The sequence below is a fragment of the Vreelandella neptunia genome, from assembly GCF_034479615.1.
Lineage (GTDB): Bacteria > Pseudomonadota > Gammaproteobacteria > Pseudomonadales > Halomonadaceae > Vreelandella > Vreelandella neptunia.
The window spans coordinates 4,818,244-4,875,914 of record NZ_CP140255.1; the positions used below are offsets into that span (position 1 = coordinate 4,818,244).

General features: G+C 53.1%; 55 protein-coding genes and 2 pseudogenes (2 of these 57 only partly in view). 20 read left to right on the plus strand and 37 right to left on the minus strand.

The window, feature by feature from the left end; translation table 11 throughout:
- Window positions 1–977, plus strand: the end of a protein-coding gene (gene rep / locus SR894_RS22285; RefSeq protein ID WP_223288280.1) for a DNA helicase Rep. It extends 1,093 nt beyond the left edge of the window; only the last 977 of its 2,070 coding nucleotides appear in the window; the start codon falls outside the window, past its left edge; its stop codon occupies window positions 975–977.
- Window positions 978–1,111: 134 nt separating this feature from the next.
- On the opposite strand, the gene SR894_RS22290 is transcribed toward rep, so the two are convergent.
- Complete coding sequence (locus SR894_RS22290; protein WP_223288279.1) at window positions 1,112–1,975, minus strand: c-type cytochrome; 864 nt, start codon at window positions 1,973–1,975, stop codon at window positions 1,112–1,114.
- A gap of 184 nt (window positions 1,976–2,159) precedes the next feature.
- Window positions 2,160–3,110, minus strand: coding sequence for a GNAT family N-acetyltransferase (locus SR894_RS22295; RefSeq protein ID WP_223288278.1), 951 nt, complete (start codon window positions 3,108–3,110; stop codon window positions 2,160–2,162).
- A gap of 168 nt (window positions 3,111–3,278) precedes the next feature.
- Here SR894_RS22295 and SR894_RS22300 point away from each other — a divergent pair, with 168 nt between their 5' ends.
- From SR894_RS22300 to SR894_RS22310, 3 genes are all read left to right on the plus strand, one after another.
- On the plus strand, window positions 3,279–3,959 hold the full coding sequence (locus SR894_RS22300; protein ID WP_223288277.1) for a response regulator transcription factor: 681 nt from the start codon (window positions 3,279–3,281) through the stop codon (window positions 3,957–3,959).
- Entirely contained in the window at window positions 3,956–5,341 is a 1,386-nt protein-coding gene (locus tag SR894_RS22305) for an ATP-binding protein (RefSeq protein WP_223288276.1), read from the plus strand. The genes SR894_RS22300 and SR894_RS22305 overlap by 4 nt, the downstream gene beginning before the upstream one ends.
- A gap of 131 nt (window positions 5,342–5,472) precedes the next feature.
- The gene (locus SR894_RS22310) at window positions 5,473–6,072 is read left to right on the plus strand and encodes a CBS domain-containing protein (RefSeq protein ID WP_223288275.1); all 600 of its coding nucleotides are present in this window, start codon (window positions 5,473–5,475) and stop codon (window positions 6,070–6,072) included.
- An 89-nt stretch (window positions 6,073–6,161) separates the two neighbouring features.
- Here SR894_RS22310 and nhaD read toward each other — a convergent pair whose 3' ends face one another.
- The 5 genes from nhaD to SR894_RS22335 all read right to left on the minus strand — a co-directional run bounded on the left by nhaD (window position 6,162) and on the right by SR894_RS22335 (window position 13,157).
- Window positions 6,162–7,628, minus strand: coding sequence for a sodium:proton antiporter NhaD (nhaD, locus tag SR894_RS22315; RefSeq protein WP_223288274.1), 1,467 nt, complete (start codon window positions 7,626–7,628; stop codon window positions 6,162–6,164).
- A gap of 157 nt (window positions 7,629–7,785) precedes the next feature.
- Window positions 7,786–9,612, minus strand: coding sequence for a glutamine--fructose-6-phosphate transaminase (isomerizing) (glmS, locus tag SR894_RS22320; RefSeq protein ID WP_223288273.1), 1,827 nt, complete (start codon window positions 9,610–9,612; stop codon window positions 7,786–7,788).
- Window positions 9,613–9,802: 190 nt separating this feature from the next.
- On the minus strand, window positions 9,803–11,173 hold the full coding sequence (gene glmU, locus SR894_RS22325) for a bifunctional UDP-N-acetylglucosamine diphosphorylase/glucosamine-1-phosphate N-acetyltransferase GlmU (protein WP_223288272.1): 1,371 nt from the start codon (window positions 11,171–11,173) through the stop codon (window positions 9,803–9,805).
- Window position 11,174: 1 nt separating this feature from the next.
- Window positions 11,175–12,344, minus strand: coding sequence for an FAD:protein FMN transferase (locus SR894_RS22330; protein WP_223288271.1), 1,170 nt, complete (start codon window positions 12,342–12,344; stop codon window positions 11,175–11,177).
- A 12-nt stretch (window positions 12,345–12,356) separates the two neighbouring features.
- Window positions 12,357–13,157, minus strand: coding sequence for an undecaprenyl-diphosphate phosphatase (locus SR894_RS22335; RefSeq protein WP_133733155.1), 801 nt, complete (start codon window positions 13,155–13,157; stop codon window positions 12,357–12,359).
- Window positions 13,158–13,374: 217 nt separating this feature from the next.
- Between SR894_RS22335 and SR894_RS22340 the strand changes: the two genes are divergently transcribed.
- Window positions 13,375–14,568 carry a cation diffusion facilitator family transporter gene (locus SR894_RS22340; RefSeq protein WP_223288270.1) on the plus strand — a complete coding sequence of 398 codons (1,194 nt, stop codon included), beginning with the start codon at window positions 13,375–13,377 and terminating at the stop codon, window positions 14,566–14,568.
- 22 nt (window positions 14,569–14,590) lie between these two features.
- On the opposite strand, the gene mgtE is transcribed toward SR894_RS22340, so the two are convergent.
- The 19 genes from mgtE to argC all read right to left on the minus strand — a co-directional run bounded on the left by mgtE (window position 14,591) and on the right by argC (window position 32,588).
- Complete coding sequence (gene mgtE, locus SR894_RS22345) at window positions 14,591–15,967, minus strand: magnesium transporter (RefSeq protein WP_223288269.1); 1,377 nt, start codon at window positions 15,965–15,967, stop codon at window positions 14,591–14,593.
- A 173-nt stretch (window positions 15,968–16,140) separates the two neighbouring features.
- Window positions 16,141–16,569, minus strand: coding sequence for a F0F1 ATP synthase subunit epsilon (locus tag SR894_RS22350; protein WP_088698265.1), 429 nt, complete (start codon window positions 16,567–16,569; stop codon window positions 16,141–16,143).
- 24 nt (window positions 16,570–16,593) lie between these two features.
- Window positions 16,594–17,973, minus strand: coding sequence for a F0F1 ATP synthase subunit beta (gene atpD, locus SR894_RS22355; RefSeq protein ID WP_009286338.1), 1,380 nt, complete (start codon window positions 17,971–17,973; stop codon window positions 16,594–16,596).
- 73 nt (window positions 17,974–18,046) lie between these two features.
- Window positions 18,047–18,934, minus strand: coding sequence for a F0F1 ATP synthase subunit gamma (gene atpG, locus SR894_RS22360; RefSeq protein WP_009286339.1), 888 nt, complete (start codon window positions 18,932–18,934; stop codon window positions 18,047–18,049).
- Between the two features lie 65 nt (window positions 18,935–18,999).
- On the minus strand, window positions 19,000–20,544 hold the full coding sequence (gene atpA, locus SR894_RS22365; RefSeq protein WP_133733152.1) for a F0F1 ATP synthase subunit alpha: 1,545 nt from the start codon (window positions 20,542–20,544) through the stop codon (window positions 19,000–19,002).
- 16 nt (window positions 20,545–20,560) lie between these two features.
- Window positions 20,561–21,097, minus strand: a complete 537-nt coding sequence (locus SR894_RS22370) for a F0F1 ATP synthase subunit delta (protein ID WP_223288268.1) — start codon at window positions 21,095–21,097, stop codon at window positions 20,561–20,563.
- An 11-nt stretch (window positions 21,098–21,108) separates the two neighbouring features.
- The gene (locus SR894_RS22375) at window positions 21,109–21,579 is read right to left on the minus strand and encodes a F0F1 ATP synthase subunit B (RefSeq protein ID WP_022521052.1); all 471 of its coding nucleotides are present in this window, start codon (window positions 21,577–21,579) and stop codon (window positions 21,109–21,111) included.
- A 76-nt stretch (window positions 21,580–21,655) separates the two neighbouring features.
- Window positions 21,656–21,883, minus strand: a complete 228-nt coding sequence (gene atpE, locus SR894_RS22380; protein ID WP_022521051.1) for a F0F1 ATP synthase subunit C — start codon at window positions 21,881–21,883, stop codon at window positions 21,656–21,658.
- 76 nt (window positions 21,884–21,959) lie between these two features.
- A complete protein-coding gene (atpB, locus tag SR894_RS22385) occupies window positions 21,960–22,787 on the minus strand; it encodes a F0F1 ATP synthase subunit A (RefSeq protein ID WP_223288267.1) in 828 nt (275 codons plus the stop codon).
- 32 nt (window positions 22,788–22,819) lie between these two features.
- On the minus strand, window positions 22,820–23,212 hold the full coding sequence (locus tag SR894_RS22390; protein ID WP_133733149.1) for an ATP synthase subunit I: 393 nt from the start codon (window positions 23,210–23,212) through the stop codon (window positions 22,820–22,822).
- A gap of 205 nt (window positions 23,213–23,417) precedes the next feature.
- A complete protein-coding gene (locus tag SR894_RS22395) occupies window positions 23,418–24,347 on the minus strand; it encodes a ParB/RepB/Spo0J family partition protein (protein ID WP_133733148.1) in 930 nt (309 codons plus the stop codon).
- Between the two features lie 15 nt (window positions 24,348–24,362).
- Window positions 24,363–25,130 carry a ParA family protein gene (locus tag SR894_RS22400; protein ID WP_133733147.1) on the minus strand — a complete coding sequence of 256 codons (768 nt, stop codon included), beginning with the start codon at window positions 25,128–25,130 and terminating at the stop codon, window positions 24,363–24,365.
- A 65-nt stretch (window positions 25,131–25,195) separates the two neighbouring features.
- Window positions 25,196–25,855, minus strand: coding sequence for a 16S rRNA (guanine(527)-N(7))-methyltransferase RsmG (gene rsmG / locus SR894_RS22405; protein ID WP_223288266.1), 660 nt, complete (start codon window positions 25,853–25,855; stop codon window positions 25,196–25,198).
- Window positions 25,852–27,756, minus strand: a complete 1,905-nt coding sequence (gene mnmG, locus SR894_RS22410) for a tRNA uridine-5-carboxymethylaminomethyl(34) synthesis enzyme MnmG (protein ID WP_223288265.1) — start codon at window positions 27,754–27,756, stop codon at window positions 25,852–25,854. Before mnmG ends, rsmG begins: the two co-directional genes overlap by 4 nt.
- Before the next feature lie 616 nt (window positions 27,757–28,372).
- On the minus strand, window positions 28,373–29,143 hold the full coding sequence (locus SR894_RS22415) for an amino acid ABC transporter ATP-binding protein (RefSeq protein WP_246638146.1): 771 nt from the start codon (window positions 29,141–29,143) through the stop codon (window positions 28,373–28,375).
- A gap of 11 nt (window positions 29,144–29,154) precedes the next feature.
- Window positions 29,155–29,826: an amino acid ABC transporter permease gene (locus SR894_RS22420; protein ID WP_180090860.1), complete on the minus strand. Its 672-nt coding sequence runs from the start codon at window positions 29,824–29,826 to the stop codon at window positions 29,155–29,157.
- A 118-nt stretch (window positions 29,827–29,944) separates the two neighbouring features.
- Complete coding sequence (locus tag SR894_RS22425) at window positions 29,945–30,721, minus strand: transporter substrate-binding domain-containing protein (protein ID WP_133733143.1); 777 nt, start codon at window positions 30,719–30,721, stop codon at window positions 29,945–29,947.
- Between the two features lie 160 nt (window positions 30,722–30,881).
- Complete coding sequence (erpA, locus tag SR894_RS22430; RefSeq protein WP_113270206.1) at window positions 30,882–31,235, minus strand: iron-sulfur cluster insertion protein ErpA; 354 nt, start codon at window positions 31,233–31,235, stop codon at window positions 30,882–30,884.
- 318 nt (window positions 31,236–31,553) lie between these two features.
- A complete protein-coding gene (argC, locus tag SR894_RS22435; protein ID WP_223288264.1) occupies window positions 31,554–32,588 on the minus strand; it encodes an N-acetyl-gamma-glutamyl-phosphate reductase in 1,035 nt (344 codons plus the stop codon).
- 155 nt (window positions 32,589–32,743) lie between these two features.
- Here argC and SR894_RS22440 point away from each other — a divergent pair.
- From SR894_RS22440 to SR894_RS22470, 7 genes and pseudogenes are all read left to right on the plus strand, one after another.
- A pseudogene (locus SR894_RS22440) lies at window positions 32,744–33,460 on the plus strand (chloride channel protein); the annotation flags it as partial.
- A 73-nt stretch (window positions 33,461–33,533) separates the two neighbouring features.
- A complete protein-coding gene (locus tag SR894_RS22445) occupies window positions 33,534–34,853 on the plus strand; it encodes an IS1380 family transposase (RefSeq protein WP_031218338.1) in 1,320 nt (439 codons plus the stop codon).
- Window positions 34,854–35,020: 167 nt separating this feature from the next.
- Window positions 35,021–36,142: pseudogene (locus tag SR894_RS22450) on the plus strand (chloride channel protein); the annotation flags it as partial.
- Between the two features lie 9 nt (window positions 36,143–36,151).
- A complete protein-coding gene (gene hemJ, locus SR894_RS22455; RefSeq protein ID WP_022521043.1) occupies window positions 36,152–36,583 on the plus strand; it encodes a protoporphyrinogen oxidase HemJ in 432 nt (143 codons plus the stop codon).
- Complete coding sequence (thiD, locus tag SR894_RS22460) at window positions 36,583–37,392, plus strand: bifunctional hydroxymethylpyrimidine kinase/phosphomethylpyrimidine kinase (protein ID WP_088698250.1); 810 nt, start codon at window positions 36,583–36,585, stop codon at window positions 37,390–37,392. The genes hemJ and thiD overlap by 1 nt, the downstream gene beginning before the upstream one ends.
- 36 nt (window positions 37,393–37,428) lie before the next feature.
- Complete coding sequence (gene hemL, locus SR894_RS22465; protein WP_133733140.1) at window positions 37,429–38,709, plus strand: glutamate-1-semialdehyde 2,1-aminomutase; 1,281 nt, start codon at window positions 37,429–37,431, stop codon at window positions 38,707–38,709.
- 79 nt (window positions 38,710–38,788) lie between these two features.
- Complete coding sequence (locus SR894_RS22470) at window positions 38,789–39,151, plus strand: hypothetical protein (protein WP_227404035.1); 363 nt, start codon at window positions 38,789–38,791, stop codon at window positions 39,149–39,151.
- 49 nt (window positions 39,152–39,200) lie between these two features.
- Here SR894_RS22470 and SR894_RS22475 read toward each other — a convergent pair whose 3' ends face one another.
- The 7 genes from SR894_RS22475 to SR894_RS22505 all read right to left on the minus strand — a co-directional run bounded on the left by SR894_RS22475 (window position 39,201) and on the right by SR894_RS22505 (window position 45,246).
- A complete protein-coding gene (locus SR894_RS22475) occupies window positions 39,201–40,079 on the minus strand; it encodes a curlin subunit CsgB (protein ID WP_223289071.1) in 879 nt (292 codons plus the stop codon).
- Window positions 40,080–40,135: 56 nt separating this feature from the next.
- Window positions 40,136–40,732, minus strand: a complete 597-nt coding sequence (locus SR894_RS22480) for a hypothetical protein (RefSeq protein WP_166650424.1) — start codon at window positions 40,730–40,732, stop codon at window positions 40,136–40,138.
- A gap of 243 nt (window positions 40,733–40,975) precedes the next feature.
- Complete coding sequence (locus tag SR894_RS22485) at window positions 40,976–42,016, minus strand: hypothetical protein (RefSeq protein WP_133733137.1); 1,041 nt, start codon at window positions 42,014–42,016, stop codon at window positions 40,976–40,978.
- Between the two features lie 675 nt (window positions 42,017–42,691).
- Window positions 42,692–43,522 carry a CsgG/HfaB family protein gene (locus SR894_RS22490; protein ID WP_133733136.1) on the minus strand — a complete coding sequence of 277 codons (831 nt, stop codon included), beginning with the start codon at window positions 43,520–43,522 and terminating at the stop codon, window positions 42,692–42,694.
- A 57-nt stretch (window positions 43,523–43,579) separates the two neighbouring features.
- Complete coding sequence (locus SR894_RS22495) at window positions 43,580–44,008, minus strand: curli assembly protein CsgF (RefSeq protein WP_133733135.1); 429 nt, start codon at window positions 44,006–44,008, stop codon at window positions 43,580–43,582.
- Entirely contained in the window at window positions 44,008–44,529 is a 522-nt protein-coding gene (locus SR894_RS22500; protein ID WP_223289072.1) for a CsgE family curli-type amyloid fiber assembly protein, read from the minus strand. The genes SR894_RS22495 and SR894_RS22500 overlap by 1 nt, the downstream gene beginning before the upstream one ends.
- 18 nt (window positions 44,530–44,547) lie before the next feature.
- A complete protein-coding gene (locus SR894_RS22505; RefSeq protein ID WP_133733133.1) occupies window positions 44,548–45,246 on the minus strand; it encodes a response regulator transcription factor in 699 nt (232 codons plus the stop codon).
- Window positions 45,247–45,516: 270 nt separating this feature from the next.
- Between SR894_RS22505 and rdgB the strand changes: the two genes are divergently transcribed.
- From rdgB to SR894_RS22525, 4 genes are all read left to right on the plus strand, one after another.
- Window positions 45,517–46,125 carry an RdgB/HAM1 family non-canonical purine NTP pyrophosphatase gene (gene rdgB, locus SR894_RS22510; protein WP_223289073.1) on the plus strand — a complete coding sequence of 203 codons (609 nt, stop codon included), beginning with the start codon at window positions 45,517–45,519 and terminating at the stop codon, window positions 46,123–46,125.
- A complete protein-coding gene (gene hemW / locus SR894_RS22515; protein ID WP_223289074.1) occupies window positions 46,118–47,302 on the plus strand; it encodes a radical SAM family heme chaperone HemW in 1,185 nt (394 codons plus the stop codon). The genes rdgB and hemW overlap by 8 nt, the downstream gene beginning before the upstream one ends.
- Window positions 47,303–47,348: 46 nt before the next feature.
- Window positions 47,349–48,023: a YiaD family glycine zipper/OmpA-like lipoprotein gene (locus SR894_RS22520; RefSeq protein WP_133733130.1), complete on the plus strand. Its 675-nt coding sequence runs from the start codon at window positions 47,349–47,351 to the stop codon at window positions 48,021–48,023.
- Between the two features lie 87 nt (window positions 48,024–48,110).
- The gene (locus SR894_RS22525) at window positions 48,111–48,956 is read left to right on the plus strand and encodes a 23S rRNA (adenine(2030)-N(6))-methyltransferase RlmJ (protein WP_223289075.1); all 846 of its coding nucleotides are present in this window, start codon (window positions 48,111–48,113) and stop codon (window positions 48,954–48,956) included.
- 18 nt (window positions 48,957–48,974) lie between these two features.
- Here the strand turns inward: SR894_RS22525 and mnmE are convergent, their stop codons facing one another.
- From mnmE to rpmH, 4 genes are all read right to left on the minus strand, one after another.
- Window positions 48,975–50,345, minus strand: a complete 1,371-nt coding sequence (mnmE, locus tag SR894_RS22530; RefSeq protein ID WP_223289076.1) for a tRNA uridine-5-carboxymethylaminomethyl(34) synthesis GTPase MnmE — start codon at window positions 50,343–50,345, stop codon at window positions 48,975–48,977.
- 135 nt (window positions 50,346–50,480) lie between these two features.
- The gene (gene yidC / locus SR894_RS22535; protein WP_223289077.1) at window positions 50,481–52,169 is read right to left on the minus strand and encodes a membrane protein insertase YidC; all 1,689 of its coding nucleotides are present in this window, start codon (window positions 52,167–52,169) and stop codon (window positions 50,481–50,483) included.
- Window positions 52,170–52,290: 121 nt separating this feature from the next.
- Window positions 52,291–52,683, minus strand: a complete 393-nt coding sequence (rnpA, locus tag SR894_RS22540) for a ribonuclease P protein component (RefSeq protein ID WP_223289078.1) — start codon at window positions 52,681–52,683, stop codon at window positions 52,291–52,293.
- Between the two features lie 13 nt (window positions 52,684–52,696).
- Entirely contained in the window at window positions 52,697–52,831 is a 135-nt protein-coding gene (gene rpmH / locus SR894_RS22545; RefSeq protein ID WP_008959105.1) for a 50S ribosomal protein L34, read from the minus strand.
- Window positions 52,832–53,364: 533 nt separating this feature from the next.
- On the opposite strand from rpmH, the gene dnaA reads away from it, so the two are divergent.
- The 4 genes from dnaA to gyrB all read left to right on the plus strand — a co-directional run.
- A complete protein-coding gene (gene dnaA, locus SR894_RS22550) occupies window positions 53,365–54,831 on the plus strand; it encodes a chromosomal replication initiator protein DnaA (RefSeq protein ID WP_035582418.1) in 1,467 nt (488 codons plus the stop codon).
- A gap of 60 nt (window positions 54,832–54,891) precedes the next feature.
- Window positions 54,892–55,995: a DNA polymerase III subunit beta gene (dnaN, locus tag SR894_RS22555; RefSeq protein WP_133733125.1), complete on the plus strand. Its 1,104-nt coding sequence runs from the start codon at window positions 54,892–54,894 to the stop codon at window positions 55,993–55,995.
- A gap of 125 nt (window positions 55,996–56,120) precedes the next feature.
- Entirely contained in the window at window positions 56,121–57,224 is a 1,104-nt protein-coding gene (gene recF / locus SR894_RS22560; RefSeq protein WP_133733124.1) for a DNA replication/repair protein RecF, read from the plus strand.
- Window positions 57,225–57,278: 54 nt separating this feature from the next.
- A protein-coding gene (gene gyrB, locus SR894_RS22565) for a DNA topoisomerase (ATP-hydrolyzing) subunit B (protein WP_133733123.1) crosses the window boundary here: on the plus strand, window positions 57,279–57,671 show its 5' portion. 2,028 nt of this gene lie beyond the right edge of the window; 393 of the gene's 2,421 nt are visible here — the first part of the coding sequence; its start codon is at window positions 57,279–57,281; the stop codon falls past the right edge of the window.

The window sequence follows — 57,671 nt, forward strand, 5'->3', positions numbered from 1 at the left end:
ATTTCCAGGCCCGCTTGTTAGAGCTTAAGCTGCAGCACTACCAAATTCCTTACAAGCTTTCCGGTGGTACGTCGTTTTTCTCGCGCAACGAGATTAAAGACACCATGGCTTACCTGCGCCTGTTGATTAATCCCGCGGACGACAACGCCTTTTTGCGCATTGTTAACGTGCCGCGCCGCGAAGTGGGCCCTGGAACGGTAGAGAAACTCGCCAACTATGCCACCGAGCGCTCAATTTCGCTGTTTGCCGCCTGCCATGAGCTTGGGTTGGAACAAGTATTGCCGACCCGAGCTACGGAGCGCTTAAGCCGGTTCACCCACTTCATCGACGGCGTGCGCAAGCGCATGGATCAAGGCGATGCCATTGCCGCCATTCGCGACATGCTGCGGGATATGGATTACGAAGCCTGGCTGTATCAAAACGCCAGCGCACCCACCGTCGCAGAACGCCGCATGGCCAACGTGTGGATTCTCATCGACCAGCTAGAAAAATCGCTCAACCGCGATCCGGAAGACGATACCGATTCCACCGAGACCGAAACCGACGGCGTAGAAGCGGCTATTTCACGCCTGGTACTGCGCGACATTCTGGAGCAGCAGGCGGAAGAGGATGACTCGGATAGAGTGCAGTTACTCACCATGCACGCCTCTAAAGGCCTGGAGTTTCCGCATGTCTATTTGATGGGCTTAGAGGAGGATCTGCTGCCCCACCGCAACGCCATCGAAGTAGGCACAGTGGAAGAGGAGCGGCGATTAGCCTATGTGGGCATTACCCGGGCGCGGCGCACACTAACGTTAACACTTGCCCGCCAGCGCAAAGCCTACGGTGAGCTTATGGACTGTGCACCCAGCCGCTTTTTAGACGAATTGCCCGGGGGGGATTTGGAGTGGGAAGGTCGTGCCGATAAAGAAGATCCGGATAAGAAACAGGCCCGTGGTAAAGACGCCATAGCAGGGCTCCGCTCGTTGCTGGGGTGATCAAGCGGGCGTTGTAAAACTGGAACACTAAAACCAGGCCTTTAAAACAAGAATATCCACAGGGCGGCGACTAAAACACCCTGTGGATAAATTTACCAAGCTAAATCAGTGCTGCTTAACGGAACGACTTACTGCTACTGAGCTTCAGCCATTAAATAATCGACAACGGCCATCACTTCTTCATCAGAAAGATTGGGATTGCCGCCTTTGGCTGGCATAGCGCCGATACCGTTAATGGCGCTGGCGTAAAGCTCATCAGCCCCCTTCTCTAAACGCGCCGCCCAAGCTTCTGAATCGCCTTTGGTCGGTGCACCGGCAACGCCATTATCGTGGCACGCCACACACCCAGAGCTTGCGTAAAGGGCTTCACCGTCTAAGTCGCTACCGCCACTTGCTTCTTCAGAGGCGGCCGCGTCTTCTTCACTCGCTGAGTCGTCGTTAGCAGCCATATTTTCTTCAGTTGCAGCGGCTTCACCTTCAGTAGCAGCGGCCTCTTCAGTAGCTTCTTCCGTCGGTGCTGACTCTTCAGAAGCAGCATCGTCGCCACCGCCTAATTCAGGCACTTCCATAACCGGCTCAACCATATAAGCAACCGCTGCTTCCACTTCCTCGTCGGAAAGGTTGGGGTTGCCGCCTTTCGCTGGCATGGCGCCAATACCGTTGATAGCGTGGTCTAACAGCGTGGCGAAACCTTGCTCAGTGCGTGCAGACCAGGCAGCTTCATCACCACGAATAGGCGCGCCCGCAGCACCCGTTTCATGGCATGCCATACAGATATTATTATAGATGCCCGCACCGTCTATACCACCACCACTACTGGCAGAAGCCGCTGGTGCCGCCGCGGTGCCACAGTCTTGGCCTTGTAAACAGAGTTGACCCACCGGCGCCAAACGCTCGGCAATCGCATCACGTACGGCGTCATCTTGGGCATAAACACTGGATGTGCCCGCCATGAAGCCGAGGGCCGCCAGCCCGCTCATGATCAGCTTAGCTTTCACTCTCACCACCTCTTGAGTATTGTCATCAAACTTTTATCCTCAACCCCTGTGCGTGGCAGCGCCAATATTGACGGTGCGCAGCTGAGACGCCAAGACGTGCATATAGGACTAGTATAACGGCAACGCAAAGCGCAAGAAAATGCTACTAAGCGCGCCTATTCAACCGTTGGTTACTATTGGCAGCTTAATTTGGCAAATCCCTCCTCTCACCACTGCCTTTCCAGGCGAATAAACGTTGCTGCGCATAGCGTATAAAACCTGCCTGCTGGTAAAGCCGTTTAGCCGGTACATTGACATCATCTACAGCCAGCATGACCTCCTGCACGCCAGCCTGCTGGGCAAGCGTAAGAGCTTTATTTAACAGCGCGCGGCCCAAGCCTTTGCCACGCCAATCCGTTGTTAGTCCCATTAACATTAGCTCCCAACGGCCTAGGGCAGGGCGCGGCGCAAGCAGTAGCACACCCACCACGGCATCACGATAGCCAACAGCGTACCAGTGCTGTGGTGCCTGGGGAGCCTGCTGATAAAAACCATCCAATAACTCTTCCACTGAGAGTACGTCGCGCAAGGGGCGGCTATCCAGCGAATCTTGCCCCACTGCGGCCAACAGACTCACCTGCTCCCTCAGAGAAAGTTCGCCAAACGGCTGCAGTGACAATGGTAGTACTTCATTCATTGATAAGCGGTAGCGGCTACTGCCGATTAAATGCTCCAAGCAAGCCAAACGCTGCATGCCATGCTCACGTAACAGCGCTTCTGATACGGACGCCTGGGATGACAGCTCCAAGTGGCATAAGCGAATATTGTGAGCTTCTACCCATGCATTGGCCGCACGCAATAGCGCGCTAGTATGCACACCCTGTTCGCTGGGCAGCTGCTTGGGTAACCATAGCTGCGCCATGTTCATGGGCAGGGGTTGTACCCAGATAGCGGCCGTCAGCTGTCCCGCCTCAAGCGTTACCCATAGCCCATCCCACTGGGTATCCGGCTGATTGTACATTGCCTTTACGGCAGCGCTCAGGGCCGCTTGAAGCTTAGGGTCATGGGCGGCAGCAAGCTGCAGCAGTGCTTCGCGTCGTCGTGCTGGCGGGCAAAGTACTACCTCTGGACTACTTGAGGAATAACTAAATGTCATGGCTGATCAATCAAATACCGAGCTCCGAAGGAGTAACAAAGCATGCTAGGTTATTAACCTACAATTTATAACCTCATCCTGACGACCTAAGCCTTTGCATACCACCCTTATCCGTGCTTATTTCAAGGGTTAAGGGTAGCGAAGAATTTAAAGGAGTAACTATCCGCCATGCGTATATTGTTGGTAGAAGACGATCCGAGCTTAGCCTCGGGCATTCGCTTGGCATTAAAACCCGAGAATTTCACGGTGGATCACCTTAGCGACGGCTTTAGCGCCCTGGCCGCGTTAAAGGAAGGCGAACCTTTTGATGCGGTCATTCTCGATCTGGGGCTGCCGCGTATGGATGGTATGCAGGTATTGGAAGCCGTGAGGCGGTTGGGCAATCGCGTACCCATTTTGGTATTAACGGCTCGCGATGCCGTCGATGAACGAATCACTGGGTTAGATGCGGGTGCCGATGATTATTTAACCAAGCCGTTTGAAGTGGCTGAATTAAAAGCTCGTCTGAGAGCCCTACTGCGGCGCAGTAGTGACCAGGTAAACAGCGCTCTGGAGTGCCGTGGTATCCGCCTCGACCCGCTCACCATGCAGGTGAGCTACCAGGGGAAGCCCGTGGTGTTGTCACGACGGGAATTGACCTTACTTCAAGAGTTTATGAGCCACCCCGGACGAGTATTCACCCGCGATACGCTAACACGCTTGGTCTATGGCTGGGATGAGGACGTGGAGAGCAACGCCATTGAGGTACATGTGCACCACCTTCGGCGCAAATTTTTTCCTCACCTGATTCGCACGCTACGCGGTATTGGTTACGTAATGGATAAAACGAATCAGGATAAGCACCCATGACCTCTATCCGCCAACGCACCCTGGGGCTAGCGCTGCTGGTGTTTGGCATAAGCATGCTGGTGATTGGCTTTATCAGCTATCGCTACGCTGCCCATGAAATTGAAGCACTGTACGATGCCAGTCTTGAGCAAAATGCGCGCCTATTGGAAGGCCTGTTGCAAGCACCACTGCCGGATGAAACCCAGGGTGTGCTGCTTAGCAGCCTAGAAAGTGCTCTAGGAAAAACGGCGAGATCTGATCGACGCTTTGCAGGTTACCGAGCAGATAGCCAGCTGGGCTTTCAGCTGTGGGAAGAGAGCCGCCTCCTGCTGCGCTCAGCTAATGCCCCCGAGTCGCCGTTGGAAGATCTCCCTGTGGGATTCACCAGTCGGTCTATTAATGAGATCCAATGGCGCATTTATGTGCTCGACATACCTAACTCCACGCAGCGGATTGTGGTTAGCGAGCGCGAAGACGTTCGCGGGGAACTGATTAGAGCAGTAGCGCTACGCACGTTACTGCCCGACCTGATTGGCCTGCCGCTACTCACCGCCCTGCTATGGTGGTCGATTGGCTGGGGCTTGGTTCCCCTGTCGCGCATGGCCGAGCAAATTCGCAATCGTGATCCGCATAATTTACAGCCCCTAACCCTCAGCCCATTGCCCCAGGAACTAGACACTATCGCCGGTGCGCTCAACCGGCTGTTAAAGCGAATCCGCTTGATGCGCGTGCGCGAAAAGCGCTTTATTGCCGATGCCGCCCATGAGCTACGCACTCCCTTAGCGGTACTCGATCTACACGCTCAGAACGCCCTAACTGCCGAAAACCTCGAAGATCGTCAGGAAGCGCTCAATCACCTGCGCGGTGGCGTCGCACGGGCCACGCGCTTGGTTACCCAGCTTTTAACACTGGCTCGCCTGGAGCCTGAGGAGGAGTCACAGCCTGAATACCGTACTAGCCAGTTACTTAGTGAAGTGCGCGAGACCCTGGCCAAGCTTTCGCCCCTGGCTGCTGAGCGCGAACAGCAACTGCTGCTAAATGCAGATGAACAGGGAGATTGGTCGATGTTAGAAGAGCCCGGTGCCATTGAAACGCTGGTACAGAATCTGGTTGGTAATGCCATCCAACACTCGCCTAATCAAAGTATCATCAGCATATCCCTAGCGGCGACGCCACAAGGCTTTCAATTGACGGTGGATGACCAGGGCCCAGGGATACCGGTCAATGAACGCAAAAAAGTGGTCGAGCGCTTTCAACGCGCGGGCCCCAGCGCCGGCTCAGGATTAGGGCTTTCCATTGTTGAACGGCTGGTCACACGCCACGGCGGCAAGCTTCAGTTGGATGACGCGCCCAGTGGGGGGTTACGCGTAGCTATTTATCTGCAGCGTCCAAGAGAGCAATAACACTTTCTTTGCTTCTTACGCTGAGTTTTATGGCTCTCTTAAGGTTGCGATAAGAAATGCGTGCAACTGTGGAGTTGCAAGGCGAGCCAGATACCAACGGCTCCCTCTTTTCTCCACATGGAGGTACCCTGATGAACCAAGTGACTTTTTCACCTAAACCCTTAATTCAACTTGGCTCAGCACCACTGCTAGCCAAGCCTTCAGCGCGGCGTCTACTGCCTACTAGCCCAGCGATGACGGTATTGACCGACTTTTCCCAAGTCATGCCTCAATCCGTTGATGCCGACACGCCTATCGACGAGGCGCACCTCAAGATGCGTTATAGCGGCGTAAGGCTACTGTTCGTGATGGATCAGCAAGCACACTGCATCGGCATTATTACCTCAAAAGAAGTGATTGGTACGCGGCGCATCAACATCGCCATGCAGCAGCGCAACCTTAGTCGTGAAGAGGTAACCGCTGAAATGATCATGACCCCGTGGCACAAGCTTAGCGCCATGCCCGTCTCCCAGTTGGCATCGTTAACCATTGAGGATCTGGTGCTGTCGATGGAGGCCGTGACCGATCAACACCTGTTAATCACTGAGCAAAACGATAACCACGAACTTAGGATTCGCGGCATTATCTCAGCCAGCGATATACAGAGTGCGGTAGGTAAAGAGATCAACCCGATGCCTATGGCGAAAAGCTTCGCCGATATTTGCCAAGTCATAACTGGCCACGACCTATAATGACTGATCGTTAACCGATTTAATCTACATCTAGAAACGCCCCTCACTGGTTACTCAGTGAGGGGCGTTTTCAGTTTGCTATACAGCGTTTAAAACAACGCGCTGTTAATCCAAAGATGCGTTGCAATGCTAGCGGCATAACCCAACAAAATGGCTGGTACCCAGCGAAGGTGTACAGCAAAGGTATAAATACCTCGCGCCTGGCCCATAAGGGCAACACCTGCAGCTGAGCCCATTGAGAGCAGACTGCCGCCGACACCGGCCGTTAGGGTAATCAATAGCCAGTTCCCCTCGGACATATCCGGGGCCATGGAAAGTACCGCGAACATCACTGGGATGTTATCCACAACGGCCGAGATAAGCCCCAGCACAACGTTCGCCCACACCGGATCCCAACTGCCGTAGAGCGTTTCGGAAAGCAGGCTGAGATAGCCCATAAAGCCAAGGCCACCGACACACATTACAACCCCGTAGAAGAACAGCAGCGTGTCCCACTCGGAACGGGCGATACGGCTGAAAATATCGAAGGGAACTACGCTACCCAACTGCTCCAACTTCTTCCAGTCGCCGCGGCGAGAATAGCGCTCCCGCTTGCGTTCAAGCGAACGCGGCAGGCTGCGGCGCAGATAGTAACCAAAGAACTGCAGTAGACCTAAACCAAACATCATGCCCATGGCAGGCGGTAAGTAGAGGATAGAGTGACACAGTACCGAGATGGCCACGGTAATCAAAAACAGTACGATAATCCGCCGAGCGCCGCGCTTGAGCCAGACATTCTCTTTAAGTGAGGCAGGCTGACGATTGACGATAAAGAAATTCATGATAACCGCAGGCACCATGAAATTAACCACCGCGGGAAGCAGCAGGGCAAAGAAGCCTTCAAACGGTACCTGGCCCGCCTGCCACACCATCAGCGTGGTGATGTCGCCAAATGGGCTAAAGGCACCACCGGCGTTGGAAGCCACTACTACGTTGACGCAACACAGACCGATAAACTTATTATCCCCTTCGGCCACTTTAAGTACCACGGCGCACATCAGCATGGCGGTGGTCATATTGTTGGCGATCGCCGAAATACCGAATGCCATGACACCGGTGATCCAGAACAGGGTGCGGTAGCTAAAGCCTTTACGCACAAGCCAAGAACGCAGCGCATCAAATACCCGGCGCTCTTCCATGGCGTTGATATAGGTCATCGCCACCAGCAAAAACAGCAGCAGCTCAGCGTATTCAAGCAACGTTTCACGGAAAGCGGTTTCCGCCTCTTCCGGCATCCCCGCTTGTACATAGACCCAGGCCACTAGCGCCCAGATAAGCCCAGCCGCCACCAGCACCGGCTTAGACTTACGCATATGCAGTAGCTCTTCACTCATCACCAACGCATAGGCGAGCACGAAGATCACGACAGAAGAAATACCGGCAAGCGAAAGAGTAAGATCGAGGGGCCCGGCGGCGGCATAAGAGAGAGAAGGAAAAACAAAAAGCGTACAGGCGAGCAACAACCAAGCGACCCGGCTAGCATAATGCCGGGTTACGTGGACGTTTGGTGGTTTCATGGCGATGTTATCCAATCAGGGGGGAGAAAGACCGCCACGATAATAAGCACCCTAACCACATGCTGCAACGCAACGGTTGCGCATAAGATGCGACTAATTGCCGCATCTTGTAAAGCGTTTTTATTGGCTTAATTAAATATAAAGTCTGACGCCTAAATCACTCCACCGTCACGCTTTTAGCCAGGTTACGGGGCTGGTCTACATCGGTGCCTTTGAGCACAGCCACGTGGTAACTCAATAGCTGTAGCGGAAGGGTGTACAGCAGCGGCGCTAGCGCTTCGTGCACGTGTGGTAGGGTCAGCACACGTATATCTTCCTGGGCATCGATACCCACGCTCTCATCAGCAAATACAAACAGTTGACCGCCGCGGGCACGGACTTCCTGAAGGTTGGATTTTAGCTTTTCAAGCAGGTCATCGTTGGGGGCGACCGAGATCACTGGCATTTCACTGTCCACCAGCGCCAGCGGGCCATGCTTTAATTCCCCGGCGGGGTACGCCTCGGCATGAATATAGGAAATCTCTTTGAGCTTTAACGCCCCTTCAAGGGCAATCGGATAGTGGGCCCCACGGCCCAAGAAGAGCGCGTGGTGTTTCTCTGCAAACGCTTGGGAAAGTATTTCGATCTGGCTATCCAGCGCCAGCACCCGCTGACATACCTCAGGCAACGTGTGTAGCGCAGCGATGATATCCGGATATTCGGCTTGATCTTTAGCTTTACTGACTGAAAGCGTTAGCAGCATAAGTGCTACCAGCTGAGTGGTAAAAGCTTTGGTCGAAGCAACGCCAATTTCAGGGCCCGCGCGGGTCATGAGGGTAATGTCAGACTCACGCACTAGCGAACTACCGGGCACGTTACAGATCGCCAGCGAGCCGATATAGTCGAGGGTTTTAGCAAAGCGTAGCGCGGCCAGGGTATCGGCGGTTTCACCGGATTGGGAAAGGGTGACAAACAGGGTGCCTTCAGGCACGACCGGATGACGGTAGCGGTACTCAGAGGCCACCTCGACCTGCACCGGCACCCCCGCGTATCGCTCCAGCCAATAGCGCGCCACCAGCCCCGCATGGTAGCTGGTGCCGCAGGCAATGATGTGTACCTGGCGGGTGCGCTTGAAAAGCGCCAGCGCATCGGGGCCAAAACTCTCGACTAACACGCTTTTAGCGCTCAGCCGCCCCTCTAATGCCGCCTCAATCACCGTTGGCTGCTCGAAAATCTCCTTGAGCATATAGTGGCGGTAATCGCCCTTACTGGCCGCGCCATCGCCGTGTTCAAAGGTATGGGTAGGGCGCTCAACGTCGTTACCCTGGCGATCTACAATGCGAATGCTCCCCTGCTCGCGCAGCTCGACCAAATCACCCTCTTCAAGGTAAATAAAGCGATCTGTGACCGGCAGCAGCGCCAGCGGGTCAGAGGCTAAAAAGGCCTCATTAATCCCCACACCGACCACTAGCGGACTACCCTGGCGCGCGCCAACCACGACCCCAGGTTCTCTAACACTCATTACTCCCAGCGCGTAGGCGCCGCCTAAGCCGTTAACAATCTGCTGCGTAGCATCAAACAGAGTGAGCCCATCAGCCAGCTTTTCAGAGAGTAAGTGAGCTATCACTTCGGTATCGGTTTCGGAGCTAAACGCATAGCCGCTGCGCTGAAGGCTCTCTTTTATAGCCTCGTAGTTCTCAATAATACCGTTGTGCACAACGGCAACCTGATCGCTACTATGGTGCGGGTGCGCATTGGCCTCAGAGGGTTTCCCGTGGGTTGCCCAGCGGGTATGTGCAATGCCCGAAAAACCCGGTAGCGCGGCCTTATCCAATTGAGCGGCAAGCTCAGCCACTTTTCCAAGCGCACGATGGCGGGTTAATACGCCGTCATTGCACACCGTCATACCGGCCGAATCGTAGCCGCGATACTCCAGGCGTTTTAGTCCTTCTAATAGAATTTCTTGGACGTTGCGCTGGGCAACGGCGGCCACAATGCCACACATAGTCACTCTCCTAGTTTATTAACCATAGCTCTTCACAAACGCTACTCGACCAACCCGCTGAACGGTAGAACGACGACCATTGATTATGTATACGGCTTTTTAATGATTATTAGCATCATTTTAAAAACGATTTTTAAGGGCTGTTTTAAGGGCTGACTCAAGAGCCCTTTTTAATTGCTTTCTTCCCGCCCTATGGCTTTGTCATTTTACTGGGACGCGGCCAATCAATCTTCTCTAACTGGCGGCCTCGGGTGACGGCCAACGCGTAATCGGTGACGTCTTTAGCAATCGTAGACCCAGCCCCTATGGTAGCGCCTTTGCCCACGGTGACAGGCGCTACTAGCGCAGTGTTAGAGCCAATAAAAGCATTATCGCCTATCTCAGTGTGGTGCTTATTAGCGCCGTCGTAGTTGCAGGTGATGGTACCCGCGCCTACATTCACATCTCGGCCTAAACGGGTATCGCCCACATAGCTTAAATGATTAATCTTACTGCCCTCGCCCACATCGGCGTTTTTGGTTTCAACAAAATTGCCTACCTTGGCTTTTACCGCTAACCGCGTGCCGGGTCGAAGTCGCGCAAAGGGGCCAATCTGGTTGAGGCCCGCCGCCACGGTGCGCTCTATAACGCTATGGGTATCGACGACGCTTTCTGCACCAATGGTGCTGTTTTTAATCACGCAGTAGGGGCCAATGCGTACGCCCTCGCCTAGTTCAACCTCACCTTCAAATACACAACCCACATCGATAAACACATCGTGACCGCAGGTCAGACGACCGCGCACATCAAGCCGTTCGGGGTCGGCAAGTGCTACTCCCTGTGCCATTAACTTATCGGCCAACTGGCGTTGATAAACGCGTTCCAAGCGGGCCATTTGAACTCGATTATTAACCCCTTCCACTTCAACGGCGGAGGCCGGTTGAGCGGTGCATACCTTGATACCTTCCGCTGCGGCCATGGCAATGACATCGGTCAGGTAGTACTCACCCTGGGCATTATCTGCGGAGAGCTGTGGTAACCAGCGTTTAAGCTGGGTACTCGTCATGGCCATAATACCGGTATTGCACTCGGTGATCGCAAGCTCGGCGCTGCTGGCATCTTTTTGCTCAACAATGGCCACCGCTTCGCCTGCGTCGTCACGCACAATCCGTCCATAACCCGAAGGGTCAGCTAGCGTTACCGTCAACAGCCCCATGTGCTGCTCATCCACATGGGCCAACAGCTCGCTAAGGGATTCACGCTGCAGCAGCGGTACATCGCCGTAAAGGATTAACACCTTGCCGCTACCCAACTGCTCGAGCGCTTGCGCCACCGCGTGCCCGGTGCCCTTCTGCTCGGCCTGAACGGCAAACTGCACGGCATTTTCTGCTAGCGCTTCGCGCAGTTGGTCAGCGCCATGACCAATCACGACATGGGTGCGATCCGGCTGCAACCCTAAAGCAGTATCCAGCACGTGCTGCACCATTGGCTTACCCGCCAGAGTGTGAAGCACTTTAGGTATTTGTGAATGCATCCGCGTGCCTTTTCCCGCGGCGAGAATGACGATATCCAATTCTTGCATACTATTCACCTATTACTGATGGGTCAGCGGGCGCTTGGTCGGCTGCGGCGGGGCTGCTGGTCGCTGGGGGTTGTCGTTGTTCAATGCCCAACTCATTTATCAACGCTTCCCCAAAATAATTAACAAACTCAGGGCTCGCAATGCTACGCCACTGCTCGCCATCGCGCACCAGCAGGAGTACTTTGAGATTGTTCTCAACGGCCAGTTGCATCGCCTCCTGTTCGCCAACCACTAATAGCGCCGTCGCCCAGGCATCCGCCCAGGCATTGGAGGGGTGAAAAACCGACACCGAGGCAAGCTGGTGGGTTACCGGTCGGCCTGTGCGCGGATCGATGGTGTGGGAAAAGCGCTGTCCGTCTACTTCAAAATAGTTGCGGTAATCACCTGAGGTGGCCACCGACATACTCTCTAGCGGGATAATATGCTGAGCACGCTGCTGGCCATCTTCAGGCACCTCAATGCCAATCTGCCAGGGCGTTTGTTCTTCCTCATCACGCAGGCCACGGGCGATTAGTTCTCCGCCAATATTGACTAAATAGTGCTCCAGCCCCTGCTGATCCAGATATGCAGCAACCCGGTCAGTTCCATGGCCTTTGGCCACACCAGAAAGATCGACAAACACATCGCGGATACGCCGCGCCTGCATATTTTGGGTATCGACTTCTAAAGCGTCATAACCTACCTGGGCCAACTGCTCAGCAAGAACATCATCGGCGGGCACCTCTTCTGGCCGCGCACCGGGGCCGAAGCTCCACAAATTGACCAGATCGCCCACGGTAATATCAAAGGCGCCATGGCTGGCTTCAGCGACGGATTGGCTAATCGCCAATACCTCAATGAGCTCATTGGAGAGCGGCTGCCACTCCTCCAGCGGAGCCTCGTTAAAAGCGATCAGTTCGGCATCATCGCGATAGGTGGACATTGCCTGATCAACGTTCTCTAGCTCTGCTTTGAAGCCCTCTTCCAATTCAAGGGACTCGCCCTGAGTGAGCGGATCCATAATGGTCACCTGGTAGAAGGTGCCGAAAATATTGCCATCAAAGCGTACCGGTGGTTCCAGAGGTCGATCACTCTCTGAACAGCCTGCCAAGCCTAACCCCAAGCCCAGCAGTGAACCCGTTACGATCAGTGCACGTCCCCACCTTGCTGTGCATTCAACAGCCTTTTTCATCGTTGCTTTATCCTAAAAATAAAAGAACCACAGCAGCCAGGCGCCGAACAGCACGCGATAAATCACAAAGGGCTGCATTCCCAATTTTTTTATAACCACCAGAAAGTAGTGAATACACAAGTACGCGCTTATTCCCGATAGCAGAGTGCCCGACAACATCGCGATCCAATCAATCGACTGTGGAGCGCTAAACAGCCCCACTGCTTCGAGGCCACCTGCCAGCACAATCACCGGAATTGACAGTAAGAAAGAGAAGCGCGAGGCACTTTCTCGGCTCATACCTACCATCAGCGCCGCGGTAATAGTAATCCCCGAGCGCGAGGTGCCTGGGATGAGCGCTAGCGCCTGGGCACCGCCAATAATCAGCACATCCTTCAAACGCAGTTGGTACTCGCTGCGTGTCCCCTCTTTACGCCAATCGGCATACCCCAACAATAGCCCGAAACCAATTAAACTGAAGCCGATAATCAGCGTAGAGCGCATAAAATGAGAAATAACATCGTGCAGTAGCAAACCAATAAGCCCCACCGGGATGGTCGCTAACGTCACCCATAAAGCCAGTCGCGCGTCTTCATTAACCCCTTTACCGCTGATCGCAGCCAGGCTACTCACCACCATCTGCCAAATTTCCTGCCGGAAGTAGATAATCACCGCAGAAAGGCTGCCTAAATGCAGGGCAACATCAAAGGCTAGGCCCTGATCTTGCCACTCGGTCAGCACAGGCACCAAGATTAGGTGAGCAGAGCTTGAAACGGGTAAAAATTCTGACACTCCCTGAACAACCGCTAACACCACCACCTGGAGCCAATCCATAAAAAATCCTGTGTATAGAAACAATTTAGTGGTTTGCAATGGCGCTTAAGGATACACATCCGCTTATTCGTTGTCCGCCAATGCCGTTGCTGACACTCGCCACCACTGACACACAAAGGCGCCGTTTCGCAGCCTAAAGACAGTGGAGGCTATAGAGGATATAAGGAGTGCGCTACAATAGGCGTCTATTGAATGCGTGCGCCCTTGCAAGGTACCCATGACTCAGACCATCGAAACGCCAGTGGTTCACGACCAAGCGCGACTTAGCCAAGAGGCCAAGCGTGTTACCTACATCGGTGCGTGGTTGGATGCCCTGTTGAGCATCGTCAAAGTCACGATCGGCTTTATGGTTGGCTCAGCGGCATTGATTGCCGACGGTATTCACTCTCTATCAGATTTAGTCACCGATGGCTTTGTCTTGGCGGCCATTCACTATGGGCGTCAGGAGCCCGATAAAGATCACCACTACGGCCACGGCCGTATCGAAACCCTGACGACCCTGCTGCTGGGAAGCGTACTGATTTTCGTGGCTGGCGCGATTGCCTGGTCGAGCCTGGATCGCCTGTTTAGCGGCACTGACGTTAACGCCCCGGGCGCGGTGGCAATCGTGATTACCGTCATTGCACTGTTTAGCAAAGAGTGGATTTTTCGCTACACCATGCGGGTCGCCAAGCGGGTAAAGTCGAAATTACTTGAAGCCAACGCTTGGCACTCACGTAGCGATGCGCTCTCCACTGCCGTAGTACTGGTGGCATTGGTGGGTGCCCAGTTCGGCCTGGGTTGGTTGGATGCCGTGGCCGCCATCATTGTGGGTTTATTGGTCGGCAAGGTAGGTTTGGACTTGCTGTGGGAGTCGGCACGGGAATTGGTGGATACTGCGCTACCTGAAGATGTACAGGATCAGATGCACGATGTGGCCTGCAGCGTTCCGGGTGTGGATAGTGTTCACGATCTGCGTACCAGGCAATCCGCCGGCTGGGTAATGGTTGATCTACACGTGGTGGTGGGGCCGAAAATTACCGTGTCGGAAGCCCACGAAATCGGAAACGAAGTCAGCCGCCGCCTACGCCATGAGTTTCCCGCGCTCACCGACGTCATCTTCCACGTTGACCCCGAAGACGACGCCGGGGCGGGTGATCCAAGCCGCCTTCCCGGCCTCCCGCTCCGCCCTGAAGTAGAGGCCGCGCTGGATGCGCGCTGGTACAAACACCCGGTGTGGCGCACCCTGAACGAGCTTCAGTTGCACTACTTGGAGGATAAGGTGTCGGTATCGTTGATCATTGATGACGCGGTGCATCAGCCGCCCCAGTGCCTCGCTAGTCAGCTAAAAGCGCTGGCTAGCGATATCGAGTGGCTCGGCCACGTTGAGGTGCTGTTTATTACCCGAGCGGCCAGCAGCTCCATGCGCTAATCCTTAAACCCTTACACTGCGCTTAAGAAAGCAGCAACGTGGCGATACTGAAGTAGATCACCACGCCAGAAGCATCGATAAGCGTGGTCACCAGCGGTGCCGATGCCGTGGCGGGGTCGACCTTAAAGCGCTCTAATACAAACGGCAGGCACATCCCCAGCAGGCTACCGAACAGCACGATGGTGACCATGCTAAAGGCAACTACCATCGCCAGCGCTTCGCCCCCTCGCATTATGCCAATCGGCGTTACCGCGATGGCCATGGTGATACCCAGTGACCCGGCGACAAGTAGCTCGCGGCCCAGTAGTTTGCCCCAATCTTTGACACCCACGTCACCGGTCGCCATACCGCGCACCATCAGTGTGGCTGCCTGGGCCCCAGCGTTACCGCCACTACCGATCAACAGCGGTAAAAAGAACACCAGCGCTACCTGGGCGGCAATGGTCTCTTCAAAATAGGCGATCCCAGCTCCCGAGAACAAGTTGGCAAAGACCAACAGTACCAGCCAAAACACCCGTTTGCGGTACAGGCTCCAGAGCGGCACACGGCTAACGCCATCTTCCAACTGGCCGATCGACATGCCTTTGTGGAAATCTTCGGTGGCCTCCGATTCGGCCACGTCCATGGCGTCATCGTGAGTCACGATACCGACCATACGATCTTCCGCATCAATCACCGGCAGTGCTAACAGGTCGTACTTCGCCACAATTCGGGCGACATCTTCCTGGGCATTATCAACCCGGGTACTGATGACATCTTTGATCATAATGTCATCAACAATGGCACCGGGGCGTGCCACCATAAGCTGACGCAGCGACATGGTTCCGATCAATTGCCCGTCGCTATCGAGAATATATAGCTGGTAGACCGTTTCCGCATCGGGGGCCGTCTGGCGTACCCGCATCATTGCTTGCGACACCGTCATGCCACTGGCTATGGAGACATAGTCAGAGGTCATAATGGCGCCGGCGGTACCCTCTTCGTAGCTGGCAAGCCGCTTTAGGTCTTCCCGCTCGCGGTGGGCCATGCGACGCAGGAGTGCTTCACGGCGATCTTCACTGAGGAGATTAAACAAATCGGCGCGTTCGTCCGACCCCATCTCTTCCAGCAGCTTAAGTACCTGGCTGTCATTCAGTTCCCCGACGACCTCAAGCTGGCTCTCACCGGGCAAATAGCCCAGTACGTTCGCAGCACGCTCGGCAGACAGAATATCCAGCAACGCGAGCGCCGCAGGCAGCTCTTCGTCATCTTCAATCATTTCTTCGAGCACTTCACCGATATCCGCGGAGCGGGTTTCGGCCAAACGCAAGGAGAGCACCGATTTACTGGGCACTTCCTTGGCCAACTCGTCGAGCAGCTCGGCTTTTAATTCCTGTAGGCTTTCATCATTCAGTGCCATGACTCTCCCCCTTGCGCTTACAAGCGTCGTGCTGCCGAACTAATCCATCGCCCAGCCCATCCTACTGACCAAGCTCGTCATACTTACTTATTTAACTGCCAAACAAAAAAAACGCCCCTTAAACCCTGGTAGCGGGTTTAAGGGGCGTTGGACACACGCCAAGTGCGTGGGTGTTAGCCTTTACCCGCCTTTTTACGCAGCTGCTGAATCGTTCGCAGCTGTGCAACGGCTTCGGCAAGTTCAGCGGCAGCGCGAGTATAATCGAGCTCCGATGACTTCTCATTAAAGGCTTTCAGCGCCTGCTGACGTGCTTCTTCGGCAGCGGCCTCGTTGAGGTCGCTGGCACGCGATGCAGAGTCGGCCAGAATCGTCACGACATCCGGCTGGACTTCCATGAAGCCCCCCGAGACAAAGAAGTTCTCCTCCTTGCCATCATCGTGAATCACGCGAACCGGACCCGGCTGAAGCTCGGTCAGCAGCGGAGCGTGACCCGGCAAAACACCCAGGTCACCCATAATCCCGGAAGCAATCACCTGCTCAACGGTACCTGAGAAGATCGATGCTTCAGCGCTGACGATATTGCAAGTAAAGCTATTCGCCATAGCGAATCCCCCTAATGGACGGGATTACTTCTTCATCTGGTTGGCTTTCTCGACGGCTTCGTCGATGGAGCCGACCATATAGAAGGCCTGTTCCGGCATATCGTCGTATTCGCCAGCGAGAATGCCCTGGAAGCCACTGATAGTGTCTTTCAGTGAGACATACTTACCTGGTGAACCGGTAAATACTTCGGCCACGAAGAACGGCTGCGACAAGAAGCGCTGGATTTTACGCGCCCGGGAAACGGCCAGCTTATCTTCATCAGACAGCTCGTCCATACCCAGAATGGCGATAATATCCTTAAGCTCTTTGTAGCGCTGAAGAACGTTCTGCACACCGCGGGCGGTGGCGTAGTGCTCTTCACCGACGACCAGCGGATCCAACTGACGCGAGGTGGAGTCCAGCGGGTCGATCGCCGGATAGATACCCAGTTCGGCGATAGAACGTGCCAATACCACGGTAGCATCCAGGTGCGAGAAGGTGGTCGCCGGCGACGGGTCGGTCAAGTCATCCGCAGGTACGTAAACGGCCTGTACCGAGGTGATTGAGCCGGTTTTCGTCGAGGTAATACGCTCCTGCAGAACGCCCATCTCTTCAGCCAGCGTAGGCTGATAACCTACCGCTGAAGGCATACGACCCAACAGTGCCGATACTTCGGTACCTGCCAGGGTGTAGCGGTAGATGTTATCGACGAACAACAGAACGTCGCGGCCTTCATCACGGAATTTCTCAGCGATGGTCAGGCCGGTCAACGCTACGCGCAGACGGTTACCCGGAGGCTCGTTCATCTGACCGTAAACCAGCGATACCTTATCGATAACGTTGGATTCCGTCATTTCGTGATAGAAGTCGTTACCCTCACGCGTACGCTCACCCACACCGGCAAATACAGAGTAGCCGCTGTGCTCGGTGGCGATGTTGCGGATAAGCTCCATCATGTTAACGGTTTTACCAACACCGGCGCCGCCGAACAGGCCAACTTTACCACCCTTAGCGAACGGGCAGACCAAGTCGATAACCTTGATACCAGTTTCCAGCAGCTCGTTAGAGGCTGCTTGGTCGGCATAGCTCGGTGCTTTGCGGTGGATCGGCATACGCTCTTGCTCACCGATCGGTCCCGCTTCGTCGATCGGCTCGCCAAGTACGTTCATAATACGGCCCAGCGTTTCCTTACCTACCGGTACGGAAATAGCGGCACCTGTGCTGGTCACGTCCATGCCACGCTTCAAGCCCTCAGTAGAGCCCATGGCAATGGTGCGCACCACGCCGTCGCCCAGCTGCTGCTGGACTTCGAGGATGGTCTCAACATCGGAGACCTTCAGCGCGTCGTAGACCTTGGGCACAGAGTCCCGCGGAAACTCTACGTCAATCACCGCGCCGATGATTTGTACGATACGTCCGCTCATCTTGGTTCCTCTCTAAAACCTGCAAATGAAACCTGTCTGCCGGGAGCCGTTTAAATAATTGGCTCCCTAGGCGTTATACGGCAGCAGCGCCGCCGACGATCTCAGAAATTTCCTGGGTGATGGCGGCCTGACGGGCCTTGTTGTAGACCATCTCCAGATCGTCGATAAGGCCGCCTGCGTTGTCAGTGGCACTTTTCATAGCGATCATTCGGGCGGCTTGTTCACAAGCGCCGTTTTCCACTACCGCCTGATACACCTGCGATTCGATGAAACGAACCAGCAGGCTATCAAGCAACGCCTTGGCATCCGGTTCATACAGGTAGTCCCAGCTTCCGGGACGGGCGTTTTCGTCGTCTTGCTCAGCGTCTGCACCCATATCAGGCGACAGCGGAAGAAGCTGACGAACCACTGGCTTTTGGGTCATGGTGTTCACAAACTCGTTGTGCACCACGTAAAGCCGGTCGAGACGTCCTTCATCGTACGCTTCGAGCATGACCTTAATACTGCCAATCAAACCTTCAACGGTCGGGGCTTCGCCTAAACCACTTTTCGCCGCCACCAAATTGCCACCGTAGTTGCGGAAAAAGGTGCTGGCCTTAGCGCCCAGAGCACAGAAATCCTGCTCTGCGCCCTGCTTTTTCCACTCGCTGGCCTGTTTGAGTAAGGCTTTGAAGAGGTTGTGGTTCAAGCCACCGCACAGACCACGGTCTGTAGAGACCACAATGTAACCAACGCGCTTAACCTCGCTACGCTCGACCATATAGTCGTGCCTGTACTCGGGGTTAGCGTCAGCAATGTGGCCGACCACGTTGCGGATCTGCTTAGCGTAAGGCTGACTAGCTCTCATCAGATCTTGCGCTTTACGCATTTTAGATGCAGCCACCATTTCCATGGCGCTGGTGATCTTCTGCGTATTTTTAATGCTCCCGATCTGGGTGCGTATCTCTTTTGCAGCTGCCATAGCGATCTACCCTTCGTTCGTGGCTCTCAGAAAGCATGCAAACCCGCCCGCAGGCGGGCCAGACATTACCAGCTCTGAGTCGCCTTGAACTTCTCGAGACCCGACTTCAAGCTGTCTTGAATCTCACCGTTGTAGTCACCGCTCTGGTTGATCTTGTCGAGTAGATCACCGTGCTCAGACTTCATGTAGTCGTGCAACGCACGCTCGAAGTCCAACACTTTGGTCACGTCGACGTCGTCCAGATAACCTTCGTTGGCGGCGTACAGCGAGAGCGCCATCTCGGCAACTGACATTGGCGAGTACTGGTTCTGCTTCATCAGCTCGGTAACACGCTGACCGTGCTCAAGCTGCTTACGCGTCGCTTCATCAAGATCAGAGGCAAACTGCGAGAACGCCGCCAGTTCACGGTACTGGGCCAAGGCTAGGCGTACGCTACCGCCGAGCTTTTTGATGATTTTGGTCTGCGCCGAACCACCAACACGAGAAACCGACAGACCTGCGTTAATCGCCGGACGGATACCGGAGTTAAACAGGTTGGTTTCCAGGAAGATCTGACCGTCGGTGATCGAGATCACGTTAGTCGGAACGAACGCAGAAACGTCGCCCCCCTGGGTTTCGATGATCGGCAGGGCGGTTAAGGAACCGGTTTTGCCTTTCACTTCACCGTTGGTGAACTTCTCAACATAGTCGGCGTTAACGCGCGCAGCACGCTCGAGCAGACGCGAGTGGAGATAGAAGACGTCACCAGGATAAGCTTCACGACCTGGCGGACGACGCAGCAGCAGCGATACCTGACGGTAGGCAACGGCCTGCTTCGAGAGATCGTCATACACAATCAGCGAGTTCTCGCCGCGGTCGCGGAAATATTCGCCCATGGTGCAGCCAGAGTAAGCGGCCAAGAACTGCATCGGAGCAGGATCGGCGGCGCCAGCGGCGACAACGATAGTGTGCTCCATGGCGCCATGCTCTTCGAGCTTGCGCACCACGTTGGCAATGGTCGACTGCTTCTGACCGATAGCCACGTAGACACAGGTCACGCCTTTGCCTTTCTGGTTGATGATGGCATCAATGGCAATGGCGGACTTACCGATCTGACGGTCACCGATGATCAGCTCACGCTGACCACGACCGATCGGCACCATGGCGTCGATCGATTTCAGACCGGTTTGAATCGGCTCATCGACGGATTGACGAGTGATAACACCTGGCGCCACTTTCTCAACGGCGTCGGTCATGGTGGTGTTGATGTCGCCTTTACCATCGATGGGGTTACCCAGCGCATCGACCACGCGACCAATCAGCTCGGGGCCTACCGGCACTTCGAGAATACGACCGGTACACTTGGCGGTCATGCCCTCTTCAAGCTGCAGGTAGTCACCCAGCACCACGGCACCCACGGAGTCACGCTCCAGGTTGAGTACCATGCCAAAGATGCTGTTGGGGAATTCGATCATTTCACCAAACATCGCGTCTTCGAGGCCGTGAATTTTCACGATACCGTCGGAAACGGTGACGATGGTGCCCTGATTATGGGCTTCGGATGCGACGTCAAGCTTTTCAATTCGCTGCTTGATGATGTCGCTGATCTCGGAAGGATTCAGTTGCTGCATGCCATGTCCCTCAGACTCAAGCGGTTAGCGCGTCAGTTAGGCGGTTCAATCGACCACGTACGGAGCCGTCAATGACGGTATCGCCAGCACGTAGGATGACACCGCCAATAAGCGACTTGTCCACCTGAGTAGTAATAGAGATTTCGCGATTCAGACGTTTCTTAAGCGCGTTCGCTAGCTTCGTTTCTTGCTGACTATCAAGCTCGTAAGCAGAGGTGACATTCACTTCAACCCGCTGCTCGTGTTCGGCACGCAGGTGCTCGAACTGATCAGCAATGGATGCCAACGCCATCAGGCGGCCCTGGTCAGCCAAAACAGTCAAAAATCGCTGTAAAGCCTCATCCTGTTGCTCAGGAATAAGCTCGACAAGCAGCGACACTTTTTGCTCGCTGTCTAATTTGGGACTGCTTAGCCGATGGCGAACGACGTCATCTGCTACCGCAACACTTAAAAAACTCAGCGCTTGTGACCAGCTATCAAGCGCCTCATGATCACGCGCGTATTCAAACGCTGCCTTAGCGTAAGGACGAGCGACGGTAAGTAATTCCGCCATGGTTCACCTCCTTACAGTTCAGCAGCAAGCTCATCGAGTAACTTGCGATGGGCTTGTTCGTCGACCGACGCTTCAAGAACACGCTCGGCACCCATAACGGCGAGATAAGAGACCTGGGCACGAAGTTCATCCTTAGCGCGATTCACTTCTTGCTCAATCTCGGAACGTGCACTCGCTACTAGGCGTTCGCCTTCGGCGCGGGCCTGTTCGCGGGCTTCTTCAACTATCTGGGCAGAGCGTTTGTTGGCCTGCTCAAGAATCTGAGAAGCTTGCTCCTTGCTTTCGCGCAGCGTCTGTTCTGCCCGCTCTTGAGCAAGCTCAAGATCACGGTTAGCACGGCTGGCTGCATCCAAGCCATCAGCAATTTTTTTCTGACGCTCATGAAGCGCGTTGCTGATCGGAGGCCACACATACTTTAAGCAAAACCAGACAAAGATCGCGAAGGCGATCGTCTGCCCGATTAGCGTCATGTTGATATTCACAGGAATGTACCTCTGACAAGTTCGTGGCGACCGGAGTGAAACAAAACCGAGCGATTAACGCTCGGCTGAGCTGTCATTAACCGGCAACAACGAAGATCAGGTACATTGCGATACCAACACCGATCATCGGAACGGCATCCAGCAGACCTGCCATTAGGAAGGTTTTGGTTTGCAGCTGGTCGCCTAGTTCAGGCTGACGCGCTGTAGATTCCAGCAGCTTACCACCCAAAATAGCGAAGCCAATGCCGGTACCTAGAGCGCCGAGACCGATCATGATGGAAGCGGCAATGTAGATAAGTTCCATGGTAATGCTCCTAGTTTTTCAAGTTAAAGGTCGAGGGTTGAGGTTAAGGGTTAATGTGTTTCAAGCATTGCTCGGATTAGTGATGCTCGTGTGCAGCACTTAGATACACCACGGACAGCACTGTAAAGATGAAAGCTTGTAGTACGACGATCAAAATATGGAAAATGGCCCACGGCACATCCAGCACCCAGATAGCCCAGAACGGCAGCATGGCGATCAAGATAAAGATCACTTCACCGGCAAACATGTTGCCGAACAGACGCATCGCCAAACTAAACGGTTTAACCAGCAGCGCGACGATTTCCAACAGGAGGTTGAAAGGAATCAGCGCCCAGTGATTAAACGGCGTCAGTGACAGCTCTTTGGCGAAACCACCCACGCCTTTAACCTTAAAGCTGTAGTAAAGGATCAGCCCGAATACCCCTAGTGCCAAGCCCAGCGTGGCGTTCACATCGGTGGTGGGGACAATTTTCATGTAGTCCACGCCCAGCTTACTGAACAGCACGGGGAAGTAGTCGACCGGAATAATTTTGAGCGTGTTCATGAACAGAATCCACACGAACAGCGTTAAGGCCAAAGGAGCAATGATCGGGTTATGCCCTTTGAATGTTCCTTTGATCATGTCCTCGATAAACTCGACGACCATTTCAACCGCATTTTGTAGGCCACTGGGTACACCCGTGGTGGCCATTTTGCCCGCTTTGCGGAAAGTCCAGATAAACAGCAACCCCATAGCAATCGACCAGCCCATGGTATCCAGGTGAATGGCCCAAAAGCCCATTTCACTTGCTTCTTCTGCTGAATGCGCCAGCGACCAGCCGTTTTCAGGGTGATTGCCAAAGGTCAAATTCTGCAAGTGGTGCTGGATATAGTAAGTCGTTGAGACTTCGTTTCCTGCGGCCATGGATGTGTCACCTCAATCAGTTGTGCAATTTTCTAGGCATTAGCGTTTTTTGGCATTAACCAAGGCGTAAGCCAATGCGTTAGAACAACCGCAACATAAGCATAAAAAAAGAAAGTAGGGTTTGAGGGGGGCGCTGCCACGAACACTGCGACAAACAGTGCCACCGTCAAACCAAACTTGCCAGCCTCGGCACGAAACAGGCGCATCGCAGCCTTTGAAGGGCTAGTCCCGCGCAAAACCCCCATTCGCTTGATAAAAAAGGCATGCGGTAATAAAGCTACCAGCGCCCCTTTAAACACCGATGACACGCCTTCTAAATCGGCGACTAGATAGGCGGCCAGCATACCAACGAAGGTGATCATCAGTTGCGCGATCGTGAGTCGAACGACATAGGCTTTTCGACGCTGGGTTTCGTATCGCTGCATACCGGCCCAGCCTCACTGATAAAAACCAATACCTCGACAAGCTAATAGCTAGACAAACCAAGGCAACCTGCACAAATCTTGCGCGATTATAGGGAAGCGCTATCACACCTTCAACCGAAGTCGCACCGATTTTGCCCGCTTAAGGGCTGATTTGCGACCAAAGGGGGAAAACGTGTGCGCTTCTTGCGTGATATTGAATAGCCTGCTATTTAATATGATTTAAGATACCGTCCAATTCTTCGAGGCTGGTATAGCGTATCGTTAATTTACCTTTGCCTTTTTGACCATGATCAATGGAAACTGGCGCGCCAAGCAGCTCGCCAAGGTGGGTTTCAAGCTTGGCCACATCGGGCTGCTTACTTTGACGACTAGGCGTTTTGATTGGCGTTTGGCTGGTTTGGACTTTTTTCACCAGCGCTTCGGTGGCCCGCACCGTCATATCGTTATTGACCACCTCATGAGCCACCTGCCGCTGCTGGGTGCTATTCAGCGTCAGCAACGCTCTTGCGTGCCCCATATCCAGGTCACCCCGTTCGAGCAGGGTTTGCACTTCCGGATCTAGCGCCAACAGACGTAACAGGTTGGCCACCTGAGTGCGCGACTTACCCACTGCGTCGGCAATCTGCTGCTGGGTAAGCTCAAACTCTTCGCCCAGACGCTTGAGCGCCATGGCTTCTTCGATGGCGTTGAGGTTTTCACGCTGAATGTTTTCAATCAGCGCCAGCGCCAGGGCAACTTCATCACTGACTTCACGGATCACCGCCGGGATAACGTCCAGCTCGGCGAGCTGAGCTGCCCGCCAGCGGCGCTCACCGGCAATAATTTCGTAGCGATCCACGCCGATTGGGCGCACCACGATGGGCTGCATAACGCCCTGGGCGCGAATGGAGTCTGCCAGCTCTTCTAGCGCTTCGGGCTGAATATCCCGGCGCGGCTGATATTTACCCCGCGTTAATTGCCCTAACGGCAGGCGTTCAAGGCGATCTTCGCTAACGTCGTCGGCCGCGGCACTACGCGCGGCGTCAGAAAGCTCCAACGGGGTGCCACTACCGGCAAGTTCTAAGCTGTCACGGCGACGGGCACCGGCACCAATCAGGGCATCCAGGCCACGTCCCAGCGCGGGTTTACGCGTCATTCGCTTTTCCTCATTTTATAACGCTAGGCGACGAATCATCTCTTTCGCCAACACACGATAGGCCTGGCTACCCCGGGAGAATCGGGCATATTGCGTAACGGGTAACCCGTGGCTCGGCGCTTCGGCAACTTTTACGTTGCGAGGAATGGTCGTTTTCAACAGCATGTCGCCAAAATAGTCTCGCAACTGCTTATCCACTTCCCGCGTTAAGCTGGTGCGCTTGTCGTACATAGTGCGCAAAATGCCCGCAATGGCCAGATCAGGATTCACATTTTGCTTAATCTGCTCAACGGTATCGAGCAGGGCTGACAGCCCCTCCAGGGCGTAAAATTCGCACTGAAGAGGGATCAGCACGCTATCGGAAGCCGTTAATGCATTCACGGTTAGCATGTTCAAAGAGGGCGGGCAGTCGATCAACACTACGTCATAGGCATCCGAGACCGAAGCCAGTGCGCTGGTTAAGCAGCTCTCGCTTTTATCGCGATCCAACAGCTCGACTTCAGCGGCGGTGAGATCACCGTTACCCGGCAGTACGTCATACTTGACCGCCAGCTTTTTGACAATCGTATCAGCGGCCGTTGCTTCGCCCAGTAGAACGTCAAGCACGCTTTTATTGAGCTCGTACTTATCTATGCCGCTGCCCATGCTGGCATGGCCTTGGGGGTCAAGATCCACCAGCAGTACGCGACGGTCGAGCGCAGCGAGACTGGCCGCCAGGTTAACGGCCGAGGTGGTCTTGCCCACGCCGCCTTTTTGGTTGGTCAGGGCAATGATCTGGCTCACTTGCTCAACTCCTTCTGGGGGTCAGAATCAACGTTCAGCTTTCAATCAATATTCAGCTTTCACATTTAGCTTTCAACATCCAAGATCAGCAGCTGCCGCTGGGCTGCCTCAAAGGGTACTTCCAACAAATGACGCTGGTGTAAACGTATACCGGCGGGCAGGTCGCGCAGTTCATCATCCGCCCCCGGGCCTTTCATGGCTAACCACTGGCCATCGGCGCTGGGTAGCTGGCGGGTCAAGGTGACAAAATCGACCAAGCTGGCAAATGCCCGGGAAATCACCTGATCGAAAGTGGCGGCTTCAAACTGTTCCACCCGCGCCTGTACGGGAGTGACGTTTTCAAGCCCGAGCTCCATTACCGCCTGGCGCTGAAAGCGCACCTTTTTGCCATTGCTGTCCAGCAGTGTCACATCAAGCTGAGGGGCTAATATCGCTAATACGATGCCAGGAAGTCCTGGGCCCGCGCCCACATCCAGTAGCCGCGGCCCCTGCACATAGGGCAGCACAGCGGCGCTATCCAACACGTGGCGCGACACCATGTCATCCACCTCGCGTACCGCTGTGAGGTTATAAGCCCGGTTCCACTTGTGCAACAGTGCCAATAAGCCTAGCAGCTGCTGGCGTTGATGTTCGTCAACGGCGATGCCTAACTGGCTAAGACCTTGATCGAGCCGTGGTGCAACGCTTGCAGGCAGAGTTTTCAACAGTGGGTTCAACGAACTCATCCGTTAACTACCTCAGCTGCGGCCACCAACCGGCGCTTTTTCAGATGCACCAGCAAAATAGAGACGGCCGCCGGGGTGACGCCTGAAATCCGCGCCGCATGGGCAAGCGTTTCCGGCCGCGCTTCAGCCAGCTTTTGGCGAATTTCGTTAGACAAACCTTCCACTTTTAAATAATCCAGTTCTGCAGGCAGTGGCGTGGCTTCGTGGCGTTTGAGTTTATCGATCTCATGCTGCTGGCGATCGATATAACCTTGATACTTTGCCTGAATCTGCACCTGCTCGGCGACTGCCGGGTCAGTGACCAGGGTGCCCTCGATACCGGGTAGATTGGCCAAATCGCTGTAATTCAATTCAGGACGTTTAAGCAGATCACTCAGGCAATACTCGCGAGTGAGCGGTGCCCCAGTTTTTTCGGCCACTTGTTCAGCCGCAGGGCTTCCCGGTTGTATCCACAGGGTGCTTAACCGCGCGCTCTCTTGTTCGATAGCCTCGCGTTTTTGGCTAAACGCTGCCCAGCGCGTGTCGTCGACAATACCCAATTCCCGGCCCGCTTCGGTTAAGCGCAGATCCGCGTTGTCTTCCCGCAGCAGCAGGCGGTACTCCGCACGTGAAGTAAACATGCGATACGGCTCTTTGGTGCCCATGGTAATCAAGTCGTCGACCAGTACACCAAGATAGGCTTCATCGCGACGGGGATACCAGGCGTCCAACTCCTGGGAACGGCGGGCGGCATTCAGGCCCGCTAGCAACCCTTGCGCGCCGGCTTCTTCGTAACCGGTAGTGCCGTTGATTTGGCCGGCAAAAAACAGGTTGTGGATAAATTTTGTTTCCAGCGAGTGTTTTAAATCCCGCGGATCAAAAAAGTCGTACTCAATGGCGTAGCCAGGCCGGGTGATATGGGCGTTTTCCAGACCTTTGATAGAACGCACGACCTGAATCTGCACGTCAAAGGGTAGCGAGGTCGAGATGCCGTTGGGGTAGAGCTCATGGGTATCCAGGCCTTCGGGTTCGATAAATACCTGGTGGCTGGATTTATCGGCAAAGCGATGAACCTTGTCTTCGATCGATGGGCAGTAACGCGGTCCGATCCCTTCAATGACGCCGGAATACATCGGCGAGCGATCAAGGTTGGCCAGAATCAGATCATGAGTCTGCTGATTGGTGTGAGCAATATGGCAACTCACTTGCTGAGGATGCATTTCCCGTGATCCCAGATAGGACATAACCGGCGTTGGGCTATCGCCGGGCTGCTCTTCCAACTGGGAAAAATCTACCGTTTTGGCATCAATCCGCGGTGGCGTACCGGTTTTTAGGCGATCAACCCGAAACGGCAGTGCGCGCAGACGTTCGGCCAGCGCATTGGAGGGTGGATCGCCTGCTCGGCCACCTTTGCTTTGATCCAAACCAATGTGAATCACGCCACCCAAAAATGTCCCGGTACACAGCACGACGCTGTCCGCATGAAAGCGGATACCGGTTTCGGTGACGACGCCTCGTACGGTGTCGTTATCCACAATCAGATCGCCAGCGGCTTGCTGGAAGATCGTTAAGTTGGGCTGGTTTTCCAGCATTCCGCGGATCGCTGCCTTGTAACGGATGCGGTCAGCCTGGGCACGAGTGGCCCGAACGGCGGGCCCTTTGCTGGCATTGAGCACGCGAAACTGGATGCCACCCAAGTCCGTGGCAAGCCCCATGGCGCCGCCCAGTGCATCAATTTCCTTGACCAAGTGACTTTTGCCGATGCCGCCAATGGCGGGATTACACGACATTTGGCCCAGAGTTTCGATGTTATGGGTGAGCAGTAGGGTCTGACAGCCCATGCGAGCAGAGGCCAGTGCGGCTTCGGTTCCCGCATGGCCACCGCCGATGACTATCACGTCAAAGCGGTCGGGGTAATTCAAGAGACACCTCGTCTTGTGCCAATTGGCACGGATGATGTGGCCAGGCAGTCGATTCTAGACGCAGCCACCTTAGATCAATGAGGCGGCAAGTATAAACCCCCTGTGGGTAACCGTCAGGTTTTTCCACACCCCTAATCGTTAAACAGCCTCTATTAATAACAACATAAATATAAAATAAGAGAAGTTCTGTAAATGTTGTAACTACTAGTGTGGACAATTTCTGTGCATAAGCGATTAATCATTAATTATTTCATCAACTTATATTGTTGACTTCTACATGTTTGAAGGCGGGAGTGCCTGGGCAGAAAGGGTGTTAAGCCTGTGGATGAAATAGCACCTTATCCACAGATGCAATTAGCCACGCCTTATCCACCGGCCAGTACCTGGGTTGTTACCGCACCTGTGAACAACCACCGTTGGGTGTGGAGCTAATGCTAAGAGGCTCCCATGGTAGGCCCTACGGAGATAAAAACGATCAATGTAAAAAAAGTTTATCCACAGGCAAAAAAATGGCCTGTCGTGTCGACAGGCCGGTAAAAAAGCGTCATTTCGCATTAGCGAACGGGTTATTTAGGTGCCAAGCGCAGGTCTATGCGAAGGCATGAAGTGATCACATTTAGTGTTTAAGCACCCGGGCAAGGAAGGATTGAGTACGTTCATGCTGCGGTGAATCGAACAGTTTTTCCGGGTGTCCCTGCTCGGTAATCTCGCCTTTATGGATAAAAATCACCCGGTCGGCAACCTCACGGGCAAAGCCCATTTCATGGGTCACAATCACCATGGTCATGCCCTCTTTGGCCAGTTCGCGCATGGCATCCAACACTTCACCGATCATTTCCGGGTCAAGCGCCGATGTGGGCTCGTCAAATAGCATCAGCCGGGGCTCCATGGCCAAGGCGCGAGCAAGTGCCACACGCTGCTGCTGGCCGCCTGAGAGCTGGCTGGGGTACTTATCGGCCTGGTCGGCGATACCCACCCGGTCAAGCAGCCGCTTGGCATTGCTGACCGCGTCGTCACGGCTTAAACCGCGCACTTTCATTGGCGCCAGGGTGACGTTATCAATGACACTGAGATGGGGAAACAGGTTGAATTGCTGAAAGACCATGCCCACTTCGGTGCGGATGGTCTGCAGTGCTTGGGTACTTTTACCATGGGGTAGCAGTTCGTTGTTATCGACCACCAGATTGCCTGATTGGAACTCTTCCAGGCCGTTAATACAGCGAATCAGCGTCGATTTGCCTGAGCCACTGGCGCCGATGATCACGACTACTTCACCGGGCACAATCGTAAGGTCAATATCGTTGAGTACGTGCAGGCTGCCAAAGTGCTTGTTGAGCTGCTGCATACGCACAATTGGTTGCGTTGTGTTGTTCAATGTCTCGCTCATTGCGCGTGTCCTTATTGTCCGGCCAGGCCTCTGCGCTCAAGTTGGCGCAGGATAATGGAGAGCGTCCAGGTGATCGCCAGATACATCAGAGCGACCATGAAGTAGACCTCAAGGGCCGTGAAGGTGGTGGCGATATAGATCTGCCCTTGGCGCACTAGCTCACCGACGCCGATTACCGAGAACAGGGAGGTGTCTTTGATACTGATAATGCCCTGGTTGCCAAGAGGGGGGATCATGCGCCGAAACGCCTGGGGCCAGATAACGTAGCGAAACGCCTGAGTGCGGGAAAGGCCCAGGGAGAGCGAAGCTTCCCCTTGACCGCGCTCAATCGACTGTACACCGCCACGCACGATTTCAGAGATGTAAGCACCGGAGTTAACGGCGATTGCGGCAATACCGGCGACCAGGGCGTTGATTGGCCCACCCAGAAGCTGTGGTAAGCCGTAAAAAATAAACAGCACTTGCACCAGAATTGGCGTGCCGCGGAATACTTCGACATAAATGATGGCCGGCCAGCGTAGCCAGCGCAGACGGCTAATGCGTAACAGCCCAAAAAATATGCCGATAAAAAAACCAATGGCCAAGCCGCCAAATGAGATAAGTAGCGTCCAGGGAATACCCGGCAGCAGGTAAGGGATAGACCCAAACGCCGCCGACCAATCAAACTGAAAATTGACGTCCACGCGTAGACTCCTGAAACAAAAAAGCAGTTGGCAAAAAATACATGATCAACGCAGCAGGGCCGGGGGTTTTGGCCACCCGGCCCTGTAATGGCGTTACGCTATTATTGAGGTTTTACGCTCACTCTTCGCTGGGGGCTTCACCAAACCATTTGGTGTAGATCTCATCGTAAGTGCCGTCTTCCTTCATCGCGGCGAGCGCTTCATTGGTGGGTTCCACCCACTCGCTGCCTTTGTGGAAGACGATGCCGTACTGCTGGCCTTCATATAGCGGGCCAACAACCTTGGTACGGCCTTCGCCACGTGTTTGCGAGAAGTAGGCGACGTTAGGGGCGTCATAGAGCACTGCGTCTACGTTGCGGCCTAGCAGCGCCATGTACATGTCGGCAGTTCCCGGGAAGGGGGTGATGTCCGCATCTTCGCCAAGCTCTTGCTGCAGGTAGTCGTAGCTGGTGGAACCAATTTTGGTACCGACGGCGAGATCCTGAAGGTCTTCTAGCGTTTCGACGCTGTCGTTATCGGCACGCACAATAATGCGAAGACCGGAATCGTAGTAGGGGTCGGAGAAGTCGACAACTTCGGCACGCTCTTCGGTAATGGTGGTACCGGCAATGGCGATTTCCTGGCTACCGGTTTGCACGGCGGGAATGATGCCGGAGAACTCCATGGTCGTGAGGTTGACTTCAAAGCCTGCGCGTTCGGCGACTTCGTTGATGATATCCATATCGAAGCCGACCATTTCGCCGGTCTCTTGATCCATCATTTCAAACGGAACAAAGCTTGGGTCAGTGGCCACGTTCACCGATGGCGTTTGGGCCATGGCGGCAGTGGCGCTGCCCAATCCCAGTGCAAGCGCCAGCGTCGTTTTGGTTAGGCTGAGTGGTAGTGCTACTTTCATAAGTTTCCCCGTGCTTTATGTGGCTGGTGGCGGGTTACAAAGCGGTTTTTACCGTTTGATGCTCTTTATAAACCGTTATTTAAGCCGTTGTTGACCTATTAACCTTGGCGAGAAACCGTCAGGGCGTCAAGTCACGGGGAGCGCTGCGGGCCAACGCTGTTTAGACCATAAAGGAGGCGCCGCAGCCGCAGGTGGTGGTTGCATTAGGGTTTTGAATGCGAAAACGTGCGCCCGCTAGGCCCTCTTCGTAGTCGACGGTGGAGCCTACCAAGTATTGGTAGGAGAGGGGATCAACCACTAGGGCTGCGTTACCGAACTCTATAACGGTGTCATCGTCGGCGACGTTTTCGGCAAAGTCGAAACCGTACTGAAAACCTGAACAGCCACCACCTGTTACATAGACCCGCAGTTTAAGGGATGGGTTATTTTCTTCTGCAATCAGCGCATTAATACGTTTGCGTGCGCTATCAGAGAGCAGTAGTGGAGTAGGAACAAAGGCTTCTGCACCGCTCATGGGTACCTCCCGCGAGCTTTAAGAACGAATAAATCGGCATTGGGGGGTGATTATGGGTAATTCCCAGCAAATTGGTCAACTATTGCTGGGAATTAGTTAGGTGAATCTTAGCTGGCGAGGGCAGGTTTCCGCGAGGGCGCTGTCTGGGCGCTACTTTCGACATCTGACCGCCATGGATGGCGGAAATGCCGGAATTGTCGGGAACATTATTCCGGCCCTGGAAAAAGACCCTCGCTCCAACCTGCCCTCGCATCACGTTAACTGCCTTGGTAAAGAACCCCTTTGAGGTATTCTCTGAATGCTGGTGTTTTGTTTGGTTCAAGGCATCAGCGCGGGGGCGGTGAGGCCGGTGTTCTCATCAAAGCCGAACATCAGGTTGAGGTTTTGAATCGCTTGCCCGGAGGCGCCTTTGACCAGGTTATCGATCACCGATAGCACGACGACGGTGTTGCCATTGCCCGGGCGGTGCACTGCCAAGCGGCAGGTGTTGATACCTTTGACACTGCGCGTTTCAGGATGGCTTCCCGCAGGCATCACATCAACAAAGGGTTCGTTAGCATAGCGCTGCTCAAAGAGTGCCTGCAGATCACCGGGGTCAGCGGTTAGCTGGCCGTAAAGGGTGGAGTGAATGCCGCGAATCATCGGCGTTAAGTGGGGCACAAAGGTTAAACCCACCGTGGATTGCTGGATATCCCTAAGTCCCTGGCTAATTTCCGGCAGATGGCGGTGGCCCGAGGCGCCGTAGGCTTTCATCGACTCGCTAGCTTCGGCAAGCAGTGAACCTACTTTAGCGCCGCGGCCTGCGCCGGTAACGCCGGATTTGCAGTCAGCAATGAGTTGGCCTGGGTCGATCAAACCCGCTTCCAGAAGCGGCAGGTAGCCCAACTGAACGCTGGTGGGGTAGCAACCGGGAACCGCAATTAAGCGTGCGTTTTTGATTTTCTCCCGGTGCATTTCCGGCAGCCCGTATACTGCCTCTTGCAACAATTCCGGGGCACCGTGGGCCTGGCCGTACCAGCGGCTCCACTCGTCAGCATCGCGCAGCCGGAAATCGGCCGATAGATCAATCACCCGAGTGCCGTTTTCGAGTAGCTCACCGGCTAGGGCGTGGGCAACGCCATGGGGTGTGGCAAAAAATACCGCATCCATGGCACCCAGCTGTTTGGCGTCCGGCTCGCTAAACGCCAAGGTGTCGTAATGGCCGCGCAGGTTGGGGTACATATCGCACACCTTGACGCCGGTTTCCGAGCGCGAGGTAATCATGGCGACGTTGACCTGGGGGTGCTGGGCGAGTAGCCGCAGTAACTCAACGCCGGTATACCCGGTACCGCCAACAATGCCGACCTTAATCACAAATCACTCCTTGCGGGTTACGCAGAACGGTTTTCACATTCGCTTCAGTTATACAGCCTAAGCGGATTGCTGCGCGCTGTCGAAGCTTAGCAGTCTATGATACACAAGAGAGTAGAGAGATAAGAACACTAGAACTCATCATCAGGAAGGTCGCTGTGGCGCGTTTTTCCCTGTCGGATTTTACCTTAGAGAGTTTTCGTCGCCAGCTGGCCAACGTCGACGCCCTTCCACAGCTATGTGTGCTGGGGCTGGTCTCAGGCGTTATTACCGGCGCTGTGATGGTAGCGTTTCGGCTGCTTTTGGAAGCGGGCGCCGCGCTCTACATGACCGATGGTGACCCAGAAGCGTTTGAAAGCATGGCGTCGTGGCTGCGCGCGCTGTTGCCCATGCTGGCAGTAACGCTAGTGGGAGTGTTGCTGTACAGGCAAAAACCGGCGGCGCGTAAGCTGGGTGTTGGCCATGTGATCGAGCGGCTTACCTACCACCAAGGCCGTTTTCCCCTGCGCAACTGGCTCAACCAGTGGTGGGTCGGTGTCATATCCGTCCTGGGTGGCCTCTCTGCTGGCCGTGAGGGGCCGGCGATTCACTTGGGGGCCGCGGCGGCCAGCGGGCTTGGCCAGCAGATGCGCCTGCCTAATAACAGCCTTAGGGTGCTGGTTGCATGCGGGACTGCAGCCGCCATCTCCGCTTCCTTTAATACCCCCATTGCGGGTGTCATCTTCGCTATGGAAGTGGTGATGATGGAGTACACCTTGATGAGCTTTATGCCGGTGATATTGGCCTCCACCATGGGGGCGCTGGTGGCGCAGTTGGCTTATGGCAACGAGCCCGCCTTCCGTATTCCTGAGATAGCACTAGCCTGGATATTGCATAAGACATGAAAAAGGCGGCTGAAAATCGGTTATAATTCAAGCTCCTACACAAGAACCAACCGCCTCAGCCGCCATGACAAAATGTACCACGCCGTCCGCTTCCTTTCCACGCTGCAAAGGCCGTCAGGTCATCGCCCGTTTCGATGGCGGTGATCTCACTTCCGACGGCGGTATCCTGCTGCTGCGGCAGCTCGATCGCGAGATGGGCCTGACCCGCGCCGTCGCTCGCCGGCTCAGCGACGAGCGCGACGCTCAGCGCTGCCTGCATCGCACCGAAACCCTGGTCCGGCAGCGCGTGTTCGGCCTGGCGCTGGGCTATGAGGATCTCAATGACCACCAGGCCCTGCGTCACGATATCGCCCTGCAGACCGCCGTCGATACCGATGGCGTGCTGGCCAGTCAGTCCACCTTGTGCCGCTTCGAGCAGCAAGCCGACCGGGACTGGGCGATCACCATCCACGAAGAGATGATCGAGCAGTTCATCCGCTCGTTCCGGCGGCCACCCAAGAAACCGCTCTACCTCGACTTCGATGCCACCGACGATCGGGTGCATGGCCAGCAGCTCGGGCGGCACTTCAACGGCTACTACAACCACTACATCTTCCTGCCGCTGTTCGTATTCTGTGGCGACCAGCTGCTGGTCAGCTATCTGCGTCCGGCCTCGCTGGATGCCGCTCACCACGCCGGTGCCATCCTCGCCCTGTTGGTCCGGCGGCTGCGCCAGGCGTGGCCTGAGGTGAAGATCGTCTTCCGAGGCGACAGCGGCTTCTGCCGTCCACTGATCCTCAACTGGTGTGACCGCCACGGCGTCGATTACATCATCGGCCTCGCCGGCAACAAGCGCTTGGCCAAGCTGGCTCTGAACATCGACTACGCGTCGGCCATCCGCTTCGAGAAGACCTGGGAGAAGGAGCGTGTCTTCGGCTTCATCGAGTACGCTGCCAAGAGCTGGAAGGAGCGTCGACGAAAGGTCATCGTCAAGTCCGAGACCAGCCGGCGTGGCTTCAACACCCGCTATGTGGTCACCAGCCTGCGCGGCTGCAGCGCCGAGTGGCTCTATGACCACCGCTACTGTGCTCGGGGCGAGATGGAGAACCGTATCAAGGAGCAGCAGTTCCTGTTCTCCGACCGCACCAGCTGCCACGAATGGTGGCCCAACCAGTACCGACTGCTGCTGTCGGGGTTGGCCTACCTGCTGCTGGAGCGGCTGCGCCGGGTCTACCTCAAGCGCACCGCCTTCGCCCAGGCCCAGGTCAACACCCTCCGCCTGAAGCTGCTGAAGATCGGCGCTGTCATCACCCGCAACACGCGCACGATTCGGCTGATGTTGAGCAGCCAGTACCCGGAGCAGGACCTCTTCCTGAAGCTGGCCAGCAAGCTGGTGCCGGGATAGCGCCGCGGCGTGCTGTCCCCGGCACAGAAAACACATGGGGGTAGGGGGAAATGCGCCTTGAGCTCAGGAAATTGATCAATATATAGCCAACTTCCAGCTCTGGGCGGCATCATCGCCACCAAACCTGGCATTTGGGTGCTGCTGACCAACCCGATGCAACATCCGGGCTAGGCTCATTGATCAATTTGCCGTGGATTGTCGTGACGGGGCTTGTGATTGGCCTACTCGCAGGCTTGTTTATTCATATTTCACGCAGTCAGCGGATTATGCAGTGGCCGCTCTGGATGCGTCTTGGCTTGGTGGGGGTGGCAACTGGCGCAGTGGCTTGGTGGTTCCCCCAGGTTCAAGGCATCGGCTATGACAGCGTGGCGGCGGCGCTCAATAATCAGTTGGAAATTAAAGTGCTGCTGGCGCTGATGATCGTCAAACTGCTGCTTACTGCGCTCACTGTCGCTGGCGGTGTTCCCATCGGTATTATCGGCCCGGTGCTGGTTATAGGCGCTGCTACAGGCGCGCTGTTTGGTTTACTGGGGGGCTGGCTTTGGTCTGATAAAGCCGCGGATCCGGGCATTTACGCGATGCTAGGTATGGCCGCAATGATGGGGGCGGTGTTACAAGCGCCCCTGGCTGCCCTAATGGCACTTTTGGAGTTAACCCATACGCCGAGTATTATGCTTCCCGGCATGTTGGCGGTGGTGGTGGCGTGCTTAACCTCGCGTCAATTGACCGGCTGTGAAGGTTTTTTTATCAGCACGGTGCGCTACGGGCTGCACCCGCTTCAGCAGCCGTTGATGCAGGCACTTTCACGGGTTTCAGTGCCTGCGGTGATGGAGCGTCAACTAGTGCGCACCGAGCGAATGATTACCCCTGACCAAGCGCGGCTTTTATTAGAGAATAACCCGGTGTGGTTAGTGATTGAGCGGTCAACAGAGGAAAAACCTGTGCTGGCGCTAAAAGCCGCTGAACTGGCACGCTGGCTACTTGAGCACGATGAAGCGCTGCAGGGGGAAGAGCCGCCTGAGGATGAGCTGATTGATCTACTGGAAATCCCCGGGCAGCGTTTAGAGCTGGCGCCGATTGGTTTACAGGCAACGCTTTCCGAAGCGTTTCTAAAACTGCAGGATAACGCTCTAGGGGCGCTCTACGTTGTTCATGGCTATCGCCCAAAGCAGCGGCGTATTTCAGGTATTATCACCCGTGGCGCCATCGAGCGTTATTATCACTACACTGACCCACGCGCCGCCGATGCCCTTGGCACTGATAAACGCGAGAAGGATTCATCTCTTTAAGGAGCGACAATGTACCTATGGGTAAAGGCTATTCACTTAATGGCCGTAGTAACGTGGTTCGCTGCGCTGTTCTATTTACCCCGCCTGTATGTGTATCACGCCACCGCGCGGGATAACGGCGACGAACAGGCCATTAGCTATTTCAAAACCATGGAGCGTAAGCTTTACCGTGGCATTATGACGCCGTCGATGATTGCGGTACTCATTTTTGGTGGCTGGATGCTCTACCTGGTGCCCGAATGGTTTAGCCAGGGCTGGATGCACGCCAAGCTGGCACTAGTGGTTCTACTTATCGCCTATCATCACGTTTGTTTGATCTATTTGAAGCAGTTTGCCCAGGATCGCTGTACCAAAGGCCATGTGTTTTTCCGCTGGTTTAACGAAGCGCCGGTGATCGCGCTCGTGGCAATTATTCTGCTTGCCGTTGTGAAGCCCTTTTGATGCGCCAACCGCTTCCTCCCGTGGTGTTGGTACTCGCCGGGCATGACCCGACTGGTGGCGCAGGGTTAATTGCTGACAGTGAAGCCATTGCGGCCTGTGGTGGTTGGGCTGTAACGATTCCCACTGCGCTGACGGTACAGAATTGTCATAATGTGACCCGCGTGATTCCTGCTGAGCCGGCCGCGATGCGCCAAATGGCCGAGGCAATTAGTGAGATGCAGGTCGCGGCGATAAAGATTGGTCTACTCGCTGACGAAGATACCCTGCGCGCAGCGGAGCAAATCATTCGCCGTTTTCCAGGCATTCCCGTTGTGGCCGATCCGGTCTTTAAGGCCGGTGGTGGGACTGAGTTATCCACACCTGCTTTGCGTCAATTGTTTATTGATCGCTTGCTTCCGCTTGTGGATATCTTAACCCCCAATCGTGCTGAGCTGGCCCAGCTTACGCCCGACATAATGACCCCTTTCGATGATACGGCCCGTGCGGTGGTACTAATGTCACAAGGGTGCCAAGCCATTCTGGTCACTGCCACGGATGAGCCGCTGCCCGGCAATGACCAGCAGGTAGTGCATACCTTGCACTCGCCCGATACCACTCGCCAGTGGCAGTGGCCACGTTTGCCCGACATCTTCCATGGTTCTGGCTGCACGCTGGCATCGGCCATTGCCGCTCGCCTAGCAGTTGGTGAGCGCTTACCAACTGCTTGTGAACAGGCGCAGCACTTTACTTGGCAAAGCCTGTCTCAAGGCTTTCAGCCGCCCAGCGGGCAATGTTTGCCACATCGTTTTTCACGGGCTGTCCGTTTTTAATCCTATCTTCTGTACGCCATCGACCGAGAGGATGCCATGACTACATCAGCTGAACTGTTCGATCTTGCCAGTCGCCATATACCGGGTGGGGTAAACTCGCCCGTGCGGGCGTTTAAAGGCTTACACCGCCCGCCGGTCTTTATGGAGCGTGCCCAAGGCGCCTTTCTGTTTGACGTCGAAGGTAATCGCTACGTGGACTATGTCGGCTCCTGGGGGCCCATGATCACCGGGCATGCCGATCAAGACGTATTGGCAGCCGTGCGGGCGCGATTAGACAACGGCCTGTCCTTCGGTACCCCTACCGCAGTCGAAACCACCATGGCGGATTTGATCTGCGAGATGATCCCCTCCATGGATATGGTGCGCATGACCAGTTCGGGCACCGAAGCCACCATGTCGGCGATACGCCTGGCGCGAGGTACCACTGGCCGCGATAAGATCGTTAAATTCGAGGGTAACTACCACGGTCACTCTGATTCACTGCTGGTTAAGGCAGGCTCAGGCGCGCTTACCCACGGCGAACCCAGCTCGCCGGGCGTGCCTGCATCGCTGGCTGAACACACTATTACCCTCTCGTTTAATGACCCTGAAGGGGTTGAAGCGTGTTTTAGCGAAATCGGTGAACAAATTGCCTGCATTATTGTTGAGCCCGTTGCTGGCAACATGAATTGTATCCCGCCTCAACCTGGCTTTTTGGAAACCCTGCGCCGGGTATGTAACGAGCACGGCAGCGTGCTTATTTTTGACGAAGTGATGACCGGTTTTCGCGTGGCATTGGGCGGTGCCCAAGCCCACTTCGGTATAGTGCCCGACCTAACCTGCTTGGGAAAAATTGTCGGTGGTGGCATGCCGGTGGGCGCCTTTGGTGGCAAGCGCGAGATAATGCAAAATATCTCCCCCCTGGGGCCGGTTTACCAAGCGGGCACGTTGTCGGGTAACCCGTTGGCGATGGCCGCAGGTGTGGCACTGTTAACCAAACTTCAGGTGCCGGGCTTCCACGATGCGCTTACCCAACGGGTTAATACCCTTTGTGCGGGCCTTCAGGAGCGAGCCAATGCCGCACGGGTACCGATGATGACGCAGTCGGCCGGCGGTATGTTCGGCCTCTTCTTCACCTCTCAAAGTCGTGTGGATAACTTTGCCCAAGCCACCGCCTGTAACCCGGATGCCTTCCGCCGCTTCTTTGGTGCGATGCTCGATCACGGTGTTTACTTGGCGCCATCGGCTTACGAAGCAGGTTTTATGTCCAGCGCTCACACACCGGAAGACATTCAGTTCACCCTGGATGCTGCAGAAAAAGCCTTCGCAGTAATGTAACGGCAAGTAACTTAAAGCCCGCTATACTGCAAGAGCCGCTCACCTTGAGCGGCTCTTATGTTAGTTGAGAGCTAAACTCATGACACGATCAACGGATTGGCGATATGTGATCTGCGCAGCAGGGCTGCTAGCCTGCTTGCCGCTGGCTGCACAGTCGCCTCAGGAGCAGGACATGACCCAAATTCATATCACCATGAGCGGTTCGCCAGGCGCCGAGTTTTCCGCCCACTGGCGCATTACCCATGAAGGCGAAACCACCGAGCACGTTGAAGAGAGCGGCACAGTGCCTGCGGAGTACACCTTTACTGGTACAGAGCTTGAAGGAACGGTAAAACTGTTAAGTGACGATGAGCGGTTGGAAGTGGATATTCAGAAAGGCAGTAATCGTTCCAGTTCGTCTACCCAAGGAGCAGGTGGTACTTTGACGGTTTCTATTCGGTAATAAAAAACCGCCCCTGGATAGGGGCGGTTGAGAAAATATCATCAAAAAATTACTGGGCTTGAGTAACAGTATTGCTGTTACCATTGCCGTAGGTAGAGATATGTGAGTTATGGCTATATCCCGATTGAGTTACTGAATGAACATTAAAATTGCCATCAGTTTTGATAAATGAGTCATTGAACATACCTGACTGATAGGTATTGCTAGTGTTATTATAACCAGTAGTGATAATCGTACTATCTAAGTAGTCTCCATTCTGGATTACACTATCCGTGTTAAAAGAGCCATCTTGCTCAATCCACGACTCATTTTTATAACCATCTTGGTTGACATTAGCTGTATTGCCAAATAAATAGCCACCTTCTTGTTGAATTCCAGATTTGTTTTCCGTACCCTCTTGTACGACGTTAGCATTATTTCCACTATTATTTTGCTCAACCCATGATTCATTATCATATCCGTTTTGATAAACATCGGCTGAGTTATTCCAACCATATTGCTGAATGCCGGAATCATTTGACTTGCCTTCCTGAACTACCTTAGCGCTATGGTCACCCCAGCCGCTTTGCTTAATCCATGATTCATTATAATTTCCGTTTTGATAAACATCGGCGTTGTTATCATCACTTGTCTGATAAACACCCGAATCATTTTTATAGCCTAGTTGGTTAACGACGGCACTATTACCGTCATCTGTTTGCTCGATATTGGAATAGTTTTCCCCACCACGATAATTATCATCTTGTGTGACAGTGGCTGTATTGTCATCACCATATTGATAAATTCTGGATTCTTGGGTGCCATACTGAGTGACGTTATTGACGTTGTCGTCACCTGTTTGGTCGATAGTCGAATCGCTACCTGCAAGAGCAGTGGCACTCATAGCAAGAGCAATGGCAGCAGCGATAGTGGTGATTTGAGTTTTCATGGTGTTTCCCCTTTATGATTTACTTGCTTTGGTTATTACTGAACAACGATTATTGTTCAGTAATTTTCGACGGTGACCGAGCGTGCATTGCCTGAAAATGCTTGTTGTTCAACGCTAATGCCTTGGTAGCCACTCCCCGAATGTGAAATTGTGATGTTACTATCAAACCCATACTGATTAATTTGAGACTCGAGTTGGTTACCACTCTGAGTAATACTGGCTTCGTGTCGACTACCGTTTTGGTGTATAAGGCCGGTATTATTTGAGCCTTCTTGATTAATAATGGCTTCGTTAAAATTACCGTTCTGATAAACTGAAGCTAGGTTGGCGCGGCCATGACTATTAAGGTTCTGGTTAATAGTGCTATTATTTTCGTCACCAATTTGTCGGATCAACGCCACATTGGCACGGCTTTGAGCAAATGCCTCTTCAAAACTATCCAGTTGTACGTTATTTTCATTGATAACCACTTGGGCTTTCCGTTCGTCTATTTGAGGAGCATTAAAGCTATTCTCCTCGGCAGAAACAGAAGTTGACAATGACAACACCATGAGTACTGGTACCAGCGTGATGAGTAAGCTGGCCTCAGTGCCTCTGCTCTTAGATTCAATTCCACGCTTCAGAGCGCTTCTGAAGACCCATTTGGTTTCCACGGACATATCCTCATTAGTATATTGTGTTCTTATGTAACTTTTTGTTGACTTAAGTATGGAGGGAATAGGCGGAGTTACCATAGTTACTTAAATTGAATCAAAATATTAAAAAACTAATAGTTATGAGTAACTAGTAAATGGTTTTTTTCATACTTATCAAGCTATCTGTCAATTTATAAGTAGTGGTAATAAAAAACCGCCCCTTAGGGCGGCTGTAAATATAGTCATATATTGGATATCTTTTTACCACTGGTACGAGCTTGCGACGTTGCCCGAGCCACCAGTTTGAGTATGGTTGGCAATAGCTGTAGCCCCGTTCTGACGAACCATTGATACACTACTGTACTCGTTTTGCTGTGTCACATAGGCCTCATGCCCTCCACTATTGCCACCCTGGTATATATATGAGGCGCTCAAATCAGCATTATTTTGAGTGACTTCGGCTAAGTGATTATTATCACGCTGCTCGATAAAACTCCAAGTTTGATCAGAGTTATTTTGCTGATCAACTTCGGCTTCATTATAATCACCGGATTGACGAATTATTGAGTCACTATAGTCTGAATTATTTCGTTGACTTACGTCTGCTGTGTTATTAAATCCATTCTGCTCAATGTACGAATCACTCCAGTTACTATTTCGTTGTTCAACCGTTGCTTTATTCCAGTCCCCATTACGTTGTATAATAATGGATTGATTATATTCTCCATTATATTGATTAACTGTAGCTGTATTGTGGTCACCATAGGACTGGCTGATGTCTGACTGGTCGTTCATACCATATTGGTTTACAGCTGCCGTGTTTGCATCCCCATTAATTTGAACTACACGCGATTCATTGAAACCATTCCCTTTTTGATACACAGTTGCTTTGTTAGTGGATCCATTAATTTGCTTTATAAGAGAAACGTTCTCTTCACTGCCTCCGCCATTTTGACCTTGATCTACATAAGCTTCATTTCCAGTTGAAGAGCCACCATACGGGCCGCTTTGAATGATCTCAGAATATTGCTCAGTACCAGCCTGTGCTGAGTTCAACGTACTGCCTGTCTGATTGATTTGCTCATGGTCTGTTTCGCGTACACCGGCAGTGCCATTATCTATGTTTAATGAGCTCCAACCATCCATATCGGATCGTATCACTCCTTGTTGATCAAATGCCCCCTTTCCGTTATTCATAGTATTACCATTAACTTCATAAACAGGATCTCTTGCATCTGCCAATGAGGCGGCACTGGCAGAAAGAGCAATAGCAGCAGCAATTACGGTAAGTTGCAGTTTCATGGTATTTCCCCTTTGGTTTCGATCATCTTGCTTTGGTGATCACTGAGCTAGCCTGATGCCATTCAGTGGTTCATCGATGATGACCGGCAGTGCATTGTCCGAATACGCTTGGTGTTCGAAACTGATGCTCCGCAGGTCACTCCCCGATTTTGTAATCCTGATGTCGCTTGCTATGCCGAATTGACGAATATCGGCGTTAAGCGCTAATGTTGAATTTTAATTTGTCACTGAAAGAAAATATCGTTATAACTAATATAATTGATAGTGCTAATTCTAATAAAAACCATTTCAAAATGCGCCTTATTGGGATATGGCCATAACAGTTATTCACTTATTATCCCTTCCAAAGGATGTCTGTTTATTTTTAGATGACCTTATTGTGGCTTCTGAACCTTTTTTTGGTATAGGAAATTTTTTGGTTTGACTTTTTTTAAAAATAGTTTTTTCTAACAATAAAAGTATTATTTATATCAAGTAGCATTGGCCATGAATCTACTTAGAGTCAGTAAATGGTTATTGATAGGGATATTAATATTTATATATAATTCAATTATTTAAAAAATAAATAGAATTTTACTTTAAAAAAAGGCCATGCTTTAGCATGACCTTGAAGGTTCCCTTGATTGATGTGGCTGAGTTATACAGCAGTAGTTATATCAAGTTATATTTTATTAGTTATAGCTGCGGTATTGGGGCGTTAATGTAATCAGACAATATCGTTTCATCGAAATTTATATTGTTAGGTAGGTTCCACAGTCGATTTTCCACCCCTTGTGCGATCAAATGAATGACCGAAGACTCGATGGCAGACATCACCGCCATTTGTACGGGCTCGTTGGTCGTAATGCCAGCTTCTGCTTCAAGTAGCCTACTGAAGTCGATGAAACGGTATACACCGGCTCTTAATTCTTTGGAATAGATAGTTTTGGTAGTGGTAACGTTTGCCAGTACTTCACCAGTCGAAATTTCTACCGCTCTAAGATTCACAGTAACCTGATCGACTTGGTATTGGCCTGATGCACCGATCCCGAAGTACTCCACGCCAGCACCACCGGTACGTACGTTGGATTCATAGGCGATAATACCGCCTTCCAGCATTACGGAAGCCGCTCTAAGTGAAGGCAGCGTATCAGGTTGACCAAAGCGTTCAAATTCTGCTCGGATGATACGCCGCTCAGTGAGCAGGTTTTGCAACCCAACACGCTCAAGTGGGATAAACCAACCTGAGTCTGCAAGTGCCCCGGTCAGCATTGCTGCTGCCCCTTGTGTGACTGCCGTGGAAAAGGTACTGGCCGGTGCCGGTCGATACTGGCCTGTCTGGTCTCGGAAATCATATACCGAAACAAAGATACGACCGGCGGGAGGCGGCAGCGACACAAGGTCTTGGTATGCAGCACCTCTAGGAGTAAGCGTAGGAGGGGCACCTTCTAGATTTTCCGAGGTAGCAACGGTGCCAGCACAGCCACTTAGCCAAACTGCCATTATTCCAACAAGTAAGATTCTCATGATTGTTCCCTTGTTTTATTGCGTCTTAATTTTTAAGCATGAGTACAACAATTTGACTTAAGGATTGAATAAACCGCCGACGTTAATAGTGGTAACGTCGCCGGTAACTTTATCTACCACTTGAACGGTCAGTTGCCCCCCGTTATCCCTTACCACGACACCAAACTCATCGCTATCAAAGCTGCCTTCACCTACATCGCCATTCCCTACATCGCTAATAAGTTGGGAAATAAGTCGGCTTTCAAGGCTCTGAATCAAACGTGCTGTTGAAGACAATGGTTCGGATCGTCGAGCATTAGGATCTGTATTGGTATCCTGAGACTGGGCCTTACTCAGTAGATAACTACCTACGAAAGGATCACCACCGAATGAGGGATTAATGGGTTGGTAGACGAGGTCTCCGGCAAAGGCCGAAAGTGATAGTGCGCTTAACAGTGAGGTTGCGGCCAGCAACTTTACTGATGGACGTAAACGATTTGTTTTCATTAGTTTAACTCCTCTTTTCCCAGGTCTTTGTCAGAGGTAAGCGCAGAGGCTAGCTGTTGGCGTAGCAGCGCTTCTTCGACGGTTTGCACGGCTTCCCCAGCGGCACGATCAGCTTCATTGATCCTGGGGGAGAGCTGTGTACGGAAATACATACGGTTACCTTCCATCACCCATACTTGGCTTCCCCATCGTGCATCGGGGCGCTCTTTAATAGTGATGGTGGCATTGCCGATAATCAGGTTATCCATTGCCCGCTGGCTAAAGGCTCGGTAGAAGGTTTTACCGGCCATGGTGATTGTTCTATCTACCATGACGCCAGTTAGCTCACTTCCTCCGTTAGTGCTGCCTTGCACTTCAGGCCCATCAGGACTGGAGAGCTGATTAATAGCGTCAATCGCTTCTTGTTCGTTGGCAGGTAATGCATCGGTTGGGTTTGCTGGTTCGTTAGCTAATGCTAAAGATGACCCGATCCATACCGCCATTAAGAAAACATTGATGGATAAACGGTTCATTGATGACATGACAGTTACCCTTGCGCATTAGCGCGAACGATGTCGTTGAAGACTGCGTGCGGCCTCAATATTGGGCAGAATTGGGCCCAGATTCTGATGAATCCAATTGAGCGCTTGAATGCGGTTGTGAACGTTAATTTTGCGAAAAATGTTGTAAAGGTGTGACTTAACGGTGTGTTCACTAACAAACAGTTTTTCGGCAATTTGTTGATTTGAAGAGCCTGCGCTAAGTAGGGAAATAATTTCCATTTCTCGGTTAGTGAGTCCGCAGGCTGGGCGAAAGGCATTACTCTGGTATTTGCGATAGAACAGAATCAAACGCGCCATCAAATCCCGTGACATCCACAGCTCTCCTTCGAGTAGCGCGGTTATGCCTTTACAGATGACCTCAAGGCTTTCATTACGATAAAACACGCCTTTTAGCTGTGCGCATGAAAGCGCTTCAAGGGCGTGATCCATATCGTGAATGTTAAAGGCGGCCAGGGGAGTTTTAGTGAGTGCATCGGGTAACTTATCTTGCCATTCGGGCAGTGCATCAATGCCTATATGATCACTATCGATAAGAATCAACATGTTGCCGGAAGCAGAAATGGGTAGCGCCGCGTGGGGAGAATGGATACTAATTTGGCAACCGGTGTGCTTGTTCAAGTATTCAGCGAACAGCTGGACTTGGGGACTTTTTTCGGTAACGACATACACCGTTCCGGTAGACTTTTCCTGCGACATTGGGGTGCCCTCGTGGAAAGAAAGAGTGAGCGGGTAGCAAGAGAAGTGTTGACCATAAGATGCTTTTCGTAAAGTTTTGTTACTAATTATTTTGCTTGTATTAAGGCTTATATTTTCTTTTATAAAATTTATCTTTATAAAACAACTACTTGTTAAGGATAATGAGTTTTTGTAGTTATTTATCATTAGATACATTTGATAACATTTTGCTGGCTTTTGATACGATCTTTGAGCGCGTAAACTGATGCTCTACTGTTAGGAGTACATACCATGGCCGCCGTCAATACCCTTGTTCTTGCCAGTGGCAATGCAGGAAAATTAAGAGAATTCAATCAATTACTTTCCCCTTTGGGTTTCGATGTTCGACCCCAGGCGGATTTTGGTGTCACTGATGTGGAAGAGACAGGGCTAACCTTCGTCGAAAATGCACTGTTAAAAGCGCGTGAAGCGAGCCTCATCAGTGGATTGCCGGCATTAGCTGACGATTCTGGGCTTGAAGTAGATGCACTCAATGGTGCGCCCGGGATCTATTCCGCTCGGTATGGCGGTGAGCCGAGAAGCGACGAGAAAAATAACCAGACGTTGTTAACCGCATTAAGTGACTGTGCGGAAGGCCAGCGGAGTGGACGTTACTGGTGCGTGCTAGTTTATTTACGCCACCCGAAAGACCCGGTGCCTGTCATTGTGCAGCGAAGTTGGGAAGGCGAGATTCTTGCTCATCCTCGGGGAAAGGAAGGATTCGGCTATGATCCGCTTTTCTGGTTACCCGATCAGGGTATGAGCGTTGCCGAGCTGCCCAGCGAAAGCAAAAATCGCCTTAGCCATCGTGGTCGCGCGTTGCAGGGGTTAGTGGAGCTGCTGAAGGTGGCGCATGGCTGATACGCTGCCGCCACTCTCTCTCTATATCCACACGCCCTGGTGTGTCCGTAAATGCCCATATTGTGATTTCAATTCTCATGAGCCGGGCACGCACGGTTTTACACCGCGGGATTTACCTGAAGCCGCCTATTTAGATGCGCTGTTACAAGATTTGGATAACGATCTTAATCTGGTGGCTGGCCGTGAAATTCACACGATCTTTATTGGCGGTGGGACACCCAGCCTACTGTCGCCAGCGTTTTACGAACAATTATTGAAACAGATCGAAGCCCGTTTACCCTTCGCGGATGGTATTGAGATTACCTTAGAGGCGAACCCAGGAACCACTGAGCAAGAGCGTTTCATTGGTTACCGGAAAGCAGGGATTAACCGTCTCTCGCTGGGTATTCAAAGTTTTCAGCCCGATCAACTGCATGCACTGGGGCGAATTCATAGCGGTGATGAAGCGATTACTGCGGTGACGCAGGCTCGCCAGGCAGGTTTTAGCAACATTAATATTGACCTTATGCACGGCTTGCCTGATCAAACGCCTCAATTGGCACTGGATGATATTAACCAAGCGCTGGCGTTGGCACCTGAACATCTCTCCTGGTATCAGTTGACCCTTGAGCCTAATACCGCTTTTCACTCTCACCCGCCGGTGCTGCCTGAAGAGGAGGCGCTTTGGGATATTCAGGACACGGGACATCAGCTTTTAGAGAAGGCGGGGTTTAAACGCTACGAGATTTCGGCTTACGCAGCCGCTGATCATCAGAGCCGCCATAACCTTAATTACTGGCAGTTTGGTGATTACCTCGGGATTGGTGCGGGTGCCCATGGCAAGCTTAGCCGTATTGACCCAAATGGGGAGTGGTACATTGAGCGGCGCTGGAAAACTCGCCAGCCGGACGCATATTTAAAGCGCACGGGTGACCTGCGTGGCTTTATAGCCGGTAAGCAGCTTATAAAAGCGGATGAGCTGCCGTTAGAGTTTGCCATGAACGCTTTACGGCTCACCGACGGGGTGTCACTTGAGACATGGAGAGCTAACACTGGGCAGCCAAATGCTATGTTACTGGCGCGTTTACAATCCGCCGAGAAAAAAGGACTTTTGATGCAAATGCCTGAAAAGCTGCGTGCATCGCCTCAAGGTCTATTATTCTTGAATGAGTTGCTAGCCTTGATCAGTGATGATTGATTAGCGATGAATATAAAGATGTCTCGAACATAACAAGGAGTGAGTGATGCGAATTTCTAGACTACTGACACCGTTGGCGGCTGCTATTCTACTGGCCGGTTGTGCTACATCGGATCCTTACGGTGGCCAAACGCAGCGCTCTAGCACCGCGATGGGTACCGGGATTGGTGCCGCCGTTGGTGCCGCTGCTGGGGCACTTTCTGGCGATGGTAGTACCAGCCGCCGGGATCGTGCGTTAATTGGTGCGGCTGTGGGCGCGGCGGCGGGCGCCGGTATTGGTGTCTACATGGATCGCCAAGAGCAGCAACTGCGTGAAAACCTGCAAGGGTCACGTATTGAGATTGATCGTCGTGGTGACGATATCGTGCTCAATATGCCCAGCGGCGTTACCTTTGGCTTTGACTCTGCTGAGTTGACTAGTGAAGCGCGTGGTTCACTCAATGAAGTGGCTAATGTACTTTCCCAGTACCAGGATACCCGCGTTAGTATCGCTGGCCACACTGACAGTACCGGTGATGCGAGCTATAACCAGCGTCTATCTGAGCGTCGTGCCCAAGCCGTGGCCAGCTACTTGTCTCAGAACGGCGTTTCATCCATGCGCCTGAATACTTCTGGTTACGGTGCTACTCGGCCAGTCGCCAGCAACGACAATGAGCAGGGCCGTGCTCAAAACCGTCGGGTAGAAATTACCTTAACCCCTACTGGTAACGGCCAGAGCTAAGTAAGCCTCTTAAAGCTGCACATTGCCGCTCAAAGCCCGCTATGCTTCTATAGCGGGCTTTTTTCGTTCACCTGTTTACGAGCTACCATGCTGTCCTACCAACACGCCTACCATGCCGGTAATTTTGCCGATGCACATAAGCATCTCACGCTTTACGCCGTCACTGATTATCTATTACGTAAAAAAACATCTATTACATATATAGACACACATGCCGGTAGAGGGCTTTATCCATTAGCCACCAAAGAGACCCAGCGACTACAAGAGTACCGTGAGGGCATCTGGCCACTGTGGCAGAAGCGTGAACAGCTAACCGACGCGCTACTGAGTAGCTGGTTAAAAACTATTGTTGGGGCTCAGCCAGATCGTAATGAATTGACCCTCTACCCAGGCTCGCCCTGGTGGCTGAGCCAGCCGCTGCGCGAGCAAGACCGGCTGTGCCTGTTTGAGCTGCACCCCGGCGAACACCAGCACTTAAATAGCCAGGCGTTCCCTGTCCAGGCCAAGCGCGTGTATGGCGACGGGCTAGCAGGGGTTAGAGCGATGCTACCGGTAGCAACACCCAGAGTATGCGTGCTGATTGACCCAAGCTTTGAACGCAAGGTGGAGTATCAGGAGGTCGCTGATACCGCTATCCAGGTGCTGGAAAAGGCTCGCCATGCGGTGATGATGATCTGGTACCCGTTGTTGCCTGCCGGGCATCACCAAATGCTATTGGACGTGCTGCAGGCCAGCGGAATACGTAAAATATGGCGTAGCGAGCTGCTGCTTCGCGAACCAGAAGAGCAGGCCCGCGGCATGTTCGGTAGCGGTATGCTGGTGATTAATCCGCCCTGGGGGTTGGATAAACGCCTGGACGCAGCGATGGCAGAAATTACCCCGCTGCTCGGTGCTGATAGTCGCTATCAGGCGGATTGGTGGGTTGGGGAGTAGCTGCTGAAAAAAGTAGCTTTATTTACCGATACAAAAACTGCCGAAAATCTCGCCCAGTAAATCATCGGCGCTGAATTCGCCAGTTATCTCGCCTAAGGCCTGTTGGGCGTCGCGCAAATCTTCCGCCAGCAGTTCGCCTGCGCCATAGCCATCCAACTGAGCGCGGCCGGTATCAAGGGCTGCCATGGCACGGTCTAGGGCGTCCAGGTGGCGCCGGCGAGCGGAGAAGCGACCCTCAGTGGTGGCGGCAAAGCCCATCACATCCTTCAGATGAGCCTTTAAGTTATCCACACCCGTACCGGTTTTTGCCGAGAGCCTGACGATTGGCGTGGTTGTGGATAAATCAATACCGGCCGGTTCGGCACTGGTATCGATTTTATTACGTACCAGGGTTAAGCGTGTCTGGTCGGGCAGGCGAGCGACAAACTCGGGCCAAATGGCCATGGGGTCGGTAGAAGCCGTGGTGCTGGCATCAACGAGTAGCAGCACTCGGTCGGCTTTCTCTATCTCGGCCCAGGCACGTGCGACACCAATTTTCTCCACCGCATCGGGCGTATCGCGCAATCCTGCGGTGTCGATAATATGCAGCGGCATACCGTCGATATGGATATGCTCACGGAGTACGTCCCGGGTCGTCCCCGCGATATCCGTCACAATGGCGGTATCTTGTTCGGTCAGCGCATTTAGCAGGCTCGACTTACCCGCATTGGGCCGCCCGGCAATGACCACGCTCATCCCTTCGCGCAGCAGTGCACCTTGGCCTGCTGCCTGGCGTACGTCGCTCAGCGCTTGCTGGACGCTGCTTAAGTGCTGGGCAACGTGACCGTCGGCAAGAAAGTCGATCTCCTCTTCGGGGAAGTCGATCGCCGCTTCAACGTAGACACGCAGTTCGATCAAGCGCTCCACCAGCGCAGAGACGCGCTTTGAAAACTCGCCCTGGAGCGAACGCACGGCGTTTTCTGCCGCCGAGCGTGAAGTGGCATCAATGAGGTCAGCAATGGCTTCTGCTTGGGCCAGGTCGAGTTTATCGTTTAAAAACGCCCGCTCGGAAAACTCTCCTGGCCGCGCCAAACGAGCACCCAAGGCCACACAGCGCTCCAGCAACATATCCATAATAATTGGGCCACCGTGTCCCTGGAGCTCCAGTACGTCTTCACCGGTAAACGAATGGGGGCCACTGAAGAACAGGGCGATGCCTTCATCAATGCTCCCTTCTTCGCCTTGGAAGGGGCCGTAGTGAGCGTATCGCGGGGCAGGGCAATGCCCAACCATGGCTTGAGCGATTTCGCGGCAGGCGGGGCCGGAGACGCGGATAATACCCACGCCGCCGCGCCCTGGGGGAGTTGCCAGCGCCGCAATGGTGTCAGGCGTGTAGAGGCGTTCGGCCATGGTGAATCTCTTAGTCAATTGGCAGTAGTAGTATTTGAACGGTCTAGCATCGGTCAACATAGTTTGGATTTGTCGACCTTAAAACGCCAGACCCCCGCTCGGGGCGGGGGTCTGAAGGGCAATGACAAAGGCAGTCTACTTGGTTTTCATGCCTTTGCCGATACTCGGATCATTTTCGATTTTGCGCGTAATGTAGTACTGCTGCGCCACCGAAATGATGTTGTTGACCACCCAGTAGATAACCAGACCGGCCGGAAACCACAGGAAGAAGAAAGTAAAGATTATGGGTAGCATCTTCATGATCTTCGCCTGCATAGGATCCGGAGGCGTCGGGTTCAACATCTGCTGAACGAACATCGAAATACCCATCAGAATCGGCAGAATGAAGTACGGATCCTTCACCGATAGATCCTGAATCCAGAAGATGAACGGTGCGTGACGCAGTTCAACCGACTCTAGCAACATCCAGTAGAGAGCGATGAAGACAGGCATTTGAATCACAATAGGTAGACAGCCCCCCAGCGGATTAATCTTCTCCTTCTGGTAGAACTTCATCATCTCTTGCGACATTTTTTGCCGGTCGTCGCCATACATCTCTTTCAGGCGCTGCATTTCCGGGCCCAATTTACGCATCCGACCCATGGATTTGTAAGCTTTGGCGGAAAGTGGGAACAGCACCGTCTTAACCAGCACGGTTAACAGCACAATCGACCAACCCCAGTTGCCGACGATATCGTGGATATGATCCAGCAGCCAGAAGAGGGGGTTAGCGATAAACCATAACCAGCCGTAATCCACAGTTAATTGCAGGTTAGGAGCGACTTGTTCCAAGTAGTCCTGCACTTTTGGCCCCACGTACAGAGTGGCGCCTAGAGTGGTTTCACTATCGACGGCTACTGTGTTGGTGGGGCCAGCAAAGGCCACGACGTTACGATTACTGGAGTCGGTAGTGACGTAGAAAAGATTTTGCTGATCCTGCTGGGGCGCCCATGCTGACACAAAGTAGTGCTGAATAATGGCTATCCAGCCGCCCTGTGCTTCACGGTTTTCAAAGTTATGGTTTTGAATATCCTCAAAGTCGATCTTCTCGTAGCGCGCATCAGGCGTTGAGTAAGCCGCCCCCAAATAGGAGTTCATACCCATAGAGACACCGCTTGACGGGTCAGGGCTATTGTCGCGTGCCAACTGACCAATAAAGCGCGCACTAATGGGTGCATCGGTGTTATTGGCCAAGTAGTAATTGACGTTGACCGCATAGCTGCCGCGCTCAAAGGTAAGCCGTTTAATAACCTCAACGCCGTTAACATCAGCGGTGAGATCAACGCTTAGCTCATCATCGTTATCGCCTAAACGATACTCAGAGTTTTCAGGGGTGAACGCGATACGGCTGGCTTGGCCATCGAGCTGCAGGCCTGAGCGAGCCACGTAGCTACGGCTGCTGTTATCGGATAACAGCACATAGTTACGGTCTGAATCCAGGGAGAGTTTGTGCTGCGGTAACGCGGCATAAACAATATCGCCACCGTGTGGATCAATACGCACATCGAGAACATCGGTGGTCACGGCAATGAAGTCGCGGCTTGATGTATCGCTTTCGGTATCAGGAATACCTTCACCTACCGCACTTTGCTGTGAAGACGCGCTTGGCACTGCTAAGCCGCCTTCACCATCTTCAGCATTGCTAGGAGACGTGGAATTGCTGCGTTGCGTCGTTTCAGGCACTGAATCGTAATTCGGCTGCCCGTAATCCTGATTCCACTGGACGACTAGCAAGTAAGCGAGTACGGCTAGTGGAATCAGTAATAAAAGTCGTTTTACGTCCATGAGGGTTCTGCCCGCTGGGTGGTGAACATGCTAATGGCGCAGTGTCATTTACTCGACTCTTGACACACGAAAGCCTGCCAGTTGGCAGGCCGAGGTCGAGCGGCGAGGGGTGCACCAAAGGTCACGTGTCACGCTTAGGCGTTGGTGCTGCGATCACCGCCTGTGCGTCACGCTGTAGTCGTTTCCACATGCCGTGTAACTGGCGATGCAAAGTCTCGTTATCGATATCCTGAACACCGCGTCGCGCAAGCACCACTATATCCACTGAGGGCAGGCGATCTTGACGAAGACGAACGGATTCTCGAACCAGACGCTTGAAACGGTTGCGATCTACGGCGCGTTTAACATTTTTTTTGCTGACCACCAGTCCAAGGCGGGGATGACCCCGAGTACTTAAGCGAACTAACGCCATCATACCTTTGCCATGCACTTTTAGGTCGGCTTGCTCAAACACGTGACTAAAATCCCCAGCATTTAGTAACCGTAATTGCCGGGGAAAGCCTTGCTGCGGCACACGCAATCTGAGATCAGGCGCTCAGACGCTTGCGGCCCTTGGCACGGCGACGTGCGAGGACGGCGCGACCGTTTTTGGTTGCCATACGAGCACGGAAGCCATGCGCGCGCTTGCGCTTGAGAACGCTAGGTTGAAAAGTGCGTTTCATAACTCGTTATTCCCACGTGGTTTAGGACGGAAAGTGAATTCCAAAAAGCCCGGTCCAGTGAGGAACTAGCCGGGGAGATTCAATTCAAGACCGGAAATTGTAGAGACTTCCTCTGCTCGGTGCAATTTTTCCTTGCATAAAAGCGTTAACACACCTTAGCCAGCGTGCTTAATACGCTGAGAGTAACGATTAATGAAGTCACTATTATTACTAATAGGTAGTTCTAAACCTGTTGTTATTAATAGTGGGGATACTATTTGTGGATAAGTGTGTTTAACTATTACTTTTCAATGGCCTATGATAATAAAAAATCTGTGTGTAAGTCCCGTATAAGCCGTCCACAAGGTGTTGGCTAGATGTGATTAACCCGTTTATAAGACACCTTTTTAACAATTGTCCCCGTCCCTCCACAAGGTTTTCCCATAGGCTCACTGTAAGTTGTCCACAGGCCAAGATTGAGGGGTAAACCCGTGTGGATAACCGAGGCTTTGGGCGCTACAATGGTCGGCCGTTTTCAACCGATGGTGAGATGAGTGTCACTGACGCTTTGGCAACAGTGCCTGGACAACCTGCAGGATGAGCTGAATTCACAGCAGTTCAATACCTGGATACGCCCGCTGCAGGCAGAAGAAGGAGAGTCCAACGAGCTGCGCTTATTGGCGCCAAATCGTTTTGTGCGCGATTGGGTGAGCGATAAGTATGCCAAGCGGATTAGTGAGCTGATGCGAGAACTTGCACCGGCCAAACCGCCAAAGGTAAGCCTGACGGTGGGTAGTCGCCGCTTGGCCACCCAGGCCCCTCAGCATCGTGATTTAGGTAATCCTGTATCGGCTTCACCGTCGCGGCCAGCATCGCCTGCGGTACATACGCCGCCCCGCGGCGATATCGCCGATGAGCGCGAAATCGATAGACTGCGCGATGAAGCGCCGAGTCGACGTAATAATGAACGTCAGGTACAGGTAGAAGGCAGTCTGAAACATGGCAGCGGGCTTAATCCGAATTTTACTTTCGATACGTTTGTAGAAGGTAAATCGAACCAATTGGCTCGCGCCGCCTCCCGCCAGGTGTCTGAAAATCCTGGCGGTGCTTATAACCCATTGTTTTTATACGGTGGTGTAGGCCTGGGTAAAACCCACTTAATGCATGCGGTGGGGAACGCATTGGCAACCCGGCGTGAGAACGCCCGGGTGGTATACCTGCACTCAGAGCGGTTTGTCGCCGATATGGTTAAAGCGCTCCAGCTTAATGCGATTAATGATTTTAAGCGTTTTTATCGCAGTGTTGATGCGTTACTTATTGATGATATTCAGTTTTTTGCTGGAAAAGAGCGGTCTCAAGAAGAGTTTTTTCATACCTTCAATGCGTTATTAGAAGGTGGTCAGCAAATGATTCTCACCTCTGATCGCTATCCTAAAGAGATCAGTGGGGTAGAGGAGCGCCTGAAATCACGCTTTGGTTGGGGCCTTACGGTCGCGATAGAGCCGCCAGAGCTTGAAACCCGTGTGGCCATCTTGATGAAAAAGGCCGACCAAGCTAAGGTCGATTTGCCTCATGATGCGGCTTTCTTCATTGCGCAGAAAATTCGTTCCAACGTGCGCGAATTGGAAGGTGCGCTGAAAAAGGTCATTGCTGATTCGCACTTCATGGGTAAAACGATTACCCAGGACTTTATTCGTGAGTCTCTAAAAGACCTGTTAGCGCTTCAGGATAAGCAGGTAGGGGTAGATAATATTCAGCGCACGGTCGCAGAATATTACAAAATTAAGGTGGCGGATCTACTCTCCAAGCGCCGTTCACGCTCGGTTGCCCGCCCTCGTCAGGTGGCGATGGCGCTCGCTAAAGAGCTCACCAATCACAGCTTGCCTGAGATTGGCGATGCCTTTGGTGGGCGTGACCACACAACGGTGTTGCATGCTTGCCGAAAAGTGAAATCATTGCAGGAAGAGAGCGCGGATATTCGTGAGGATTACAAGAATTTACTGCGCCTGTTGACCAGTTAATCATCCCATGGGACGGGCCTGTTATGCGCAGGTCTTTCAGGATATAGAACCGGAGTATTGATGAAATTTTCGATTTCCCGAGAGGCGCTGCTACGTCCGCTGACTCTGGTCGCTGGTGTTGTTGAGCGCCGTCAGACGCTGCCAGTACTGTCTAATGTGCTGATTCAGGTAGAGGGTGACCAGGTATCGCTCACCGGCACTGACTTAGAAGTCGAGCTCGTGGGCCGCACAGTGGCAAGCCAGGTCGATCAGGCGGGCTCCGCGACAGTGCCCGCCCGTAAGCTGATGGATATCTGTAAATCATTGCCCGATCAGTCTGATATTCAGCTTGCCGTTGAAGAGGGCCGCGCGGTACTGCGCAGTGGTCGCTCCCGTTTTACGTTGTCGACTCTCCCGGTCGCTGAATTTCCCAATATTGAAGATGCGGACGGTAGCCAGGAGATTAGTGTACCCCGTGGAACCTTGAAGCATCTGATTGAAGCGACCTCGTTTGCCATGGCGCAGCAAGACGTGCGTTATTACCTCAACGGTATGTTGCTGGAAATTCAAAGCAATTTACTTCGCACGGTCGCTACAGACGGGCACCGCTTGGCGATGTGTTCGCGGCCAATCGAAGTCTCTGTTAGCCAGTCTCAAAAGCTGATTGTGCCTCGGAAGGGGATTCTAGAGCTGTCGCGCTTGCTAGACGATAGCGATGAGCCTGTCAGCCTGACGCTTGGCTCCAGCCATGTGCGTGCTCATACCGGTGACTTTACTTTCACCTCCAAGTTAATCGACGGTAAATTTCCTGATTATGAGCGTGTTGTGCCGCGCAATGGCGATAAAGTATTGATTGCCGAGCGCGCGGAGCTTCGCCAAGTACTTTCACGTACTGCCATCCTCTCTAATGAGAAGTACCGTGGCGTGCGCCTTTATCTTGAGGAGAACAACCTTAAGGTAATGGCCAACAATCCCGAGCAGGAAGAAGCGGAGGAGAATATCGCTGTTGAGTATAATGGCGGGGCAATGGAAGTTGGTTTTAACGTCGGCTATTTAGTTGATGTGCTGACAGTGCTAAATGAGGAGCGCGTGCAGATTACCCTGGCCGACCCCAACAGTAGCGCGCTGCTGGAAGAGCCCGGCGGCGGTGATGCACTTTATGTCGTTATGCCGATGCGCCTGTAAACGCTTTGGGTGTGTAGTAGCAATACGTAAGCAAGCTACGTTAGCGGCGCTTCTGGTAGCAGAAGCGCCGCTAACGCGTTGGTATACTCCCTTTTTTCGAGGATATTTTAAGTGGTGATAATAGGATGAGCCTGACACTGCTTAATTTCCACGCTTTGCGCAATCTCCAACCCGTTGAGATAACACCCTCTTCGCATATCAATGTCATTAGCGGTGCTAATGGCAGCGGCAAAACCAGCCTGTTGGAGGGGGTGCATATCCTAGGCATGGGGCGCTCTTTTCGCACTCGTCAGTTAAAACACGCCATTCAAACGGATAAGCCGTATATGACGCTGTATGGACGGTTAAGTGGCGAGCCTGAGGTTACCCTTGGTGTGCGCCGTTTGCGTGCTCAGAGAGAGCTGGAACTGCGTTTAAAGGGTGATAAAAACGCTCGGTTGGCGGAGTTGGTAGAGGCGATGCCACTTCAATTAATTAACCCTGATGCTTTTCGATTGCTGGAAGGTTCTCCAGCCGGACGTCGTGAGTTTCTCGACTGGGGCGTGTTTCACGTGAAACATGACTTTTTAGCCATCTGGAAGCGCACACGACGTGCGTTGAAACATCGGAATGCACTTCTCAGGCGTGGTAGAATACAGCCTCAGGAAATGGTGGTGTGGGAGCAGGAGCTAGCCACTTGGGGTGAACAGATGGATACGTTGCGCCGTGCTTGGTTTAGTGATTTTTTGCCCGTCTTTGAAGAGACCCTTAAGGTGTTGCTTCCCTTGCCGGGATTGTCGCTTCACTACGCTAGAGGTTGGGATAAAGATCGATCTCTTGCAGCGGTGTTACATGATAGTCGACCAACTGATCAGCAGATGGGGTTTACTCAGCAAGGACCGCAGCGCGCTGACTTACGTATCAGGATAAACAAACAGCCTGCTGTAGAAGTGCTTTCCAGAGGCCAGCAAAAGTTAGTGGTGAGTGCATTAAAGCTTGCCCAAGGGCGGTTTCTGGAAAGAACAGCACAGCGGCACTGTATTTATCTTATCGACGATTTGCCCGCAGAACTTGACGAGCAAAATCGTTACCAGTTTTGTGGTTTACTGGAAGATATGCAGTGCCAAGCATTTATTACCAGTGTCGAACCTTCTGCATTAAAGAATGCCTGGCGCACTGATACCCCTGTAAAAATGTTTCACGTGAAACATGGCAAAGAGGGGCTTAGTGATTTAGAGAAAGCCGACTAATGCAGAAAGGGTAGGACGATACAGGATGAGACAGACTTCACAACGGAGTGGTCAATGAGCGAGCAGGCTTACGATTCATCAAGCATCAAGGTGCTCAAGGGACTGGACGCGGTACGTAAGCGGCCAGGAATGTATATTGGTGACACTGACGACGGTACTGGTCTCCACCACATGGTTTTCGAATTGGTGGATAACTCCATCGACGAAGCATTGGCTGGGCATTGCAGTGAAATTCGCGTTGTCATCCACCCGGATGAGTCGGTCACCGTGAGTGATAACGGCCGTGGCGTACCTACCGAGCTTCATGAAGGGGAAGGTGTTTCCGCTGCAGAAGTTATTATGACGGTTCTGCACGCAGGCGGTAAATTCGATGATAACTCCTACAAGGTTTCCGGTGGTTTGCACGGCGTCGGTGTCTCTGTTGTCAATGCGCTTTCCGCTGAGCTG

Bases quoted from the DNA above. Each gene is read 5' to 3' on its own strand.
- SR894_RS22295 (WP_223288278.1), bottom strand. From the start codon at position 3,110: ATGACATTTAGTTATTCCTCAAGTAGTCCAGAGGTAGTACTTTGCCCG.
- SR894_RS22300 (WP_223288277.1), top strand. From the start codon at position 3,279: ATGCGTATATTGTTGGTAGAAGACGATCCGAGCTTAGCCTCGGGCATT.
- SR894_RS22305 (WP_223288276.1), top strand. From the start codon at position 3,956: ATGACCTCTATCCGCCAACGCACCCTGGGGCTAGCGCTGCTGGTGTTT.
- SR894_RS22310 (WP_223288275.1), top strand. From the start codon at position 5,473: ATGAACCAAGTGACTTTTTCACCTAAACCCTTAATTCAACTTGGCTCA.
- nhaD (WP_223288274.1), bottom strand. From the start codon at position 7,628: ATGAAACCACCAAACGTCCACGTAACCCGGCATTATGCTAGCCGGGTC.
- glmS (WP_223288273.1), bottom strand. From the start codon at position 9,612: ATGTGTGGCATTGTGGCCGCCGTTGCCCAGCGCAACGTCCAAGAAATT.
- glmU (WP_223288272.1), bottom strand. From the start codon at position 11,173: ATGCAAGAATTGGATATCGTCATTCTCGCCGCGGGAAAAGGCACGCGG.
- SR894_RS22330 (WP_223288271.1), bottom strand. From the start codon at position 12,344: ATGAAAAAGGCTGTTGAATGCACAGCAAGGTGGGGACGTGCACTGATC.
- SR894_RS22335 (WP_133733155.1), bottom strand. From the start codon at position 13,157: ATGGATTGGCTCCAGGTGGTGGTGTTAGCGGTTGTTCAGGGAGTGTCA.
- SR894_RS22340 (WP_223288270.1), top strand. From the start codon at position 13,375: ATGACTCAGACCATCGAAACGCCAGTGGTTCACGACCAAGCGCGACTT.
- mgtE (WP_223288269.1), bottom strand. From the start codon at position 15,967: ATGGCACTGAATGATGAAAGCCTACAGGAATTAAAAGCCGAGCTGCTC.
- SR894_RS22350 (WP_088698265.1), bottom strand. From the start codon at position 16,569: ATGGCGAATAGCTTTACTTGCAATATCGTCAGCGCTGAAGCATCGATC.
- atpD (WP_009286338.1), bottom strand. From the start codon at position 17,973: ATGAGCGGACGTATCGTACAAATCATCGGCGCGGTGATTGACGTAGAG.
- atpG (WP_009286339.1), bottom strand. From the start codon at position 18,934: ATGGCAGCTGCAAAAGAGATACGCACCCAGATCGGGAGCATTAAAAAT.
- atpA (WP_133733152.1), bottom strand. From the start codon at position 20,544: ATGCAGCAACTGAATCCTTCCGAGATCAGCGACATCATCAAGCAGCGA.
- SR894_RS22370 (WP_223288268.1), bottom strand. From the start codon at position 21,097: ATGGCGGAATTACTTACCGTCGCTCGTCCTTACGCTAAGGCAGCGTTT.
- atpE (WP_022521051.1), bottom strand. From the start codon at position 21,883: ATGGAACTTATCTACATTGCCGCTTCCATCATGATCGGTCTCGGCGCT.
- atpB (WP_223288267.1), bottom strand. From the start codon at position 22,787: ATGGCCGCAGGAAACGAAGTCTCAACGACTTACTATATCCAGCACCAC.
- SR894_RS22390 (WP_133733149.1), bottom strand. From the start codon at position 23,212: ATGCAGCGATACGAAACCCAGCGTCGAAAAGCCTATGTCGTTCGACTC.
- SR894_RS22395 (WP_133733148.1), bottom strand. From the start codon at position 24,347: ATGACGCGTAAACCCGCGCTGGGACGTGGCCTGGATGCCCTGATTGGT.
- rsmG (WP_223288266.1), bottom strand. From the start codon at position 25,855: ATGAGTTCGTTGAACCCACTGTTGAAAACTCTGCCTGCAAGCGTTGCA.
- SR894_RS22415 (WP_246638146.1), bottom strand. From the start codon at position 29,143: ATGAGCGAGACATTGAACAACACAACGCAACCAATTGTGCGTATGCAG.
- SR894_RS22425 (WP_133733143.1), bottom strand. From the start codon at position 30,721: ATGAAAGTAGCACTACCACTCAGCCTAACCAAAACGACGCTGGCGCTT.
- erpA (WP_113270206.1), bottom strand. From the start codon at position 31,235: ATGAGCGGTGCAGAAGCCTTTGTTCCTACTCCACTACTGCTCTCTGAT.
- SR894_RS22445 (WP_031218338.1), top strand. From the start codon at position 33,534: ATGACAAAATGTACCACGCCGTCCGCTTCCTTTCCACGCTGCAAAGGC.
- hemJ (WP_022521043.1), top strand. From the start codon at position 36,152: ATGTACCTATGGGTAAAGGCTATTCACTTAATGGCCGTAGTAACGTGG.
- thiD (WP_088698250.1), top strand. From the start codon at position 36,583: ATGCGCCAACCGCTTCCTCCCGTGGTGTTGGTACTCGCCGGGCATGAC.
- hemL (WP_133733140.1), top strand. From the start codon at position 37,429: ATGACTACATCAGCTGAACTGTTCGATCTTGCCAGTCGCCATATACCG.
- SR894_RS22470 (WP_227404035.1), top strand. From the start codon at position 38,789: ATGACACGATCAACGGATTGGCGATATGTGATCTGCGCAGCAGGGCTG.
- SR894_RS22475 (WP_223289071.1), bottom strand. From the start codon at position 40,079: ATGAAAACTCAAATCACCACTATCGCTGCTGCCATTGCTCTTGCTATG.
- SR894_RS22485 (WP_133733137.1), bottom strand. From the start codon at position 42,016: ATGAAACTGCAACTTACCGTAATTGCTGCTGCTATTGCTCTTTCTGCC.
- SR894_RS22490 (WP_133733136.1), bottom strand. From the start codon at position 43,522: ATGAGAATCTTACTTGTTGGAATAATGGCAGTTTGGCTAAGTGGCTGT.
- SR894_RS22495 (WP_133733135.1), bottom strand. From the start codon at position 44,008: ATGAAAACAAATCGTTTACGTCCATCAGTAAAGTTGCTGGCCGCAACC.
- SR894_RS22500 (WP_223289072.1), bottom strand. From the start codon at position 44,529: ATGTCATCAATGAACCGTTTATCCATCAATGTTTTCTTAATGGCGGTA.
- SR894_RS22505 (WP_133733133.1), bottom strand. From the start codon at position 45,246: ATGTCGCAGGAAAAGTCTACCGGAACGGTGTATGTCGTTACCGAAAAA.
- rdgB (WP_223289073.1), top strand. From the start codon at position 45,517: ATGGCCGCCGTCAATACCCTTGTTCTTGCCAGTGGCAATGCAGGAAAA.
- hemW (WP_223289074.1), top strand. From the start codon at position 46,118: ATGGCTGATACGCTGCCGCCACTCTCTCTCTATATCCACACGCCCTGG.
- SR894_RS22520 (WP_133733130.1), top strand. From the start codon at position 47,349: ATGCGAATTTCTAGACTACTGACACCGTTGGCGGCTGCTATTCTACTG.
- SR894_RS22525 (WP_223289075.1), top strand. From the start codon at position 48,111: ATGCTGTCCTACCAACACGCCTACCATGCCGGTAATTTTGCCGATGCA.
- mnmE (WP_223289076.1), bottom strand. From the start codon at position 50,345: ATGGCCGAACGCCTCTACACGCCTGACACCATTGCGGCGCTGGCAACT.
- yidC (WP_223289077.1), bottom strand. From the start codon at position 52,169: ATGGACGTAAAACGACTTTTATTACTGATTCCACTAGCCGTACTCGCT.
- rpmH (WP_008959105.1), bottom strand. From the start codon at position 52,831: ATGAAACGCACTTTTCAACCTAGCGTTCTCAAGCGCAAGCGCGCGCAT.
- dnaN (WP_133733125.1), top strand. From the start codon at position 54,892: ATGAAATTTTCGATTTCCCGAGAGGCGCTGCTACGTCCGCTGACTCTG.
- recF (WP_133733124.1), top strand. From the start codon at position 56,121: ATGAGCCTGACACTGCTTAATTTCCACGCTTTGCGCAATCTCCAACCC.